The sequence below is a fragment of the Bacillus massiliglaciei genome (genome assembly GCF_900098925.1).
In the GTDB taxonomy this organism is placed as follows: Bacteria; Bacillota; Bacilli; order Bacillales; family DSM-1321; genus Peribacillus; species Peribacillus massiliglaciei.
Genome location: NZ_LT622360.1, coordinates 506,640 through 564,310 on the forward strand (window position 1 = coordinate 506,640; position 57,671 = coordinate 564,310).

Consider the following 57,671-nt stretch of genomic DNA (forward strand, 5'->3'; position numbering starts at 1 on the left):
TCAATCTATCGGGGAAACAACTGCCTTAAATGATTTTATGGCTCTCATTAAAGTGGGAATCGTCAATTCAAACATTATCACTGCTTTTACAGGTCTATGGCTTGCCTTGCATTTTTCAGGCGCAAGCTTCCTTGGAAATCTTGATCTTGTTTTTTTTGTAGTTGCCGGATCAGCATTCATTATTGCAGGCTCTTGTTCATTTAATAATTTCTATGACCGAGATATAGACCAGCTGATGGAGAGAACGAAAAAAAGACCGACTGTAACAGGGAAAATCAAACCGGCAGGAGTTCTTACAATAAGCTTTTTATTTATAGGGTGCGGGCTTGCTTTATTGGCTGCGGCAAACATCATGACTGCGGTGTTAGGTTTTCTTGGCGTCTTTACATATATTTATTTGTATACTGTGGTGTCTAAAAGAAGGTTTGTATCTAATACCATTATAGGGAGTCTCTCAGGGGCTGTCCCCCCCTTAATCGGGTGGGCCGCTGTGGAACCGCATCTTGATATAATGGCCTGGACGCTTTTTGGCATCATGTTTCTCTGGCAGCCGCCTCACTTTTATGCGCTAGCCATGAAGCGGGCGGAAGAATACCGGGCTGCTGACATACCGATGCTCCCTGTCGTAAAGGGTTTTAAAAGAACGAAAAATTCTATCGTAATGTGGGTTGTTTTCTTAATGGGAGTGCCTTTCTTTTTAGGTCCCCTTGGCTGGCCCGTTGTTATTTTATCTTCGGTATTGGGCGCAGGCTGGCTCATCCTCGGTTTAATAGGTTTTAAGATGCAGGATGATATTAAATGGGCCAGACTGATGTTCGTGTATTCTCTGAATTATATGACGATCTTATTTGTGGCTATGGTTATAGCTACACTGATATGAATCATGGAGAGAATTGCGAAGGATCTTTCAGCAGGACTAATGACACTTCATCCTAATGTATGCACAGGCTTTTACTGTATTTGAAAAGGCAGGCCATCATGATTATCAAACTTGCTTCCCTTTTTTAATAGCGTTTTCATAAATTCCTGCAGGGAATTCTTTCTTTCAAAGAAGTTGATATAAACTAGAAGGAATTTTCACGTTTTATTCTGGAAGAAATTTATACGAAGAGGGGGTTTTACAAGTTATGAAAATTAGATTGCGCAAATTTCGCCTCGCCTTCTTAATCAGCGTAATGGCGATTATCCTGGCCGGGTGCGGCAAGCCGTTTTTATCCACTCTTAAGCCTGCTGGCGAGGTGGGGCAATCTCAGTATGATTTGATGATTCTCAGTACATGGATCATGGTTCTAGTTATCATCGCAGTCGTTATTTTATTTACAATCGTAATCTTTCGTTTTCGCCGTAAAAAGAATGACGAGTCCATTCCAGAACAAGTGGAAGGGAACCATAAATTGGAGATTTTATGGACGGTCATTCCAATCCTTTTATTGATCATTCTGGCTGTCCCGACTGTTATTCAAACGTTCGAGCAAGCAGATACAAAGGCTATGAATGTAAAAGATGAAGAAGGAAAGACAAAGGATGCGCTGGTGATCAACGTCAGAGCCAATCTATATTGGTGGGAGTTTGAGTATCCGGATTTAGGAATCATAACAAGTCAGGATTTGGTGGTTCCAACAGATCAAAAAGTATATTTCAATTTGACTTCTTCGGATGTGAAGCATTCCTTTTGGATTCCGGCAGCAGGAGGGAAAATGGATACCAATCCTGAAGGAACCAATCAGTTCTATCTTGAATTTAACAGTGAAAAAACAGCAGAGGCCGGCGACGTTTTTTATGGGAAATGCGCTGAGCTGTGCGGACCATCACACGCCTTAATGGATTTTAAGGTGACGCCAAAGACTAAAAATGGTTTTGACAGCTGGGTAAAAGACATGCAGGCGATAAAGAAACCTGTTGCAGAAGGGGATTTGGCTAAACAGGGAGAAGAGGTTTTTAATAAAAGCTGTATTGGCTGCCATGCAGTGACTCCAAATGACAGCAGGCCGGAAGCCGCACGGCAGGCACCAAACCTTGCAACTTTCGGTGAGAGAGAGCGGATTGCAGGTGTAATGGAACATAACGAGGAAAATCTTAAAGAGTGGCTTGCAGATCCTGAAGCGCAGAAACCGGGAAACTTAATGACAGGTACGTATGGCAAGCTCTCTGATCAAGAAATAGACGCACTTACAGAATACTTAATGGGTCTTAAAGCAGAAGAAAAATAAGATATTGGATGGGAGGTAAAATTGTGACTACCTATGCGAAGAAGCAGGGATTCGGTTCGACCTTATGGGACTATTTAACAACAGTTGACCATAAGAAGATTGCCATACTTTATCTTGTTGCCGGCGGACTATTTTTTGTGATTGGCGGCTTGGAGGCTATGTTTATACGAATCCAGCTGGCCATTCCAAACAATAATTTTGTCAGCGCAGGGTTTTACAATGAAATATTAACGATGCATGGGACGACAATGATCTTTCTGGCAGCCATGCCGTTGGTCTTCGCTGTTATGAATGCTGTAGTCCCTTTGCAAATTGGGGCCCGGGATGTGGCCTTTCCTTATTTGAATTCTCTAGGTTTTTGGCTGTTCTTTTTTGGCGGAATATTCTTGAATCTTTCTTGGTTCATGGGAGGAGCCCCTGATGCAGGGTGGACTTCCTATGCATCTCTTTCCCTTCATTCGGCGGGGCATGGAATTGATTTTTATGTTCTTGGACTGCAAATATCTGGCTTGGGAACATTGATTGCAGGGATTAATTTTTTGGCTACTATCATTAATATGCGCGCCCCCGGTATGACCTATATGCGAATGCCTCTATTTACATGGTCAACCTTTGTGGTTTCAGCATTGATATTATTTGCCTTTCCGCCTTTAACAGTAGGGCTTGTACTGATGATGTTTGATCGCATGTTCGGGTCCAATTTCTTTGATGTAGCTGCCGGCGGCAATACGATAATCTGGGAGCATTTATTCTGGATTTTTGGACATCCGGAAGTTTACATATTAATACTTCCTGCCTTTGGTATTTTTTCTGAAGTGTTTGCTATTTTTTCAAGAAAAAGGCTGTTTGGGTATTCCTCAATGGTCTTTGCGACCGTATTAATTGGTTTTCTGGGGTTCATGGTTTGGGCCCACCATATGTTCACAGTGGGTCTAGGGCCGATTGCGAATGCCATCTTTGCTGTTGCTACAATGGCTATTGCTGTTCCAACAGGTATTAAGATCTTTAACTGGATTTTTACCATGTGGGGAGGAAGCGTAAAGTTTACTGTCCCGATGCTTTATGCCGTCGCTTTTATCCCTTCTTTTACAATGGGAGGGGTAACAGGGATCATGAATGCAACGGCCCCTGCTGATTATCAATTTCATGACAGCTACTTTGTAGTGGCACATTTTCACTATGTTATTGTAGGAGGCGTCGTGCTCGGACTTCTGGCAGGTATCACTCTATATTGGCCAAAAATGTTTGGCACCATGCTTAATGAAACACTAGGTAAGATTACATTCTGGACCTTTCTGATTGGATTCCACCTGACTTTCTTCATCCAGCATTTTCTCGGCTTGATGGGAATGCCGAGGCGTGTATTTACCTTCCTTCCGGATCAGGGACTGGATACAGGCAATGCAGTCAGCACAGTTGGCGCCTTTTTAATGGCGGTTGGAGTAATTGTGATGGTGATTAATATCATCATTACTTCGGTAAAAAATGAAAAAGTCGGCAATGATCCTTGGGGAGACGGTCGCACACTGGAATGGGCTCTGCCTTCTCCGCCTCCGTTTTATAATTTCAAGCAGCTTCCGTTGGTGAGAGGACTCGATCCTTATTGGGTTGAAAAAATGGAAGGGAAGCAGGAAATGACACCTGCAGAGCCTTTGGGGGATATCCATATGCCTAATTCCTCTATATTGCCATTGACGACTTCCTTTGGTTTGTTTGTAGCTGCTTTTGGTGCTTTATATCATCTGGACGATAAACCCTGGACAGTCCCAGTAATTGCAATAGGGCTTTCAATTACTTTCGTATCCATGCTGATTCGGTCCGTGAAAGATGACCATGGATACCACATTCATAAGGAAGATTTAATGGACGATAAGGATAAGGAGGTTAAGGGGTAATGCATGCAGATGAAAAGTTTACTAATACTACATGGCCTGCCTCTCCTGAAAAAGCCACTCTTGAAGGGAAGAATAAGTTTTTAGGTTTCTGGTTATTCCTTGGAGGAGAAACGGTACTTTTTGCATCCCTGTTTGCCACATACCTGGCCCTGAAGGATAAGGTTCCTAATGAAGAGGCTGCTTTAGCAAAGGATTTATTTGAATTGCCGCTAACTTTTGTGGCGACTATGCTGCTGCTGACAAGTTCATTGACAAGTGTTTACGCTATGTACCATATGAAAAACTTTGATTTTAAAAGGATGCAGAATTGGATTTTGCTGACGGTAATATTAGGAATGGGGTTCCTTGGCCTTGAAATTTATGAATTTAATCATTATGTTCATGAGTTTGGGCACACTTTTACAAGCAGTGCTTTTGGATCCGCTTTTTATACACTGGTTGGTTTTCATGGAGCGCATGTAGCTTTTGGACTTCTCTGGTTTATAACCTTAATGATCCGCAATGCCGGAAGAGGGCTGAATTTGTATAATGCCCCTAAATTTTATGTAGCGAATCTTTATTGGCATTTTATCGATGTTGTTTGGGTATTTATATTTACAGTTGTATATTTAATGGGAATGGTGGGATGAACTGATGGCGAATGAACAATCAAATTCAGCGAACCCAAGTGCCGATTTAAAATATCGCCGTAAGAAAAATGCAGAAGAAATGAAGCATCAGCTTATTTCATTCATACTGATGATTTTTTTCACTTTGCTTGCCTTTGCTGCAGTCGGAATTGATGGATTTTCTCAATGGTTCATTAAACCTGTCATTCTGCTGTTCGCAGCTGTCCAAGTTATTTTTCAGCTTTACTATTTCATGCACATGAAGCATAAGGGACATGACACGATTACGTTATTTCTTTTTTCTGGTCTGGCTGTAGGGCTGATTACAGTTTTGACATTTTTGACGATTGTATGGATTTAAGATAGGGAAAAACGGCTGCGTCAGCCGTTTTTCTTTTTTAGATATTGGCGGTTTTAATTGTATGAGTATTCTGGATTCTTTATAATGAAAGTAAAATTTTGATCAGCGAGGTGAAAAACAATGTCTATCGAGGTTTTTGGATTCCGAGCTCTATGGAGCCCGCTTTATTTTACCGTCCTTGTGTTAATTTCGGCAGGGTATTTTATTTTGATGAGGCGCTGCCGATCCATTCAAGCAGTTCCTTCTCTTACAAAGAGACAAATTTGCTATTTCTTAATTGCGATTGTTTTGCTTTATGCAGTAAAGGGTTCTCCAATAGATTTACTAAGCCATATTATGTTCAGTGCACATATGACTCAAATGGCTATTCTTTATTTAGTGATTCCTCCTTTGTTCATAATTGCTATACCGAATTGGCTTTGGAAAACGATGATAGAAAACAGGGCAATCAAAAGAAGCTTTCAATTTTTTACAAAACCCCTTTTTGCGCTTCTGTTGTTCAATGTTCTTTTTTCTATGTACCATATTCCTCTTATTTTTGATTATGTTAAAACAGGGGTGCTGATTCATGCGGTCAGCACAGTGCTTCTTTTTATTACTGCGATCTTTATGTGGTTTCCGCTCGTTAATCAGCTCCCTGAAGAAGAGAGTTTGTATGGTGTCAAAAAGATCGCCTATATTTTTGGAAGCGGTATTTTGCTTACCCCTGCATGCGCCTTGATTATATTTGCCGATCAGCCGCTTTATCACACTTTTTCCAACCCGGAAGCATGGGGGCATGCTATGTCGTTATGCGTGCCGGCATCTTCTTTGGCAGGATTGACATTAAGTGGACCGGAAATGTTTAATGGGCTGCCGGCGCTGGATGATCAGCAGCTGGGTGGAGTATTGATGAAAGTAATCCAGGAAATCGTTTTGGGCTATGTCCTCGGGGTTGCTTTTTTTGCTTGGTTTAAGAAAGAGAACGGCGATCATGATCAAGTGGACCCGCTTCCGCCTGAATTTCGGACAGTTGAGTGAAGGAAAAGTCTATACAAATGATTCCCGCTGAGCATTAAAATTAAAATAAATGATAAAAGATAAAAGTGAGCATTCTGTTAATATTTGACGAATAGATTGTTTTTTGAGAGCCTCTCTTATAAAATAAATGAAGATGAATAATTAAAGAGAGGATTTTTTTACATATGTCTTTGCCGATGCTTCCGACCATCAGTACTTCCTTTATTGTGCTAAGTGCCATTACAGTGGCAATTGGCTGGTATCAAATCAAACAAAGAAAAATTGAAACGCATCAGAAAACGATGCTGACAGCGGCGGTTTTCGCTGTGATTTTCTTTGCTATTTATTTATCCAGAACCGTCTTTATAGGCAGCACTTCCTTTGGCGGACCTGATGATATCAAAATTTATTACACAATCTTTTTAATTTTTCACATTACTCTGGCGACAACAGGAGCCGTATTAGGCATTATCATGTTAGTGACTGGTTATAAAAAGAATTATGCGGTCCATAGAAAAATAGGCCCGACAACCAGTATTATCTGGTTCTTTACAGCCATTACAGGTGTTGCGGTTTACCTGCTGTTATATGTGTTCTATCACGGAGGGGATACGACCTCCTTAATTAAAGCAATTCTTGGATTTTAGCTAAAATAGCAAGAAAAAGAAAAAACGCATATGCTTATGCGTTTTTTCTTTTCAGCCTGTAGACAAACTCGAAATTTCGAGTTTGCCTACAGGCTTTTTTCTTTTAAAATAATAGTAATAGTTTTTGAAATAGTGTTAGTTGATTTTCGTTTCGGCGGACGCTTTCCGCGGGCGTGGCCCAATCCTCCTCGTCGCTTTGCTCCTGCGGGGTATCGGCCTTCACGCTTTTCCCGCAGGAGTCGCCGCCTGCACTACAATCAACTCCTTTCTAAATAAATGTCTGAGGTGAATGGATAGGATGTCGAAAAATCAAATAAGTGAACTGATCAAATGGACATGATTACAATAGAGCAACTTGTACCCCTGGATCATCCGGTTAGAAAGCATGAATCAGCGATTGATTTTTCTTTCATCTATCCACTAGTTGAATCACTGTTTTCAACACTAGGCCGACCTAGTGTTGATCCAGCCGTATTCATTAAATGACATTTGTCAAATATGTATTTGGAATTCGTTCCATGCGTCAGACAATAAGAGAAATTGAAACGAATATGGCGTATGCTGGTTTTTAGGGTTTGGATTTCATTCAGAAGTACTGCACTTTTCTACCCTTCGGTAAAAATTATGAACGTCATATTTGGGCACAGTATGTGGAGGAAGCAGATCATCTTCGTCATCAACACGATATCAAACAAATATATGCAAGACGTAAAGAAACGATTGAACGTGTCTTTGCGGATGCGAAAGAAAAGCATGGTATGCGATGGACAACCCTTCGAGGGATTATAAAATTGTCCATGCAGATGATGCTTACTTTTGCTGCTATGAATTTAAAGAAGCTTGCCAATTGGACATGGCAAGCTTCAGCTATTGTCTAAAATAGAATACTCGAAGAGCATTTTGCTTAAAATCAGACCATAAAATACCTAAAAAAATCTCAAAAAGACAAAAGGCCTTCAGAATGAGACCATTCTGAAGGCCTTTTGTCGACAATCTGAAACGGATATGCTTATGCGTTTTTCTTTGTTTCCTTAGGGTGAGATTTATTATTATAATCCATTAAATTGATCCAGCTCTTCTTTGACTCCCGCCAATATTTTTTCGCATTGTTTAACCAGTGAGCTGGGAAAATACTCTCCTTCCCCGTATTCGACTCCATGCGGATAATAATGTTTACCGAGAATAGGGGTCAATAATTTAATGACGGCCTTATGTGCTCCTACGTCTCCTTCCAATGCATACCCTTGTACTCTCAGATAATATACCCCTTCCTTAATATCGAACTTCCGATCATAACTGACTCGTTCATAGTCCCACTGTTCTGTGCGAATAAGGCCAAACTCAGGCAGCAGTCCGTCAAGTCGGTTTAACTCTGCCGTTTGATTTTCAAGACCAGAATTATCAAATCTCACGTTAAGAACCTCCTATTGCCTATAGAATAGTGATAACAATCGGGTATGTACATTAAATCCCCGGATATTCTGAAAAATACAAAAATTACCTAAAATAATAATAATATGAAATGATGGAAGTTGCAATCTGAATACATCGTGTACAGTATTTTATCAAGTCGGCCCAAGTTTCAGATAACATGCTGTTTTTTCAAGCATTGAAATTGGATTTCTGTTTAGTTGAAAAGTTTATCGGCTTTTGTGCAGAATGAGAGATTCTTATCCTGCATGAGCAACTTTTTGGAAAGGGCGTGCTGCTTGTTTTTTGCCTATCTTTTTCAGGTGAAGAATGATAGGTATTGGTGATGAACAATGTTATAATGAACTTTAATTACAAGTGAGATAGAGAGGGGAAGTGATCCTCTGCGCTTTTTATGGAAAGTTCTTTTATTGTCTGCTGTTTTCTTTACGGCTGGCATTTATTATAATTCAGGATCAAAAGAAAGTGACCAAACCATATTAAATGGAAATAAAACTGTAAATCCTAATGAACAAATCGAAAAGAAAGATGAATCTTTTAATCAGGAAGCTCAGCGGGCAGATAAAGGTATCGCCTCGATGATTGGTTCTTCTGCTGAGAAATTAAAGGCTCAGTATGGAGAGCCGGATCGAATTGATCCTTCTGCCTATGGGTATGACTGGTGGATTTACCATCGTTCGGATGATGATTATTTCCAATTTGGGGTTTCAGGGAATAAAGTTGTCACTGCCTATGGATTAGGGGATAAAGTAGATATACGTCCGTTTAAAATTGGACAGTCCATTGATGAGATATACTCCCGTCTGTATGTGCAGGCACTGGTGGATATTACGCTTGACAGCAGCCTGTATCGGTTTGAGCTCTCCGAGGAAGATATGAATATGAGGCCGCTGATTGACTTGGGAAACGTATTTGCACAGCTTTATTTAGATAAATTTACCGGCAGGGTATCGAGCGTGCGCTTCTTGGATGACTGGACCCTTGTCAAACAGGAGCCTTATGAAATGACCTACCGGGGTGCACTTCTGAAAGAAAAGGAACTGTCAGAAGCGGATTATAAAGCCATAGATGAAGGAAATACGAAGCAGATTTTTGATATCACAAATATTATGAGAAAAAGATTTGATCGGAACCCGCTTATTTGGGACGATGAAACTGCAGCAGCTGCTTCTCTTCATAGTGTCGAGATGTCTGAAACCGAAACTCTGTCCTCTGTTTCAGAAGCGAAAGATGATATTTCAGGGCGGCTGAGAGAAGGGAATGTGAAGTTTAAAGAGGCAGGCGAAAATATTGCCTATGATTATATAGATGCTATTGCTGCAGTGGAAGGCTGGATTAACAGCAAGACGCATCGGGATACGCTGCTGGATGAAAAATACACGCATTTGGGAGTAGGTTCTTTCAAAAAAAATTATACGCAAAGTTTTATTTCTAAATAAAGCTTTTCTGAAAATTGGCTGCAGCCCCAAAAGGTCAAAGTGAAATCTGACCTTTTGGGGCTGCTTGTTTTATATTGTCTGAAGGTGTTAAGGCACGCCTATTTTACCTTTTCTGCCGTACAAAATGGTTAGCGTTTACCTAAAGGGGCACATCGCTTTTAGATCTTGCATATTGTGATTGTAGGCTGATGTCTTAGCGAGGTGAGTAAGATTGGCAAAGAAAAAACGGCCGTCTGTAGAAGAATTTAAAAAATTTATTAAAGCCCATCCTCATGTTCGAAAAGAAGTGAACAATGGAGTGTCCTGGCAGGAATTGTTTGAAGAGTGGTATTTCCTCGGACCCGATCATGAAAGGTGGAAAAAAGAGAATAAAAATAGCGAGAATCATGAAGAGAATCCAGAACCAAAGGAATCTTCATTCAATGAGACTGTTCCTCCAGAGAGCAAGACCGAAGCTAACAATGCTGAGTGGATGAGCACTTTGTTAACTGCGGTGAAAGGACTCGATATTAACCAAGTGCAGCAGTATATTTCAAATGCAAATCAAGCAATAGGAGCCCTGCAGGGAGTCCTGTCTGCTTTTCAGGGAGATCCTGCCTCTAAGAAAGAGGAAGCGGAACCTCAGCCGACCCGCGTGATTGAAAAAGAAAACCGACGGAATCCATTCACTTTTGCGAAAGACTGAAAGGAGAATGAAAGTGCGCCATGACTTGTACGAATACATTGAAAATAACGAGGATTTAATTAATTATTTAAGGATTCAGCCGGTTTGGTATAAAAACCTCATGAGAAACCCCCATTTGCTTGAACAGTTTGAAACAGAAGCGACCTATTTTTTTAAGAAGTCCATCCCCCACCGGGTAACAAAGTTTTCTGACGGTGTGCAAGTCGCTTCCATGATGCTTAATATGTTTCAGGCCATAAATTCACAAGGTTCTTAAATCTGGAGTAAAATACAGTATTGTGGCAAACAATATGGCCATAAGGAGGGTCTCTCATGGTGAAAGAAATTTTGTTTGCAGTATGCATGGCATTGACGACGGCGGGCTGCGGAGATAAAATTCCGGAGCCCGAAAATATAGCTGCAGCGGCCGTCCAAGACGATAGTTTTACAGTTAAAACAGCAGTGAGCGGCAATAAAGTATATATTGAATGCCATGTGAAAAAATACAGTTTTTCTTCAACTGGATCCAAGCCTTTGGCGGCTGTTTTGGTTTATGTGGATGGAAAACTAATGGAAGACAAGCATACAGCAGCCTTTGTACTTAAAAATTTGCCGCAGGGAAAGCATGTAATTAAGCTGGTGGTCGTCAATCAATCAGGTCAGGGTACTGGAATGAGCAGAGAATTTAACGTACATATTCACTCAAGGGTTTGATAAACGATGGCATCACAGTCATAAAAATGGTAAAATGACATTGGAGGTGGCATATATGCTTGCTACTATGGAAATTGTTGATATTCTTCAGGCAGCAGATGAATTGGGAGAAATGATCCTCCAATCAGATATAGGAGAAAATTATCTTATTTGTTTATATAAGCTTAAAAGTGATAAAGAAGCCCAGCGGAAGATTGCAGAATTTGCCTCGATGAAGGAGCTGTACGAAGAAGTTCAGCGCTTTGGGAAATACCATCCTGATTATAAAAGAGTTAATCTTAGCATAAGAGGACTCAAGAGGGAAATGGATCTTCATCCTACGGTAGCAGAATTCAAGAGGGCTGAAACGGAGCTTCAGGGAATTCTCGATGAAATCAGTGTTAAAGTAGGCAAGGCGGTATCTTCTCAAATTAAGATACCGACAGGAAATCCCTTCTTTGATTCTTCATCAGGCTGTTCAAGCGGCGGATGCGGATCAGGTGGAAGCTGCAGCTGTTCTGCATAAGATTTAATGTGAAAAACCGGAGGAAATCCGGTTTTTTTCTATATGATTGTATTCAGTGGTTATGTCGATTTCTGATAAATTTCAGACGACTTAGTGGGAATATCTTGAATGAATTTCTTCCCCTGTGCTAAACTTAGTAAAAACCTCGACTATAAGGAGTTATGGATATGATCGGAGCAAGACAGGGAATAATAGTTTATCTTCATACGCTGAAGCAGGCGAAGATGTTAAGGAAATTCGGTAATATCCACTATGTTTCAAAAAAATTGAAATATGCGGTCCTTTATACGAATATGGATGAAGTGGAAGCACTTGTGAAAAAACTTGAAAATTATTCGTTTGTAAAGAAGGTAGATCTATCTCATAAACCATTCCTTAAAATGGAGTATGAGAATTCCAAACCTGACAAAGCGAAAGAATATGATTATAAAATGGGCATTTAAAAAGGCTGACTCTAAACAGAGCCAGCTTTTTTCATTAGATTCAGTGCATGGGCGGCAAGTACTTATTCATCCGCAGAATTCCAATTAAATATTGATAATACAATCCTGTCTCTGCAAACATATTGGAAGGTTTGACATCCAGTTCAATAATCGGTTTATCCAGTTCTTCAGCAAGTGTACGGAACAGATCGAATCGTTTATTCGAATGTATACCGGGATGGGGTATACCTTCCCTGCAGATGTATAGTGGCTGAAAATCTCCTGTGTCAGTGGCATTCAGCATCACTATAAGGGAAGTCATTTTCTTACCGTTTGCTTCCGTGTGAAATGCCATTAATCTGGCGACTCTATGCCTGTTATTTCTGCCTATTTCAAGAAGTTCATAGATATCTGAATATCCTTCTCCCAATTCTATAAAGCGTTGAATCAAAAAAATCTCTCCTTAATTCTCTTTTTGTATGCTTTATCATTTTGCCATTTGAGACGGAATAGAGTCAATCAAGAATTTTTCATAAAAAAACCCTGCAGATTACCTGCAGGGTCCTTCTATGTCTTTTTAGGGACTAGAAGGCAAAGGGAGAGGAGAAACCGGAGGAAGAGCTTATGGGGAAACGTAAGCCTTCTCCGCGGTTGGCAACAACAACTACATAAGTAATGTTGTTAGTTATATTGTTTCCATTTCTAAGAAACTTATTCAGCGGCGGAGAATGTTTTTGCGATCCGCTGTTATTTCTGAGCTGTACAGAAAAAGAATTAGCAGAATAGGGATTTTCTAAATAGCTGTGAAACCATGCTTTTATGAGGGTGTTGGCTAAGAAAAATGAATGTGTTAGGATTAATGGGTAATAGAATTTTCTAAAAGATGTGGTGAAAATAATGAGGGTTGTCTCGGGTGTATGCAAGGGAAGGCCGTTAAAAGGGGTTCCGGGAAAAGGAACAAGACCCACGACCGATAAAGTCAAAGAAGCGGTATTTAATATAATCGGCCCATATTTTGAAGGGGGCATTGTACTGGATTTATTTGCGGGGAGCGGAGGACTTGGAATAGAAGCTCTGAGCCGGGGAATGGAGAAAGGGATTTTTATTGACAGGGACTACAGTGCAGTGCAAACTGTTAAATCTAACCTGGAGTCTACAGGATTTACGGAATTGGCGGAAGTTTACCGTAATGATTCTGAGAGGGCATTGAAGGCACTGATAAAAAGAGAAGTAGTGTTCGATCTTATTTTACTGGACCCTCCCTATAAAAAGCAGAGACTGGTTGAAGTGCTTAAAACCATGGATGAGGCGAAAATTCTTTCAGAAGAAGGAACGATTGTTTGTGAACATTCGAATGACGTCCAGCTTCCTGAAAGTGTAGGGGACCTTGTAGCAAAAAGAAAAGAAAACTATGGAATGATCGGAGTCACTATTTATGAGCGGAGGGACACACAATGAAGAAGGTAGCCATTTGTCCGGGGAGTTTTGATCCTATTACTTTCGGACACTTAGACATTATTCAAAGAGGGGCAAAGATTTTTGATGAGGTGCATGTAGTAGTCCTGAATAATTCCGCTAAAAATTCATTGTTTTCAGCTGAGGAAAGAATTGAACTAATTAGGGAAGTAACTTCGCAAATGCCCAATGTAAAAGTAGATTCCTTTCAGGGACTTACGGTTGACTATGCGAAAAAAGTATCTGCAATCGCGATTATACGCGGACTTCGTGCCGTTTCTGATTTTGAGTATGAAATGCAGGGGACGTCAATGAATCGCTTATTGAATGATCAGGTAGAAACGTTTTTTATCATGACAAAAAATAAGTATTCATTTCTCAGTTCGAGCATAGTAAAAGAAGCTGCTAAATATGGCGGCGACATATCTAAATTAGTGCCTCAGGTGGTTGAGGAAGCCTTACATAAAAAATTTAAATAATCCTGTTAAAACGGAGAGCCGGCCGGCTCTCCGTTTTATTTCATAACAATCCTTCTGGAAAAAATAATTACATAAAGGGTGAGGAAGAAAAGAGTGAACAAAGGACCCATTTCAATCATTGATTGATAATAGGGACTTGCTTCGCGTTCAATCCAGCCGCTGACAGGCAAAGCACTGGCGGAAATACCGTCACGGCCCATATAGAGGCATACAAGGTAAGCGATGATGGCTGAAATAATACCTTGTAAAATTCTTGCTGCAAAGAAAGGAAAGAAGCGGATATCTGTATCGGCGATTATGCTGGCTACCTGTGCCTGAATGCTGAATCCGCTGAAAGCAAGTATGAAACTGGTTAAGACGATTTGCTGCACCAAGGTTGCTTCTTTTGTTTCACTGATCAAATTGGCCCCTAATGTCATTTCGAATAAACCAGATATCACGGGCAATCCCAATGCTTCAGGGAAGCTAAAAAGAGCAAGTAGCCAATGGCTGCCTTCAGCAATCATGCTTGATAGATGCAGGTGCACCAGTACTTCACTAATGACAGAAAAGAGAATGATAAATCCGCCAATCATTAGCTGAGTGTTTATGGATGAAATAACAGCATCCCCCAGTAATTTCCCGAATGGCCGTTTTTCTCTAATCCTGGTTTTATGCATTTGGCTAAAAGCTTCTCTCAAAGATGGCAGACGGTTAAGCTGTTTTGCTGATCTGTGTTCCTCTTCTTTTCTTCCATAAAATCGCATGATAAAGCCCACTAATACATTCCCTAGGTAATGGGCAAGTGCCAGAATGATTCCGATTTTAGCATTATGGAAAAATCCGACCGAAACGGCAACGAAAATGAAAAGAGGATTGGATGAATTGGTAAAACAAACAAGCCGTTCAGCTTCTATACGGGTAAGCTGTTCTTCCTGGCGGAGCCTGGCCGTAAATTTGGCCCCAGCAGGAAAACCTGAAGCAAGCCCCATCGCCCAAACAAATCCGCCGGCACCCGGAACCCTGAAAAGCGGGCGCATTAACGGTTCAAGCATAACACCAAGAAATTTAACCACCCCAAAGCTAATCAGAAGTTCTGAAAGGATCAGGAAAGGCAAAAGAGAGGGGAAAACGACCTGCCACCACATATTCAGTCCATTTTTTGATGCTTCGAATGAATCTTGCGGAAAAAGGATAAGCCCGCAAGCCATCAGTGTAAGGGATAAGCCCATGATTAACGATTTCAATTTGGATTTAAACAACTTCGGGCCTCCTTTATCTCGAAACTGGTATGTAATATTTTGATATGGAGAAACGAGAACTGCTCTATACCTATAGCTAAATGATCCAGATGGCCACAGCGGATGAACCTAAAGAGAAAGGGATAAAATAAGATACAGGTTTGTCCTTTTACAATATGCTTCTACTCTTGGTGAATAGACCATAATCTTGAAAGTGTATCCTTACTTTGGCAAGAAAAAGGAGGGGCTGAAATGCGAGAACCTAAAATTGGGCTTGCGTTAGGTTCAGGAGGAGCAAGGGGGTTTGCTCATCTGGGAGTTATTAAAACACTTACGGATGAAGGAATTTCGATTGATATGATTGCCGGAAGCAGCATGGGAGCCTTAGTGGCAGCCTTTTATGCGGCTGGCACTGACATTGAAGGGCTATATAAATTATCGAGAGCTTTTAAGCGGAAATATTATTTGGATTTTACAATTCCTAAAATGGGCTTCATTGCAGGCAAACGCGTGAAAGAATTAATAAGGGTCTTTACATATAATAAAAACTTTGAAGAGTTGAATATTCCGATTGCTGTCGTGACAACAGATATAAAAACTGGAGAAAAAGTTGTTTTTACTGAAGGACCGGTATCGCCTGCTGTAAGGGCAAGCATATCCATACCGGGAATTTTTGTTCCAGAAAAGGTTGGAAAAAGGCTGCTGGTCGATGGAGGAGTTGTGGACCGGGTTCCAGTATCCGTCGCTAAGGAAATGGGGGCTGATATTATCATTGCTGTTGATGTCGCCCATGTAAAGCAAGTCAGTGAGATTTCTTCCATTTATGATGTGATCATGCAAAGTCTTGATATTCTTCAAATGGAATTGGTCGAAGCAAGGGAAGTCGCTTCTGACGTTATGATTCGTCCGCGCGTAGAGAAATACAATTCGAAATCATTTACAAACATTCCTGAAATTATTAGTATTGGAGAAGAAGCAGCAAAGTTAAAAATTGATACTATTAAAGAAAGTGTGGCTGCCTGGAAGGAGTCCTGTAAGGATGAATCGTAAAAATGTTGCCCGTCTTCTTCTTATTCTTCTTGTTCTTATTACCATTTCTTCATTCTTTTATTTGCCTTATTATGTTTCAAAACCGGGCATGGCACAAGAATTAGAGCCGATAGTGGATGTCACAGATGCGGATGAAGCAAATGGAAGTTTTATGCTGACAACGATCAGAATGGGAAAGGCTAATATCATTTCTTATCTAATGGCCAAATGGAGCAAGTACCAGGAAATTTATCCGGAATCGGCGATAAGGACTGAGGATGAAACAGATGAAGAATATAATGTCCGGCAGCTTCACTTAATGGACAGTTCTAAAACGAATGCAATTAAAGTGGCTTATGAAAAAGCGGGCAAGGAGTTTTCTTTACAATATAAGGGCGTATATGTCCTTGATGTGCTGGAAGATATGCCGGCTTCCCGTCTGCTTCAACCGGGGGATCAAATTATTCAGGTAGATCAGCTGAAATTTGGTTCTTCCAAGGAGTTTATGGATTATATCAGCAGCAAAAAAGCGGGTGATAAAGTACATATTGTCTATAAACGGGAAGAAACTGAAAAAACAGGGACGATCACTTTACAATCATTCAAAGATGATCCAAATCGGGTGGGGATCGGAATCTCTCTGGATGATTATAAGCGGATATTAACGAAGCCTCCGGTTTCAATAGATTCGGAGGAAATTGGCGGGCCTTCAGCCGGACTGATGTTCACTCTTGAAATCTACAATCAGCTGACTGATGGAGATTTAACCGGCGGATATAAAATTGCGGGGACTGGAACAATGGCAGAGGACGGAACCGTAGGACCTATTGGAGGAATTAGCCAAAAGATCGTTGCGGCAGACAAGTCAGGAGCTGAAATATTCTTCGCTCCAAATGAAAAAGGGGCGAAGACATCCAATTATAGAGAAGCTCTTGCAGCAGCCAAAGATATCGGAACAGATATGAAAATTATTCCCGTCGATGATTTTCAAGATGCTTTGGATTATTTAGGACAGCTGAAGAAAAAATAAGAGTAAAGCCAGGCCTATTCGCCTGGCTTTACTGCTTATAAGATAAGCGGGGATTTATATTCTCTCTTGGAAAGCAGAGTTTGATAAGGCTCTGCTAAACCAAGAGCATAGACAGAAGATGCCCGGGTATCAGCAGAGATCTCTTTCCCATTATAAGCAGATAACCGGGAGATAACTGGAAGGGGCAGCTTCTTCTTTTGGTTGTGTAAAAAATTCCGTCCCCTCTCCGTCATCCCTAGCAACCGGATATAGGAAGGAAATGCAGAAATTTCTCTCATCTCTTCTTTAGTGGTCCATGTAAGTAAATGGGTGGACATTCTTTGCAGCCGTGTCCATGTATATCGTTTCGTTTTCATCTTCGTCATATACTCCTGAAAGCTTGATGCTTCTTTGCCCATTTCTTTAATTCGGTGCTCGATTCCTTCTTCCACTTCATATATCTGGGCTAATTCTTGCACGGTAGCAGTTACTATTCGATACTTTAGCAGCGGCCAGTATAGTTCCCAATGATGAAAAGAGCCATAGGTGTTTAGGTAACTTTCCAGGAAGGAAAGGGATGAAGCGGGAACATAATCAGAAATGCTGGATATGTGATGCTGGTCTTCTATGATCGATTTTCGAATTCCGGTTGCGCTCGCTATCGGGTTTGATCCAAGCAGTGTATCATGATAGTCGGCTGATATACGGCGGATGGTTCTCGGTTTCACTGAATAGCCGTTTTCAAGAATCGTTCTGACATACTCTTTCCCCAAAATATTATTAGGTTTAGATAAATCCAATATACTCTTTTCTTTTGTTATTTCTCTAAATGCCAAGGAGGCTGCCTTTGGGTAGCTGTTGCCGTTTTTCATAAACTCCCTGAGAAATGTTTCGTATTCTTCTGCTTTATCTTCCATAAGCTGAATGGATTGCAGAAATGTGTCAATTTGTCCGTTTTCACTTCCAAAGCATAAGCTTTCACAGCCGAGTGCCTCAAGAATGGAAACAGCACCTCGGGCAAAAGCATCAGCCATCTGGGTGGAGAAGGCATAAGGAAGTTCCACTACTAAATCTATCCCCCCGGCTAACGCCATTGAGGTTCTTGCCCATTTGCTGACAAGAGCCGGTTCGCCCCTTTGCAGAAAGGGGCCGCTCATAACTGCGACAACAAGATCTGCCTCTGCCTGTTTCTTGCTTTCGGCTGCATGATACGCATGCCCATTATGAAAAGGGTTATATTCGACAACTAATCCGACTGCCTTCAATTTTTTCACCTCGCTGAAAAACTTTGTTATTTTCAATCGGCATGCTACAATAGACATTCAATTAAAATTCTGTACACAAGTTAGTCCATAACGATTGCTTTTTTCTTATAAAAATTGTTAGAATGACTACATTATAGTGTAAAGAAAAAATATTGACAAACCTAGAATTGAAAGCTATAATTACTTTTGTTGCCTTGAGGTGATTCATTTGAAATGGACAATTAGTCAACTTCAAAAAGTTCGGGATAAAGATTTACAAATTAATGATACAGTGGAGGTACCGGGACTTAAAGAGCGAGATCCTCAAATTCGCGATGTATCCCCGATAAAAGTAACAGGAAGGGCTGACATCAGCTCTCAAAAGGTTACTTTCCATCTTCATCTGTCAGGAACACTGGTTTTGCCATGTTCCCGTACTCTTGTCGACGTTCATTTTCCGGTCGAAATCGATACAACTGAAACTTTCTTGCTGAAGGAATCAGGTTTTGATTATGAGGGAGATGACGTTACAGTAGTATCAGGTGATGTTGTAGATCTAATACCGGTAATCGAAGAAAATTTATTATTAGAAATTCCGATGCAGGTTTTTTGTGAGGATGTCAACTCAGAAGAAGCTGCTCCTCAATCCGGGAAAGATTGGTCTGTGATTTCTGAAGAAGAAAACAAACAAAAATTGGACCCTAGATTAGCAAAGCTTGCTAACTTTTTTGACAACGATAAAGAATCTTGACGAGGAACTATGAAACCTATTTTAACGGTTTCCGCTGATTTTCATATTTTTTAAGGAGGTGGGAATAATGGCTGTACCTTTTAGAAGAACGTCTAAAACTGTAAAAAGAAAACGTCGTACACACTTCAAACTTCAAGTACCTGGTATGGTAGAATGCCCAAACTGTGGTGAAATGAAACTGTCACACCGTATTTGTAAGGAATGTGGAACATACAAAGGAAATAAAGTAGTTAACGACTAATTTATTTTCATGAAACAGAGTAAGAGCGCAGGAGATTTCCTGCGCTCTTTTTTGCGGAGATTGGGACCTATTCATTTCTAGAAATGAGGGGCTTTACAGCAGTTCGGTAACGAGAGAAAATGTAAGGGGTTGCATGACGGACGGATATGGGAGGAGTCAGAGAAGATGAAAACTCTATTAATAGATAAAAATGATTGCGGGTATTTAAAAATCACAATTAACCGGCCTGAAAAAAGAAATGCAGTCAATTTTCAATTAATGGATGAATTAAGAACTGTACTGGATGAAGCAGAACGAAATCCGGCAGTAAAGATTTTGATTCTTACAGGATCAGGGACGAAAGCCTTTTGTTCAGGCGGAGATTTGGGAGAATTTCATTCTTTGCACACGGAACAAGAAGCGTATCAAATGCTTTCGAAGATGGGGAGTCTCGTTCGGGACCTTGCCTTCCTAAGAAAACCCACGGTTGCGTACCTCAATGGAAGTGCTGTTGGAGGGGGATGTGAGATTGCGGCTGCCTGTGATTTTAGAATCGCCCGCTCTGGTGTGAAACTTGGATTTATTCAAGGGACCTTAGGAATAACTACAGGATGGGGCGGAGCATCCTTGCTGTTAGAGAAGCTGCCTGTGCAGAACGCATTGAAAATGCTAATGGAATCAGGCATTTATTCAGCTGAAGAAGCTATGGAGCTGGGGTTTATCTCCTGTATATCCAATGAAACAAATCCTGCATTGCATTTGGAGAACTTGCTGAAAAGAGAGGCAGAGATTCTTTCCTCCTATAAAAACATTTTGATTAATAAGTGGGAAGCGTCCGGCTTGAAAGAGCGAATGGAGGAAGAAATAAGGAAATGTGCGGTTCTCTGGGCATCAGAAAGCCATCATCAAGCTGTGAAAGATTTTTTACAGAAGAAAAATTAATATGTTCTATTCTCTTTATCTTCTATCGTATCTAGCAAGTGCATATAGATGAAATAAAACTTGCTTTGGAGGTAGAGAGATGTCAATTGCAAGACAAGATGCATGGACTCATGACGAAGATATATTGTTGGCAGAAGTCGTTTTACGGCATATCCGGGAAGGAAGCACTCAATTGAAGGCCTTTGAAGAAGTAGGCAGAAACTTGTCGAGAACTTCTGCAGCATGCGGTTTCCGGTGGAATTCATACGTTAGAAAGCAGTACAAATCCGGAATTGAAATTGCAAAGAGGCAAAGAAAAGAAAAGCAGGCTGTCCCTGCAGAAAAGAATGAAATGGATGCGGGACTGCAAAAAAATGAAGATGAAGTGAATGGCTGCGTGGAGGGGGGGTGTACAAAATCGCTTAATTTGGAAGAAATCATCACGTATCTTAAGGCGCTAGAGAGTGCTGGTGAACAGAATCATAGAGATGCGGTGCAAGAAAGGCAAGAATATGAAGAGCTTAGGGACGAAAATGAAAGGCTGCGAGAGGAAGTCCACATGCTTCAAGAACAATTAAGGGCAATAGAAGATGATTATCAGGCATTGCTGCATATTATGGAAAGGGCAAGGAAGCTGATTGTTTTGGAAGAAGACAAAGCGAATTCAAGAGTGAAATTCCAAATGGAGAAAAACGGAAATTTAGAGAGGGTCAATAAATAGTGTGAAAAAAGCGCGGACGCTCTAATGACGTCTTCGCTTTTTATTTGATCCAAAGTATATCTTTTTCGATTTAATTTAATTATCAGGATTAAGGTTCATATTTTTAGCGTGCAAAATAGGTTTACTATTCTTCTGAAGACGTGAAATTCTTCATCCATCTACTTCCCTTTGTCATTTATAGTCTAGCTTTCTTCTTGCAGCTGCGATTTTAATGACTCCTCTATTATTCGAAAGTATACTTGATTATTACAAGAATATATCTATTTATTATGACAGGCTTTGTTCCATCTAGTTAAAGCCGGTCGCAGTTTATCGAGCACTTGCATATTTTCATGATAGAATGTCCAGAATCTGTCTTTTCCCTTTTTTACGGTTATTAAGGATATGTTACAATAGTATAAATTACATAAGGACGGAGCTGTGGAAATGAAAAAAATCGGCATTGCAGGCGGCGGTGCTATTGGTTTGCTGTTTGCCGCCTACCTTAGTGAACGGTACCGGGTGACCGTATACACCAGGACGGAAGAACAGGCCAGTCAAATCAGGGAAGAAGGCCTTTATCTGAGGAAAAACGAAATAATTATACATAAAAAAGTTGAATCGCAAAAACTGGATGAGGAAATAAACGATGAAGATTTAATTATTGTGGCAGTAAAGCAATACCAGTTGGAAGAGGTTCTTTCATTTATCAGTAAAGGCAGAATACCGCTGCTGTTTTTACAAAATGGCTATGAGCATGTCAGCCGTCTGGATGATATGAAGGCTGAAAGGGTTTATATCGGAGCAGTAGAGCATGGCGCCATAAAAGCAGGCGGAAATATGGTTGAACATACTGGTATCGGACGCACCAAGCTAGCGGTATATAAAGAAAGTGAGGGGGAGATTCCCTTTCTTGATGAGACGCTGGCTGATTTCCCTTTTGAAAAACATGAAGACTATCATAAAATGCTAATCGGCAAATTATTGGTAAATGCGGTAATTAATCCGCTGACGGCCATTTTAGAAGTTGAAAATGGCTTGTTGTTTGATAATAAATATTATAGTCAGGCTGTGGAAGCGTATATCCGTGAATTAGTTGAAATTCTTCCTGAATATGATTTTGAGACAGCTCTTTGTCAAGTAAGGAGAGTCAGTAAGGATACGGCTAAAAACCGATCCTCGATGCTTAAGGATATAGAGTCGGGCAGAAAGACCGAGATAGATTCCATAATGGGATATATCCTTTCTGAAGCCAAGGAAAAGAAGAAGGAACACAGTTTAAGTGCTTTTGTCTATTCGCTTGTAAATGGCAAGCAAAGGGGGCGGGACGATGGCTGACTTATTTTCCGGTTTTGCTGCCACGCTTATCACTATACCGGTTTTCGGTTATCTAATCATCTTTATCATTGCAAAACAGGCTACGAAAAACCATCGGCGATCCGTGCAATGGGCGATGGACTTCAGCACCCTTCCGTTTATTTTCTCGGTACATTTTCTGGTCTTAACTATTTGGAATAAGAATATGTTATGGCTGCTGCTCATCTTCATGCTGATGATCGCAATTCTTGTGGTCGTTGTACATTATAATTGGAAAGGGGAAATAGACTTTCGAAAAGTACTGAGAGGGTTTTGGAGGCTGAACTTTGTCTTTTTTGTTTGTATGTACATGATTTTAGCTTTGCTGGGAATGGTTATCAGAATGGCGCAAGTGTGATTTTACATATGTGGGCAAGTTTTTTTCTTTTCTTATCTTTGAGTGTTATACTCTACAAAAGGATGAGCGATGAAAGAGAAAAGGAGAACATGAAATGGAAATGAAAGACATAGAATTGCCCTCGCTGAATAAATTTGCCTCGGATTATTTAACAGGCAGCATGAACGTTGAGGATTATTTTCATTATAATTTATCGGATCGAGAGTTTTATCAAGAACGTGTAAATGAACTGATGGAGAGGTCTTTTTTACGCAAAGAACTTTCAGATTACATACAGGGATTTATGCACCGTTTCCCTAAAAGTGAAGCAGTAGAACGAAATATTGCCGACTTGCGACATGAAGAGTCTGTGGTGGTCATTGGGGGCCAGCAGGCAGGTCTTCTAACCGGACCTTTATATACGATACATAAAGTCATTTCAATTATAAAATTGGCTGAGGAACAGGAGAAGCGGCTTGGGAGAAGAGTTATCCCGGTATTTTGGATTGCGGGCGAAGATCATGATCTTGCTGAAGTGAATCATATTTACTGGAGTAAAAATGGAAAAGTCGCTAAAAATGCCTATCCGATATATCAACCTATCAAATCCATGATAACGGATACGCCTCTTGAAGCTGAAAAGGCAGAAAAATGGTTCGAAGAAATTCTGGAAAGCTATGGGGAGACTTCCTATTCAAAAGGGCTGCTTAGCGATGTCTGGGAAATGATACGGGAATCCCATACATTCGTTGATTTTTTTACTGCATTAATACACCGGTGGTTTCATAAATATGGATTGCTTATGTTAGATGCGGGGGATCCGGAATTAAGGAAGCTTGAATCTGCATTCTTTGAAAGAATGATTAAGAAGAGTGATGAAATCAGAGAAACAGTGCTTTTACAGCAAAAAATCCTACATCAGAATGGTTATAAAAAGACGATTGAGATAGACGAAGATGCAGCCAACTTATTTTATTATGATCATATCCAGAAAGAACGTTCTTTATTAAAAAGGACTGAAACAGGATTTGCAGGAAAAAATGGGGACATAGAGTTTTCAGAGAATGAGTTAATTGATATCGCCCGGAAACATCCGGAAAGGCTGAGCAACAACGTTGTGACAAGGCCCCTTATGCAGGAACTTCTCTTTCCTGTATTAGCTTTCATTTCTGGTCCTGGAGAGATTGCCTATTGGGCAGAGCTGAAAAAGGCCTTTGATTTATTTGAAATAAAAATGCCTCCTATCATTCCAAGGCTAAATATTACCTTTTTAGAACGGGGGATTGAATCAGACAGGAAAGAAATGGGTCTGGATCTGTCAACGGTTTTGACAGAAGGGTCTAACCGAGCTGAAAAGACATATAAGGAATCCATTAAAGATAAAGAACTTGAAGATATCTATACGGATTTCCGGGAAGATTTGCTGAAACACCATCAAAAGCTTAGTTCCCGTGCAGAAATGGTGGATAAAGAGCTGAATTCCCTGATGGATAAAAACAGAAGATTTTTAGAGAAACAGTTGGAATTTGCTTATCGGAAAATCCAACTAAGAATAGAAGAAAAGCATTCCGTCACTCTTCGGAAATATAACCGAATAGAACGTTCTCTGTTTCCGGATGGATCTCCGCAGGAAAGAATTTGGAATATCTTCTATTATCTTAATAAATATGGTCCTGCATTTCTCGATCAGGTCATGGAACTGGATTTCCAATTTAATAATATGCACAAGGTCATTAAGCTGTAATAAACTTCTATACAGATCTGACTGCAGGCAAAACTCGTATTCGTATGCGACTGCCTGCAGTCTTTTTTTGTCCTTTCTTTTATACGGCATCTAAAAAAACTGTTGTTTCGGAGAAGAATTCTCAGTGTGCTGGAACCCCTTCAGGCTGTCTTTATGATGGATTTGTCAGGAATAGATCCAGGCGGCGTTCCCCCTCTACATTATCCATAAAATGAAAAAAAAGGATGGCGAAAAGATTACGAGAATGCAGGGAAATTACAAGTTTTTAACGAAGATAAAAACAAGTGGAGAAAAGTGGGGGAATGTGGTACATTGAGATTAGAAAGTGGGGGTAGCGGGTATGTTCATGGGTGAATACCATCATAACATTGATGTAAAAGGCAGATTGATTGTCCCTGCTAAATTTAGGGAGCATCTAGGTGAACAGTTCGTTCTGACAAGAGGACTGGATCAGTGTTTATTTGGTTATCCCATGGAGGAGTGGAAGCAGCTTGAAGAAAAGCTGTCAGCACTTCCTCTGACGAAGAAAGATGCCCGAGCATTTACCCGTTTTTTCTTTTCCGCTGCTACAGAATGTGAACTGGATAAGCAAGGCAGGATAAATATCCCCTCGCCGCTTATGTCATATGGCCAATTGGAAAAAGAATGTGTGATTCTTGGTGTTTCCAATCGAATTGAGGTTTGGAGCAAGCCCCTTTGGGAAGACTATTTTTCAGCATCAGAGGATTCTTTTGCTGAAATAGCAGAAAATATGATTGGCTTTGATATTTAAGGCTGTCAGTATCGGAAAGGGCTCAATTAGCGATTGGAAGGATGTCAGAAATGTTTTCTCATACAACAGTATTATTAAAAGAAACGGTAGATGGATTGAATATTAAGCCTGATGGCATATACGTTGATTGTACTTTAGGTGGCGCCGGGCACAGTGAGTATCTCCTGTCTAAGTTATCGGAAGAGGGAAGGCTCTTTGCTTTTGATCAGGACGAGACTGCCATTCAAAATGCGCAGGTTAAATTAAGCGCTTATGGAGACAGAGTGACTCTGATTCAGAATAATTTCAGGCATATAAAAGAAGAACTGGAAGCACGGGGTATTGAGAAAGTGGATGGTGTTTTATATGATCTGGGTGTTTCTTCTCCCCAGCTTGATACGCCTGAAAGAGGGTTCAGCTATCAGTATGATGCTCCGCTCGATATGAGAATGGACCAAAGTGCATCGGTATCCGCCTATGAAGTAGTAAATACTTGGTCGTTCCAGGAGTTGACCAAAATCTTTTTTAAGTACGGCGAAGAAAAATTTTCAAAGCAAATCGCGAGGAAAATCGAAGCTGCGCGTGAACAGAAGCCGATTGAAACGACTTTTGAACTTGTAGAGCTGATCAAAGATGGAATACCGGCGCCGGCAAGAAGGACTGGCGGACATCCGGCAAAGCGGGTTTTTCAGGCCATTCGAATTGCTGTAAACGATGAGCTTGGCGTATTTGAGGATTCCCTTCACCAAGCGATTGATTTGTTAAACCCGGAAGGCAGGATTTCTGTAATTACCTTCCATTCATTGGAGGATAGGATTTGCAAATCCGTTTTTAAGACGGCCAGTTCTCTGCCAGATCTGCCCCATGGCCTTCCGGTAATCCCAGATGAGTTTAAACCAACTCTTAAGCTTATAACCCGAAAACCAATGCTCCCTACAGAAGCAGAGGTTGCTGCCAATAATCGTGCAAGATCAGCTAAATTAAGAATCGCAGAAAAAATATAAGTAAGCAGAACAATGAGGGGGAAATCTTATGAATTCTCATGCGCGTAAATTAGAAGAACAGCCGATAATCAAGCAAAACGAAACCGTAATGCCGGCGCCATCCCCGAAGAAGAAAATCTCTTTCGGTGAAACCATTATATTATGTGCCTTTGCAACAGTTATCGCTTTTACAGGTGTGAAAATAATCGGCAATCAGTCTGCAATCTATGAAACGAATAAAGACATTCAGCAAGTAGAGGCGAAGATCGAGAATCAAGAGAAGGTGAATGGCGATTTGGTCGTTCAGGTAGGTGAGTTAAGTACATACGAAAGAATTTGGAAAAAGGCAGCAGAACTTGGACTCAGCCTGAATGACAAAAATGTAAAGGTTGTGCAAGAATAATGCAAAAACAAAAAAATATGAAATATGGGGCAGCCGGATTATTTTTCTTGTTCGGCCTGCTCTTTTTTGTATTAATTGGTCGTTTCCTATATATCCAGCTGACAGGTGTAGCAGGAGGGGAAGTACTCGCGGCAAAGATTGATAAGAAGTATGAGAAAGAACAGGTAATTGAGGGGAAACGGGGAAATATTCTTGATACCAACGGGGAAATTATTGCAGAAGATACGTCTTCTTATTTGTTGAGGGCTGTGCTCAATAAACAAGTAACAACAAATCCTAAACATCCTAATCATGTAGTTGATCCGGAAAAAACAGCAGAAGAGCTTGCTAAATATATTGATATGGATGAAGCTGATATCTTGGAAAGGTTAAAGGATAAAGATGCGTTCCAAGTAGAATTCGGCAAGGCGGGACGCGACTTATCTCAAGATACGAAACAGAAAATAGAAAAATTGGAACTGCCGGGAATAACGTTTGAGCGTTCAAATAAAAGGTTTTATCCGAATGGAGTTTTCGCCTCTCATTTGATCGGTTATGTAGAAAAGGACGAAGAAACCGAAAAAATGACCGGGAAATTTGGCATTGAAAGATATTTAAATAAAGAACTCGAAGAAAAAGACGGAAAGTTAACGTATGACAGCGACAGGTGGGGATTTTTGCTTCCGAACAGTGAAACAAAAGTAGATGCCCCGAAGAACGGTAAGAATGTTACCCTTACGATTGATAAAAAAATTCAAACCTTTTTAGAAGATTCACTGAGTAAAGTTGACGAGAAATATAAACCGGAACAAATGGTAGCCATTATAGCAAATCCCAAAACAGGGGAAATTGTGGCGATGGGACAAAGGCCTACTTTTCATCCGACAACTAAGGAAGGGCTTTCTGATACATGGAGGAACTTAGCCATTGAAGATAGTTTTGAGCCTGGATCAACCATGAAAACGTTCACCCTTGCCGCAGCGGTGGAGGAAGGGGTCTTTAATCCTAATGATACTTTTAAAGCGGGTACTTACAAGGTGGGAGTTGAAAAGATTAATGACCACTCGGGGATTGAAAAAGGAAAGACAATGACCTTTTTGGAAGGTGTACAGAGATCTTCCAATGTAGCATTTGCTACGCTAGCAATGGATAAGATCGGGGCAGATAAATTCAGGGAATACTTGACCAAGTTTGGATTTGACAAAAAGACCGGAATTGATCTCCCGAATGAAATAATAGGGAAAATCCTTTTCAAATACAAAATGGAAAAAGTGACGACAGCATTTGGGCAAGGGACATCCGTCACCCCTATTCAGCAGGTCCAGGCGGCTACCGCCATTGCAAATGACGGAAAGATGATGAAGCCTTATGTCATTAAGAACATTGCCGACCAAGATACTGGTAAGCTTGTGAAATCAACCAAACCGGAAATTGCCGGCGAACCAATTTCAGCTGAAACAGCAAAACAGGTGCGGGAATATTTGGGCACTGTCATTACAGCCGAGCATGGAACGGGCGCAAAGTATAAGCTGGATGGATATGAGGTGGCTGGAAAAACCGGAACAGCACAGATTCCGGGTCCCGGAGGAAAATATTTAACGGGTAAGAACAATTATGTATTTTCTTTTTTAGGAATGGCTCCTAAGGATAATCCGCAGCTTGTTATGTATGTAGCGGTGAAACAGCCAAAGCTTGGAGTAAGTTACGTCGGTGCGGATCCATTATCAGAAATCTTTAATCCGGTTATGCAAAACAGCCTTCAATATCTGAACATTAAACCATCAAACGTGAAAAAAATAAAAACTGAAAAAGTGAAGGATTACACTTCACAATCTGTTAATTCAACAGTGGAGGAATTAAAAGAGGAAGGTTATAATCCGGTTGTGATCGGAGACGAAAAAAGAATTATTAATCAGTCACCGAAGCCCGGAAATGAGCTGCTGCAGGGAGAGAAGATTATCTTGAGAACAGAAGGGGATATGAAGATTCCTGATATGAAAGGCTGGTCTCTCAGGGATGTGATGAAGGCAGTTAATGCTGCCGGTCTAGAGTTGGAAACATCAGGAAGCGGTTTTGTTACGAAGCAGAATATTAAGGCAGGGAAGGCGATCAAGGAAGGCGATCATATCACAATAGAATTGAAGCCGCCCGGTGAAATTTCTGAGAATAAGAAAGAGTAAACATATGAACAGTCAGGGAAGAGGCTGTGACAAAGATCAAAAATCAACTTTCTCACACAGAGGAAGTTGATTTTTTTGCTGATGCTGCTTGGATTATCGTTCCATGGATACTTTGGTTCGGACCGATCCTGCATCTCCCGGGAGTCGTCCCTTCGCTCCGATCGACTCATCATATATCTGTTTCTTACATTTTATACTAACCCATTTTTTACTTCTGTCTCATCTTTTCCAAACTTTAGGCTAGAGTCCGCTCAACCGACGTGTGCCTAAAGTCTTGTTTTGTAATCACCTGAAGAAGGCAAAGCCTTTACATTAAGGATTGCCGGTCATAGTCCTCCTGTATCAGGCATATATTTGAACAAGCATACTAATGGGAGGTGCCAGATTTGCGTGTTTCAAATGTGACAGTGAGGAAGCGGCTTGCAATTGCATTAGCGGCCGGACTGTTCATTTTTCTTATTATTGATCTCCGGCTGGGAATTGTTCAATTTTACTTGGGGGACAAGCTTACTGGGCTTGCGAAAGATTCATGGAGCAGAAATATCCCTTTTGAACCATCCAGGGGAGAGATTTTGGATCGAAATGGGGTAGAACTTGCCACTAACATTTCCGCCCCGACCGTTTATGTGATCCCAAGACAAATTGAAAATCCGGCAGAGACTGCTGAGCAGCTGGCAGCTATTCTCAATATGAAAAAAGAAGATGCCTATAAAATGCTCACAAAAAAAGAAATGAGTGTCAGGATTCCTCAAGGCCGGAAAATTTCTCATGAAAAAGCTAAAGAAATTAAAGCTTTAGGCATAAAGGGGATCTATATTGCCGAAGATTCAAAACGTCACTATCCGTTCGGTAAATACTTATCCCACGTACTTGGATTTGCAGGGTCTGATAATCAGGGTCTGATGGGAATCGAACTCACTTATGATAAGGAACTGAGCGGGGAAAAGGGATATGTGAAATTCTATTCGGATGCAAAAGGAAAAAGGCTGGAGAACATGGCAGATGATTATAAAGCCCCAAAAGATGGAGATGATCTAAAGCTGACGATTGACAGCAACATTCAAACCATCGTAGAAAGGGAACTTGATAATGCAGAAGCTGCTTATAATCCTGATGGCATTATAGCGATTGCAATGGATCCGAATAATGGGGAAATCCTTGCAATGTCCAGCAGACCGACTTTTGATCCTGCTAACTTTCAAAATGTTCCGCCGGAAATCTATAATCGTAATCTTCCAGTCTGGAGTGTATATGAACCAGGATCTACTTTTAAAATTATTACTCTCGCGGCTGCCCTTGAAGAAAAGAAGGTAGATCTGAAACATGATCATTTTTATGATCCTGGGTATGTTGAAGTGGCCGGTGCTAAGCTTCACTGCTGGAAAAGGGGAGGACATGGTTCAGAAACATTTCTTGAAGTCGTCGAAAATTCCTGTAACCCTGGATTTGTTGAATTGGGGAATCGTCTTGGAAAAGAGAAACTTTTTGAATATATAGGAGATTTTGGTTTTGGCCAAAAAACAGGCATCGACCTTGCGGGTGAAGGACGGGGGATCATGTTCAACCTTGACAAAGTAGGTCCGGTAGAACAGGCGACAACTGCATTCGGGCAGGGCGTTGCTGTTACTCCGATTCAGCAGGTAGCAGCGGTTGCAGCTGCTGTAAACGGAGGTACCTTATATACACCTTATATTGCGAAGGAACTGACCGATCCGGAAACAGGAAAAACAGTTATGAAAAAATCGCCGCAAGAAAAAAGAAGGGTCATTTCTGAAGAAACGTCTAAGCAAGTTCGAGAAGCACTAGAATCGGTTGTGGCAAAAGGAAGCGGGAAAGGTGCATTTGTTGAGTCTTACAGAGTCGGCGGAAAGACCGGAACAGCTCAGAAGGCTGAAAACGGCCATTATTTAGAAAATAACTATATTGTTTCCTTTATTGGCTTTGCACCGGCAGACAAGCCGGAGGTCGTTGTGTATGTCGCTGTAGATAATCCGAAAGGAACCGTTCAATTTGGAGGGGTTGTAGCGGCGCCAATTGTTGGAAATATCATGGAAGACTCATTAAGAGCAATGGGGGTCAAACCGAGAAAGAATCAAATCGAAAAAGAAACCGCCTGGAATGATCCGGTCATGATTGAAGTCCCTGATGTTGTCGGCATGTCAAGAAAAGAATTGGAAACCCAATTGGTCGATCTTAAGCTAGATATTTCGGGCTCTGGGGATAAAGTCATAAAACAGGCTCCTGATCCAGGTATAAAACTAAAAGAAGGCTCAACACTTAGATTATACCTTGGCGAAAGCAAAGATTAAGTATAAAATAAACAGAGTTAATGAAGCGGCTGGCTTTTTAGCAGCCGCTTTGTTTCTGAAATGTTTGATGCGGCAAATGCTTTAAGGCAGAAATTCAGTTTGCCTGAGACTGGCTTTTGTCAGTCTGGAATTTGCTTAATTCAGTGAAAGGGATGGAAAAATGAAACTTCGTGCGTTACTATCTAATTTGAATTCGTTATCTCCATTCACAGGAGAGGATCCTGAGATAACTTCTGTAGAGAATGATAACAGGAAAGTTAAACAAGGGAGTTTGTTCATCTGTGTTAAAGGTTTCACAGTAGATGGACATGATTTTGCTGAATCAGCGGTAAGGAACGGAGCTGCAGCAGTTGTGGCTGAAAAGCCGCTGCCCCTTGATGTGCCGGTTATTATTGTCCGGGATACACAGCGGGCAATGGCGGTTTTGGCAGATGCTTTTTATGGCCATCCAACGCAGCATTTCCGGCTTATAGGCATTACCGGGACTAACGGTAAAACAACGACCAGCCATCTTATTGAAAAGATTTTCGCGGACAAGGGTGAGAAAACTGGTTTAATTGGCACAATGTATACTAAAATAGCAGACAAAGAGTACGAAACGAAAAATACGACACCTGACAGCGTCACACTTCAGCAAACTTTTTATGAAATGAAAAAAGAGGCTGTCGGAACGGCTGTCATGGAAGTATCTTCACATGCTCTTGAACAAGGACGTGTACATGGCTGTGACTTTGATATAGCGGTTTTTACTAATTTAACGCAGGACCATTTGGATTTTCATAAGACAATGGAGCGTTATAAATTTGCTAAATCCTTGCTGTTTTCTCAACTGGGAAATACATACAGAGAAGAACGGCCTAAATATGCCGTCCTGAATGCTGATGATGAGGCAGCTGAAGATTTGATCAAAGCCACGGCAGCAAACGTCATTACATATGCAATTGATAAGCCGGCTGATGTTCGCGCTTTGGATGTTCGGATTACTGCTGAAGGAACATCTTTTATGCTGCAGACAGAAAAAGAGAGCATGGAAGTCAGCCTTCAGCTTATCGGAAAGTTCAGTGTGTATAACGCGCTTGCTGCTGCAAGTGCAGCTTTGTGTGCTGGAATTCCTTTAGCTGAAATTATTAACTCGCTTGAACAGGTACAGGGAGTTTCCGGCCGTTTTGAGCCAGTATCTGCCGGTCAGTCTTTCCCTGTAATAGTGGATTATGCCCACACGCCTGACAGCCTGGAAAATGTTCTGATGACGGTTAAGGAGTTTGTGAAAGGAAATATATATGTCGTGGTCGGATGCGGCGGGGGCCGGGACAAAAAAAAAAGTCCGCTGATGGCTGAAATTGCATGCCGGATTGCTACCCATCCGGTTTTCACCTCCGACAATCCGCGTTCTGAAGACCCTGTTCAAATTCTGCAGGATATGAAAGAAGGGGCTTCCGGGAATTACTTAGTATTGGAAGACCGCAGAGAAGCAATTGGATATGCTGTGGAACAGGCCCAAGAAGGCGATGTCGTGATTATTGCCGGCAAAGGGCATGAAACCTATCAGGATATCAATGGCAGCAAAACACATTTTGACGACCGTGAAGAAGCACGGAAGGCTATTAAAAAAAGGTTTAGTTGATCAGTATTCAGGCCTTTTAAAGCCAACAATAATTATCAATGCATAGAGAGATTTATTTGCGTTAGGAATGAGGGAGTAAGGCATGTTGGAACAAGTTATTTTTTATACAATTATTGCGGCCTTTTTAATTACAGTGCTGCTGTCACCGATTTTTATCCCGTTTTTAAGAAGGCTGAAATTCGGGCAGAGCATTCGTGAAGAAGGGCCGAAGTCACATCAGAAAAAGACTGGGACTCCAACGATGGGAGGAGTCATGATTCTGGTCTCCATTACAATCGCGACCCTGGTCATGACTTTTAAATTTTCTGAACCGTCAACAGAAACCTATCTATTATTATTGGTTACACTCGGTTTCGGGCTTTTAGGATTTCTTGATGATTTCATTAAAGTAGTAATGAAAAGGAATCTTGGATTGACTTCAAAGCAGAAGCTTCTGGGACAAATTGTGATTTCAGTGATTTTTTATTTTGTTTACAGGCAGACGGAGGGATTTGTTCCTGAAATCACAATTCCAGCTACCGACCTTTCTATAAATGTCGGCTGGTTATACATTGTAGTTATAATTTTTTGGCTTGTCGGTTTTTCGAATGCAGTCAATCTGACTGATGGATTAGATGGTCTTGTTTCTGGAACAGCGGCAATTGCCTTTGGTGCGTTTGCTGTATTGGCCTGGTACCAGCACCAATATGATATCGCCATTTTTTCTGTAGCAGTAGCAGGGGCTGTTCTTGGGTTCCTTGTTTTTAATGCCCATCCGGCGAAGGTCTTTATGGGGGATACCGGCTCCCTTGCTTTAGGCGGTGCTATTGCTGCAATTGCTCTGTTAACGAAGCTTGAACTCTTGCTTGTCATTATCGGCGGCGTTTTTGTAATCGAAACATTATCTGTTATTCTGCAAGTTGCTTCTTTTAAAACCAGGGGGAAAAGGATTTTCAAAATGAGTCCGCTTCATCACCATTATGAATTGTCAGGATGGTCAGAATGGCGGGTTGTCGTAACGTTTTGGACAGTCGGACTGCTATTTGCAGTACTTGGAATCTATTTAGAGGTGTGGATATAAATTGGAAGAGACTACTCAATATCTAAGAAAAAAAGTATTAGTTTTAGGTTTGGCCAAAAGCGGGGTGACTGCTGCATCCATTCTGCACAAGCTTGGTGCCTTCGTAACGGTGAATGATATGAAGCCGTTATCGGAGAACCCTGAAGCACAGGGCCTTCTTGAACAGGGAATCAAAGTCATTTGCGGGAGCCACCCAATCGAACTCTTGGATGAAGGATTTGAACTGATTGTAAAGAATCCGGGTATTCCTTACAGAAACCCTCTGGTCAAAGGGGCTTTGGAAAAAGGAATTCCTGTCATTACGGAAGTCGAACTTGCTTACCAGATCAGTGAAGCTCCTTTTATCGGCATCACTGGCACAAATGGGAAAACAACGACCACAACCCTGATTTATGAAATGCTTAAAACAGGGGAAAAGTCTCCTTTGATAGCTGGGAATATAGGGACAGTGGCATCCGGTGTAGCTGAAGAAGCCTCTCATAAAGACAATATCGTCATTGAATTATCTTCTTTTCAGCTTATGGGGATTGAGGAGTTCCGTCCTCAAATTGCCATCATCACAAATCTGTATGATGCACATTTGGATTACCATGGTTCCAAAGCGGAATATGCCTCCGCAAAAGCGGCCATCACGAAAAATCAGACGAAGGATGATTTCTTCATCTATAATGCTGATCAGCAAGATGTGGTCAAAATGGCTGAAAAGTCAAAAGCCAGTCTGATTCCTTTCTCGGCAACAGAAAAATATACAGACGGGGCATATATTGAGTCTGGATCTGTGTACTTTAAGGAAAATAAGGTGATTGATGTGTCAGAAATCGCCCTTCCCGGAAAGCACAATCTTGAAAACATCCTTGCTGCCGTTTCAGCTGCGAAATTAAAGGGAGTTTCCAATGAGTCCATTCGTGAAGTGCTGACGACTTTTCATGGCGTGGAGCACAGGCTGCAGTATATAAAGACCGTGAAAAACAGGAAATTTTATAACGATTCAAAAGCGACAAATATCCTGGCTGCTACAAAAGCGCTGTCGTCTTTCACTGAGCCTGTTATCCTTCTTGCGGGAGGGCTTGACCGCGGCAATGAGTTCGATGAGTTAAAGCCGGCCTTGAAAAATGTTAAAGCACTGATAACGTTTGGACAGACAGCAGAAAAAATTGAGCGGGTTGCCAAAGAATCCGGAATAAAAATAATAAAACGTGTCGATAATGTGGAGACAGCTGTACCGGCAGCATTTGAGCTGTCAGCTGAAGGCGACTGTATCCTCCTTTCACCGGCTTGCGCAAGCTGGGATCAATATAAAACTTTCGAACAAAGAGGGGACATGTTTACAGCTGCCGTGCATAAACTGAAATAAGAGCTAAAAGACATTTTCGTGATGCTTGCTGTATTCCTTCGACCTCTTAGAAAAAAGCGATAATTTGAATGTTATCGCTTTTTTTGCGCCCAGACATCCTGCAGATTGATCGACTGCTTTTTAGCTTATAAAAACTGCTTAGAGGTGGATGATTGTGCCCTATAAAAAATCCAATCCTGATTTGACTCTCATTATCGTCACCTTAAGTCTATTGGCCGTTGGGCTGATTATGGTTTACAGTGCCAGTGCAGTTTGGGCAGATTATAAATTTGATGATTCCTTTTATTTTGCCAAAAGGCAGCTGTTGTTCGCCTGTGTAGGTGTCGTTGCCATGTTTTTTATTATGAATGTGGATTATTGGACGTGGAGGACATGGGGGAAATTATTGGTCATCATTTGTTTTGTGCTCCTTTTAGCTGTACTGATACCTGGTATCGGAATGGCGAGAAATGGATCGAGAAGCTGGATTGGTGTCGGAGCTTTTTCCATTCAGCCGTCTGAATTCATGAAACTTGCTATGATTGCTTTTCTGGCTAAGTTCCTGTCAGAAAGACAAAAACTGATAACTTCCTTTAAAAAAGGCCTGGCTCCGTCTCTGGGACTTGTCTTTCTCGCCTTCGGCCTGATCATGCTTCAGCCTGATCTTGGGACAGGGACGGTTATGGTAGGAACGTGTATTGTGATGATATTTATCTCAGGAGCAAGGGTTATCCATTTTGTCGGACTGGGTCTGCTAGGTGTAGCAGGATTTGCAGCACTTGTTCTCTCAGCTCCGTATCGGATGAAAAGAATCACCTCTTTTTTGGATCCATGGGAGGATCCTTTGGGGAGCGGGTTCCAGATGATTCAATCGATGTATGCGATCGGCCCTGGCGGCTTATTTGGCTTAGGACTCGGTCAGAGCAGGCAGAAGTTCTTTTATTTGCCGGAGCCGCAGACCGATTTTATCTTTGCCATTATTTCAGAGGAGCTGGGCTTTATTGGGGGTTCTCTTGTTATTCTGTTATTTGCCCTTATGCTTTGGCGGGGAATCCGAATAGCGCTGGGAGCGCCGGATTTATATGGCAGTCTGGTCGCTGTAGGCATTATTGGGATGGTTGCTATCCAGGTAATGATTAATATCGGTGTTGTAACAGGTTTAATGCCTGTCACAGGAATCACGCTTCCGCTCCTTAGCTATGGAGGGTCATCGCTTACATTAATGCTTATGGCGATTGGAGTTTTGCTCAATATTAGCAGATACTCAAAGTATTAAGCCATCCAAAGGATCTTAACCGAACTGGTGTTATTATAAGGTGAAGAAATTTTGATCCATATCGCAGCTGACAGAAGGCATTGGGGGAGCCACTCTCTCAATGCCTTTTTTTATTTTTGGATAGATAAAAGCTGAAGCTCAAAATTGTGACAGGAAAGCCTGTCTGCAGCTGTATAATAAGTCAAAATCATAAATTTTATGGGGGTAGGAGAACAATAAAAATTTTCCATTGGTTTTTCTGTGAAAAACTCTTTGAAATATTGGCATTAACAGCCTGATTAGACTATAGTATAAGATGGTAAAGCCGCAGCAGCTTTACTATTTCTCTTTTTAAGAGCTGCCTGCTTAGGGAAGGATGGTCTCTCCCGAACTGTTTCAAAATCAATAACAGGCAATACAGTCTCTCATAAAATATATACATATAGAGTTCTTGAGGAGGTTCTAAAATGAATGACGTATATGAAAAACTAATACAAATGGAAGTTGGAAAGGTTCGGGCGGATGAACCGCTTGCCAATCATACAACAATGAAAATCGGCGGACCTGCTGATCTGTTTATCGAGCCATCATCGATTGAAAATCTGCAGAGAACGATGGGAGTAATAATCGAACATAAAATTCCTTGGCGGGCTATAGGCAGAGGTTCGAATCTTCTTGTCAGTGATAATGGAATAGAAGGGGCAGTTATAAAACTGGGAAGAGGATTGGACGGTATAGATCTCCAAGGCACTGTTTTAACGGCAGGGGGCGGAGTATCGCTTGTAAGTTTATCTGTCCAGATCAGCAAAAAAGGTTTGGCAGGTTTGGAATTTGCCAGCGGGATTCCGGGTTCAGTCGGAGGTTCAGTCTATATGAACGCCGGTGCGCATGGGTCAGACATTAGTTCCATACTAAAAAAAGCCCATATTCTTTTTGAGGACGGCACGATGGATTGGCTGACAAAGGATCAAATGGAGTTTTCTTACCGTACTTCTGTATTGCAGAAAAAACGGCCTGGAATTGTATTGGAGGCTGTATTTGAGCTGGAAGAAGGAAACAAGGAAGAAATTGTGGCCAGAATGCAAAAAAATAAAACATACCGCAAGGAAACCCAGCCGTATAATTTACCTTGTGCAGGAAGCATCTTTCGCAATCCTCTCCCTAAGTATGCAGGGCAGCTGGTCGAAGATGCCGGATTGAAAGGCCACAAGATTGGCGGAGCACAAATCTCGCCTATGCACGGTAATTTCATTGTCAATGCAGGAGGCGGCAAGGCAGAGGATGTTTTGGCGCTAATACAGCATGTGAAGGACACGATTTATGATCAATTCAAAATTCAAATGGAGACAGAAGTTGAAATAATAGGGAGAAAATGAGGGAATATCATATTTTTATATCCAAATATTGTGATATAATGATACACAAAAAGTTTTCCGCCATTGTCTTCGTAAAGCAATGCTTTTCATTTGTTTTATCAGAGAGAGGTGAACCGGGTGGAGAAAGGGAAGGTCGTTTCCATTGAAGACCGTATACCCAAATTAAAGCAGTTGAGAAAAAAGAAGGCAAATAAACGGTTGATTTTTTTGCTTTCACTCTTTTTTATCCTGGTCGCGTGCGTGCTTTATTTTTTATCTCCATTAAGCCACATGAAGTCAGTGAAGGTAACGGGAAATCAATACATCTCTTCCAAGCAGATTATAAAGCTCAGTGATTTAAAAGCGGAACAGAGCATATGGAAGATTGATTCAAGTAAAGTTTCGGACAAGATTGAAAGCTTTCCTGAAATAGCAAGTGCTGATGTGAGCCCGATTTTTCCTAATTCAGTGAAAATAACGGTTAAAGAACATAAGAGGATTGCTTATCTATCTAAGGGAAGCAGTTTTTACCCTATTTTGGATAATGGCGAGATTCTCGGTAAGCTCGATAAAGGAGAAATTCCTGTATTTGCACCTGTTTTAATAGACTTCAAAGAGGGTAAAGCATTAAATCTGCTTTTGGAACAGCTGGATAAACTGCCTGTTGAAATACAGAACTCGATATCAGAAATTCATTACACACCGACAAAAACGGACGGGTATCATATAACCATGTATATGAATGATGGTTATGAAGTCTCTGCCACCAGCAGGACGCTATCCGATAAAATGGTACACTACCCTGCAATTATCAGTCAGCTTGATCCCAGAGTAAAAGGGGTCATAGATTTAGAAGTAGGTTCCTATTTTAAAGCGTATCAAAGCCCTGAGAAAAAACAGAAAAGTGATGAAGGCCAATAACATAGAGATTTTATTTGCCGGCAGTGTTTACAGGTCCCGGAGCAGGATGTGACGGACAATGTGCCGTCACTGCTGCATCCGCAATAACTGATTCATACATAACCGAAAGTCCTATTGCAATGAGTATTGTTCAATTGTCTGCCAGTAATGTTTAAAGCTTTTACCTGTGCCGGTCAAAATTTTAAACACTGGATCTGAGTGTTTAAGGAGAATAGCCCGAAAGAGACTGTTCAATATGTATTTGTGATAATTTTTAGCTTTTCTCGCTGAACATCTTAGTGTAGACTTATACGAGAAGCCTTTAACGGCCGTATGTACTTAACACTTTCATGAAGTATGCTTTTTTAAGGGGAAAATGAATACGTCCCTATTCCTTCGGGATGATCCGAAAAAAATCGTTATATTAAAAAGGGAATAGGCTGGGCGTGCCGAATAGTTTTAGGAAAGTATTCAGTTTTTGTAAAGCAGGGGCAGCAACCCATAAGATAAAGTAGTATTTTAAGAGAGATGAAATCTTAATCTTAAGAGTTCATTAACTTACGGACAGAATAGGCCTTTAGGCATAAAGTTGTTATTCCAATGAATTTGTATAATTTGAAGGAGGTGCCATGGGATGAACAGCAATGAAATTTATGTAAGTCTTGACATCGGTACATCCAGTGTAAAAGTTATCATCGGTGAAATGGTCAATGATACATTGAATATTATTGGTGTTGGAAATGTGAAATCTGAAGGCATAAAAAAAGGATCGATTGTAGATATAGATGAAACAGTCAGATCTATACAAAAGGCTGTTGAGCAGGCTGAAAGAATGATTGGGATGGACATTAAGCAAGTGGTGGTCGGCATTAGCGGCAATCATGTTATGCTTCAGCCCTGCCATGGCGTAGTAGCCGTTTCGAGTGAAAATAAGGAAATTACTGAAAATGATGTAATACGGGTAAGGGAAGCAGCCGAATTAATCACGATACCAAGTGACCGGGAAATCATTGATATTGTTCCAATTCACTATAAGGTGGATGAACTGGATGAAATCAGTGATCCGCGCGGAATGATCGGCGTTCGTCTTGAAATGAGAGGCGTGCTGATTACAGGACTTCGTACGATATTACATAACTCACTGCGATGTGTAGAGAGAGCGGGTCTGGAAATAACAGATATAGCGCTGCAGCCGCTTGCGGCGGGCTCCCTTGTCCTTTCAAAAGATGAAAAGGAACTTGGGGTGGCCATGGTGGATATTGGAGGCGGTTCTACAACCCTTGCTGTATTTGAGCAAGGACATTTGAAGTATACGTCCGTTATTCCTGTAGGCGGAGAAACAATAACGAAAGATCTTTCAATCGTGCTTCGTACAACAACTGAAAACGCCGAGAATATCAAGGTTCAGCATGGACATGCCTTTTATGAGGACGCCTCCACTGAAGAAACCTTCCAGATTCCTATTATCGGCAGTGATCAAATGCAGCCTTGCAATCAATCTTTCCTTTCTGAAATCATCGAAGCGAGGATGACGGAGATTTTTGATTTAGTGCAGGATGAATTGGAGAAGATAGGTTTTCAGGATATTCCGGGAGGTTTTGTACTGACCGGAGGCGGAGTGAAAATGCCCGGAGTTCTTGAGCTAGCCCAAGACATCTTCAGGAACCGTGTCAGGACAGCAGAGCCGAATTATATTGGGGTAAGAGAACCGCAATATACTACAGCGGTTGGGCTGATTAAGCATGTTTGTAAAAAAGAGAGAATGAAGAAGAACCAATCAGATTCATCTAAAACACCTGTAACGGCCGGACAAGCCCAAGAAAACCATGAAGTACGGGCCCAAAAGCAAAATCAAAAGCCAAAAGAGCAGCCGGTGAAAAAACAAGCGGATAAAAGTGAAAAAGGTGAGTCCAAATTTAAGAAAATCCTTGGATACTTTTTTGAATAAACAATCAGAAACGGGAATTTCGTCAAAATAGGAGGATTGTCATGTTGGAGTTTGATTCTAATATAGAAGAATTAGCAATGATTAAAGTTATAGGTGTTGGCGGCGGGGGCAATAACGCTGTAAATCGAATGATTGAGCATGGTGTACAAGGGGTAGAGTTTATCTCAGTAAATACGGACGCCCAGGCCCTTAATCTATCGAAAGCCGAAATTAAAATGCAAATTGGCGGTAAGCTGACACGTGGATTGGGAGCTGGAGCAAATCCGGAAGTCGGCAAGAAGGCAGCTGAAGAAAGCAAAGAACAGATTGAAGAAGCCCTGAAAGGCGCCGATATGGTATTTGTTACAGCAGGTATGGGCGGCGGAACCGGTACAGGTGCAGCTCCGGTTATTGCTCAAATCGCGAAGGATTTAGGGGCACTTACGGTCGGCGTTGTAACAAGGCCGTTCACATTCGAAGGACGTAAGCGTGCAAATCAGGCACAAGGCGGTATCACGGCGATGAAAGAGTCCGTTGATACACTAATTGTCATTCCAAATGATCGCCTTCTTGAGATTGTTGATAAAAGTACGCCAATGCTTGAAGCTTTCCGTGAAGCGGATAATGTGCTTCGTCAAGGTGTTCAGGGTATTTCTGATTTGATCGCTACACCTGGTTTGATCAACCTTGATTTCGCGGATGTTAAGTCTATTATGTCTAATAAAGGTTCAGCCCTGATGGGTATCGGTATTTCTTCCGGAGAAAACAGAGCGACTGAAGCAGCAAAGAAGGCTATTTCAAGTCCGTTGCTTGAAACGTCTATTGATGGTGCACAAGGTGTTCTAATGAATATTACGGGCGGAACGAACCTCAGTCTATTTGAAGTTCAGGAAGCTGCAGATATTGTAGCTACAGCCTCTGATCAAGATGTCAACATGATTTTTGGATCGGTCATCAATGAAAATCTTAAAGATGAAATCGTGGTTACGGTGATTGCTACTGGTTTTAATGAAATAGAATCACAAGTTTCCCGTCAAAATTCCCGTCCTTCTTTTGGCAGCCAGCCGTCTCGTCAGCAGCAGAGCCAGCCTGTGCAGCAGAATGCCCCTAAGCGGGAGCAAAGACGTGAAGAAGCAACAGAACAGCAGCAGCCTGTTCGTAATTCAAATAACCATGCGGAAGATGCTTTGGACATTCCTACTTTCCTTCGCAATCGCAATAGACGCCGTTAAGAAAAAGCTGTCTCATTGAGACGGCTTTTCTCTTTTGTTAAGCAGCTGTGCCGGAAAAGGTACAGCTGCTTTAATCTTTTCAGCATTTTTATATGACCTTCCCTTTTACATTCCTCGCTCAAAGAATTCCCTTTAAAATATATTTCTACAAAAAAATGAAAAAATATTGAAAACCTCTTAATGTTTGAGTACAAATAGTGACACACTTTCCTTTGAAAGGTAAGCTATACTTTTTTCTAAGAGAAGCTTACAGGCTGGAGGGGAGGATTTGTATTTATATTTAGATATTATTTGGTTATTAAACTGGATTTTTGACACTTTGCTTTTATATTGGACGTCCGTTCTCCTGAAGAGCAGGGTGTCACTGTGGAGGCTTGCTTTAGGCGGGTTTGCCGGCTCCCTGATCGTACTGTTAGCCTTTACTCCCTATTCAAAGTTTGCCGAACATGTCCTGGTCAAAATATCTTTTTCGATTCTGATGGTGCTCATTGTATTTGGATACACCCGCTTAAAACATTTTTTTAAGGCGGCTGCCACTTTGTATTTTATAACCTTCTTATCCGGAGGAATATTGCTGGGGATGCACTACTTATTTGAAGAAAATATCTTGATGGCAAATCAGGCTATGGGATCAAGCATTAACCAATATGGGGATCCTGTAAGCTGGATTTTCATTGCAGTGGGATTTCCGCTTGCCTGGCTATTCTCGAAACATACTCTGGACGGAATGGAAATAACCAAACTTAATCATCAGCAGATGGTTGAGGTTATTACAAAAATAGAGGGATTTGAGGGACGTTTCCAAGGGCTGATTGACAGCGGAAACCAATTGTATGATCCGTTAAGCGGAGCTCCGGTTATGATTATTTCTTTAAAAGGACTTGAATCGGACATGCCCGCGGATATGCTCCCTGTTTTTGTAGATCCGGAACAATGGATGAAAGAGGAGGAGAACGGCTACAATTGCTCCTGGGCGGGACGAATCCGGATTATTCCTTATAAGGTAATTGGACATGAACATCAGCTTCTGACTGCGGTAAAGCCGGATTTTGTGCAAATTATCCAAGGCGAAAAAGAGTACCGTTTGACTAAAGTACTTGTTTCTTTTTCAAATTTGCAGCTTTCCTCAGATAAAAGCTATCAATGTATCATCCATCCTAAAATGCTGACGGGAATTCCGGGAAGCAACGCTTCATAACACGCAGCAAATGAAATATATGAAGGGGGTTTATTTGTGAAGAAATTTATTCTTCGCCTCAATTACTATTGGTATAAACTGCTGTTCAAACTTGGGCTGAAAACGGATGAAGTTTTTTATATTGGAGGAAGTGAGGCTCTTCCGCCTCCGCTATCAAAGGAGGAGGAATTGGTCTTAATCAATAAACTTCCTAAAGGGGATCAAGCGGCAAGGTCAATTTTGATTGAACGAAATCTGCGGCTTGTTGTCTATATTGCCAGGAAATTTGAAAATACCGGGATTAATATTGAAGATTTGATCAGCATCGGTACAATCGGTCTTATAAAGGCTGTTAATACATTTAATCCAGAAAAGAAAATTAAGCTGGCTACATATGCCTCCAGATGCATTGAGAATGAAATACTGATGTACCTGAGAAGAAATAATAAAATTCGCTCTGAGGTTTCATTTGATGAGCCCCTTAACATTGACTGGGATGGAAATGAGCTCCTGCTTTCAGATGTTTTAGGTACAGATGATGATATTATCACGAAAGACCTGGAGGCAAATGTAGATAAAAAACTGCTTATTAAAGCGCTGACCCAGCTTTCCGACAGAGAAAAACAAATTATGGAGCTTAGATTCGGCCTTGCCGGCGAGGAAGAAAAAACACAGAAGGATGTTGCAGATATGCTGGGGATTTCACAGTCCTATATTTCCAGGCTGGAAAAACGGATCATAAAAAGGTTAAGAAAAGAATTTAATAAAATGGTTTGATTTTTTCAGCAGAGTTGTGATTACAGCAAGGGCTGGCGTTAAACTCTCTAATGATAAAATTTTTTCAGAATAGCATTTATGCATATTTTTCCCTCCCGCGGAGATACTGATTTTTGTACAGCGCTCCTGTGAGGAGGGAATTAATTTGTCTCGAAACAAGGTTGAAATCTGCGGAGTCGATACATCAAAATTACCGGTTTTAAAAAATGAAGAAATGAGAAAGCTCTTTAAAGAAATGCACGAAGGCGATATTTCAGCTAGAGAAAAACTGGTAAACGGGAATCTTAGACTCGTATTGAGCGTGATTCAGCGCTTCAATAACCGAGGGGAATATGTAGATGATCTATTTCAGGTAGGCTGTATAGGATTAATGAAGTCAATTGATAACTTTGATTTAGGGCAGAATGTCAAATTCTCGACATATGCAGTCCCAATGATTATAGGGGAAATCAGACGATACTTGCGCGATAATAACCCAATCAGAGTTTCCCGTTCTCTGAGAGATATCGCCTATAAGGCATTGCAGGTAAAGGAAAAATTGATCAGTCAGACTCTTAGAGAGCCGACTGCTGAGGAAATAGCAAGAGTATTGGATGTTCCTCATGAAGAAATTGTTTTTGCCTTAGACGCCATTCAGGATCCCGTTTCACTGTTTGAACCGATTTACAATGACGGAGGGGATCCCATATATGTCCTTGACCAGCTAAGCGATGAAAAGAATAAGGACAGTACATGGATTGATGAGATCGCCATTAATGAAGGAATGAGGCGATTGAATGAAAGGGAAAAAATGATACTTAGAAAACGGTTTTTTCAAGGAAAAACCCAAATGGAGGTTGCAGAGGAAATTGGAATTTCTCAAGCCCAGGTTTCCCGTCTTGAAAAGGCAGCTATCCGTCAAATGAATAAAAATATTCAGCAATAAAGCTTCTGTTAATCGGTAAAGTGATGAGGACAGTGCAGCAAGATCTTTTTCGTTTGCACTGTCTGTCCTTACCGGTCTGCAGAGAGCTTTTTTATTTGCCCTCTGGGGAATTATCATTGTTTTCTTGATCTGTTCATATACATAAGAAATACGGAACGTGCGACTGCCGTTAAAGTTGTGACGAATAGGAGATGACTGAAACGATGTTCAGGATTTCTGAATTCCAGATTAAAGATATTGTTAACATTGCGGACGGACGTAAACTGGGAAATCTGGCTGATTTAGAGATTAACGTATCAACTGGAAAGATAGAAGCTATTGTAGTAGCCAACAGCGGCAGGTTTATGGGCTTTTTTTCTAGGGAACAGGATATCGTTATTCCGTGGCATAAAATCAAAAAGATTGGTTCGGATGTGATTCTGGTTGAATATTTCACACCGACTCAGCCTCACCTAACTGAAGAAAGGTTTTAAGCGGCGATTCGCGTTATAGTATGGTACACTAGAACAAAAAAGAGGTAAAAGATGAAGGAACCATTCATTTTATCAAAAGATCAATTTTTGCTGATTGAAGACTGGACGGCTGAAGATCCGAGACTGACAGCAGGATTTACAACAAAGAACGGCGGAATCGGAAAGACACCCTATTTTTCATTGAACACAGGTTTCCATGTTGGAGACTTGGAAGAGGATGTTAGGGGAAACCGTCAGATACTAGCAAAGGAATTAGATTTTCCTATAGAAAACTGGACAGGGGCAGAGCAGACACACGACATACGGATTGTAAAAGTAAAGAGTGCCGATTCAGGCAAGGGGGCATCAGATTATACATCAGGATTCCTTGCCACTGACGGATTATACACTTCTGACAGAAATGTTTTGCTTACGCTCTGCTTTGCTGATTGTGTTCCGTTATTTTTTTATGCTCCAAAGCACGTAATGGTTGGGACTGCCCATGCTGGCTGGAAGGGGACAGTTTCTGATATTGCGGGAGAGATGATCCGTCGATGGAATGAGGAAGGAATTGCTTCAGAAGATATTTTTGCGGCAATCGGTCCGTCCATTTGCCGCAATTGCTACATAGTAGATGACCGTGTAATGAGCAGAGTGCAAAAATTGCTGGAAGATAGTGACGAAAAGCCATATAATTTAATTAGTCATGGTCAATTTCAGCTTGACTTAAAAATGATGAATCAAATGCTGATTGAAAAGGCTGGTGTCCCTAAGGACCAGATACAAATATCTTCTTTATGTACAAGCTGCCATCAGGATTTGTTTTTTTCCCATCGAAGAGATAAGGGAAAGACAGGAAGAATGCTGGGTTTTATCGGTTGGAAGGAGGACTAATCCAAATTGAAAGTTGCAGATCAATTAAAAATCATCGAGAGACAAATAGAGGAAGCCTGTCTGAAAACCGGCAGGGAAAGCAATGAAATCACAATCATAGCAGTGACTAAATATGTTTCTGCAGCACGTGCCAAAGAAGCTTTAGAAGCAGGAATCACGAATCTGGGCGAAAACCGGGATGAAGGTCTACTTGATAAATATGAAGTTTTGAAAGACGAGCCTAACTGGCATTTTATTGGAACGCTTCAAACCAGAAAAGTAAAAAAAATAATTGATAAGGTCTCATATATTCATTCACTGGACCGGATTTCTCTTGCAGAAGAAATACACAAACGTGCCAAAGAACCGATAAAATGTTTAGTGCAGGTTAATATATCCGGAGAAGATACAAAGCATGGGATGCCTCGTGAGGATGTAATGGATTTTATCCGGGATATCAGCGCATACGACCGAGTAATTGTCTCCGGTCTGATGACAATGGCTCCGCTGACAGATGATAAAGAACAAATCAGATCCTGTTTTCGCCGATTGAAGGAACTTCAGGCTGAAGTGCAGGAAGCCCGCTTTAGCAATGCTCCGTGTACTGAACTGTCAATGGGAATGTCCAATGATTTCCCTATCGCGATTGAAGAAGGCGCAACCATGATCCGTATTGGGACTGCATTGGTGGGCAAAGAAATTTAAGGAGGAGATTGGATGTCGCTTGTAACAAAATTAAAATCTCTTTTCGCACTGGAAGATGAATATGAATACAGAGAAGAAATTGTGGAAGAAGAGCCGGAGGATTCCAAACAGCCGAAATCGACTAAATATGCTTCTTCTTCAACAACTTCAGGGGCTGCCAATCAAAATGTCGTAAGTTTGCAAAGTGTTCAGAAATCCTCTAAGGTAGTATTATTAGAGCCGCGGGCCTACGCAGAAGCGCAAGAAGTTGCGGATCATTTGAAGAACAGACGCGCTGTCGTAGTTAATTTGCAGCGTATACAGCATGAACAAGGAAAAAGAATTGTGGATTTTCTGAGCGGAACGGTTTATGCAATAAGCGGCGATATTCAAAAAATAGGCACGGATATTTTCCTCTGCACCCCTGACAACGTGGATGTATCAGGAAATATTACCGGTCTGGCGGCAGAAGAAGGATTTGATGAAACGAGGTGGTAATAGTAAATGATCGTATTATATAATGTGTTAAGCTATTTGCTGGAAATCTATTCAATCGCCTTGATTGTTTACATTTTCATGTCATGGTTTCCAAATGCAAGAGAATCAGCGATTGGACAGATGCTGACCCGTATTTGCGAACCGTATTTAGAACAGTTCAGACGTTTTATCCCGCCGCTGGGGATGATCGACTTTTCACCGATTGTTGCCTTGCTTGTGCTCCGTTTTGCCGGAGCCGGTTTGAATCAAGTCTTCAATTGGATTGCCTGAGTTTAGTGAGTTCCCAGAATTAGAGTATGTGGCGAGAGGTGTTTTATCATGAGTATTTACCAGCATTACCGGCCGGATGAAAAAGAGTTCATTGATCAGTCATTGGGATGGATTGATTTGGTTAAGAGAAACTATTCTCCTAAATTGACTGATTTTCTTGATCCGCGCCAGCAGCAAATCCTCACAGCCATTTTAGGAAACGATCCGGAAGCGGGACTGGAATTTTTCGGGGGCGGGGATCAGGCTGAAAGAAAGAGAGCCCTCCTTTACCCGGATTATTTGACTCCTCAGCTTTCAGATTTTCAGCTCGCTTTATATGAAGTGGTCTATCCGAGTAAATTTGTAACACTGGATCACCGGCAAGTGCTTGGCAGCTTAATGTCGCTTGGATTAAAGCGTGAAAAGTTCGGCGACATTCTTATTGCAAAACATCAGGTGCAATTTGCTGCAAGTGAAGAAATAGGTGATTATATACGTGCAAATTTGAACAAGATCGGACAAGCTTCTGTGACTGTCAAAAGAATTCCGTTAGAAAAAATAGCGGCAGAAGCCGAATCATGGATTGAACAAACCTGTACGGTAAGCTCTTTGAGATTGGACGCTGTTTTATCGACAATTTTAAATATTTCGCGTCAAAAATCTCAAGCTCTGATTGCAGGCGGAAAAGTAAAGCTGAACTTTAAGCAAACTGAATCTGTTACGGAGGACTGTTGTGAAGGAGATATACTTTCCGTCAGAGGGTATGGGCGCTGTAAGGTTTTTTCTATAGAAGGGAAAACGAAAAAAGATAAATGGAGAATTAATATAGGCAAAAAAAAATAATCATAGAGATACAGGGTTTATTATTTTTTTGTCGAATGGTAGACTTAGGTAGTGTAAGAGAAGAAATTTTGGAGGTGCCGTAATGCCCTTAACCCCTATAGATATACATAATAAAGAATTTAGCAAGGCTTTTCGCGGGTATGATGAAGACGAAGTAAATGAATTTCTTGATCAAATCATCAAAGATTATGAATTGATTTTAAGAGAAAAAAAGGATTTAGAAAGCAAACTTGAAGAAACGCATGATCGCCTTGGTCATTTTAATAATATCGAGGGAGCCTTGAATAAGTCCATTCTTGTTGCACAGGAAGCTGCTGAGGAAGTAAAGCGGAATGCACAGAAAGAAGCTAAGCTTATTCTGAAGGAAGCGGAAAAGAATGCTGACAGGATTGTAAATGAATCATTGGTTAAGGCAAGGAAGATTGCTATGGACATTGAAGATTTGAAAAAACAATCCAAAGTGTTCCGCACCCGTTTCAAAATGCTGGTCGAGGCACAGCTTGACCTCTTGGACAGCGAAGATTGGGATCATCTGCTTGAATACGAAGTGGATGCTTCAGATATGGAACTGCATACCGGCGGGAAAGAAGAAAATTAAACTGCCCTTGACTGTAAGCACTTTTATCGCATATAATTCATAACAATAATCTAATATGAAAAGCTGACTATGACAGGGACAGTAAATGCTCCATAGTTCTTTTTTAGCGAACCGGGGATGGTGGGAGCCCGGCAAAGAAAAGGCGTATTGAATATCACCCTCGAGTTCCGAATAGAACACTGCTTTTGCAGTCAGTAAATAAGGCGCTTCATTCACGTTACGGATGTTTGAGTGAACAGGACAGAACCTTTTAAGGAAGAGGAAATCCTGTTTAACTAGGGTGGTACCACGGGAAGCATAGCTCTCTCGTCCCTTTTGGGATGAGGGGCTTTTTTTATTGTCCGGAAACTGTTGCCTTTGCTTTTCTTTTACATTTATATTCAAAAATTGGAGGAAGAAGAGATGGAGTACAAAGATACATTATTAATGCCTAAAACTGATTTTCCAATGCGGGGAAACCTCCCTAAAAGAGAACCGGAAATCCAGGCTCGCTGGGAAGAGGAGAATATTTACCAAAAAGTTCAGGAGCATACTAAAGGGAGACCTTTATTCATTCTGCATGACGGCCCTCCTTATGCTAACGGCGATATTCATATGGGGCACGCTTTAAATAAAGTTTTAAAAGATTTCATTGTTCGCTTTAAATCTATGAACGGTTTTCATGCACCGTATGTGCCAGGCTGGGATACGCATGGTCTGCCAATTGAGACGGCTTTGACGAAAAAGGGTGTTAAGCGGAAAGAAATGACCGTGGCAGAATTCCGTAAATTGTGTGAGAAATATGCATATGAACAAATTAACAATCAAAGGGAACAATTTAAACGCCTTGGAGTCCGTGCTGACTGGGATAATCCGTATATTACTTTGAAGCCGGAATATGAGGCCCAGCAAATTAAAGTATTTGGCGGAATGGCGAAAAAAGGGTATATCTATAAAGGGAAAAAGCCGGTTAACTGGTCTCCTTCAAGTGAATCAGCTTTAGCTGAAGCTGAAATCGAATATCAGGATAAGCGTTCTGCTTCCATTTATGTTGCTTTTGAGGTGACAGATGGCAAAGGTGTGCTTGAAGAGGGAGTTAAAATTGTTATCTGGACAACAACTCCATGGACCATCCCTGCAAACCTGGGAATTTCTGTTCACCCTTCATTAAACTATGTTGTAGTTGCTGTCGAAGGCGAAAAATATTTGGTGGCTGAAGCGCTGCTTGAATCAGTTAAATCAGCGATTGGCTGGGAATCAGCTGAGATTGTTCAAAAAGTGTCAGGTTCACAATTAGACAGAATCATCGCGAAACATCCTTTGTTTGACCGTGAATCATTAGTCATGCTTGGAGAACATGTTACAACAGATGCAGGAACAGGCTGTGTTCATACTGCACCCGGACACGGTGAAGATGACTTCATCGTCGGTCAAAAGTATGGTTTGGATGTACTTTGCCCTGTTGACGAAAAAGGTGTTATGACAGAAGAAGCTGGTGAATTTGCAGGCTTATTCTATGATGAAGCCAATAAGCCGATCACTGAGAAGTTAAAAGAAGCGGGAGCATTGCTTAACCTGACTTTTATTACACACTCTTATCCGCATGACTGGCGGACAAAAAAACCAACCATTTTCCGGGCAACTCCGCAATGGTTTGCTTCAATCAAGGATTTCCGAAATGACCTGCTGGAGGCAGTAAAGGAAACAAAATGGGTGCCTGCATGGGGGGAAACAAGATTATTCAATATGGTCCGTGACCGCGGCGATTGGGTCATCTCCCGTCAAAGAGCATGGGGTGTGCCGATTCCAGTGTTCTATGCAGAGAATGGAGAACCGGTTATTACGGATGAAACGATTGACCATGTATCAAATCTATTCAGGGAGCATGGCTCCAATGTATGGTTTGAGCGCGAAGCAAAGGATCTTCTTCCAGAGGGCTTTACACATGAAGGAAGCCCAAATGGCACATTCACGAAGGAAACAGATATCATGGATGTTTGGTTCGATTCAGGATCGTCCCATCAAGCTGTGCTTGAAGAAAGGGAGGGGCTTCAGCGTCCTGCTGATCTGTATCTCGAAGGATCTGACCAATACCGCGGATGGTTTAACTCTTCTTTATCTACAAGTGTCGCTGTCACAGGCAAGGCTCCGTATAAAGGTGTCCTCAGCCACGGCTTTGCTTTGGATGGAGAAGGACGCAAAATGAGCAAATCTATCGGAAATGTAGTTGTACCGTCTAAGGTTATGAACCAACTGGGAGGAGATATTCTCCGTCTATGGGTTGCGTCTGTTGATTATCAGGCCGATGTACGTGTTTCAGATCCTATTTTGAAACAGGTTGCTGAGGTGTACCGCAAAATCCGCAACACATTCCGTTTCTTGCTTGGAAATCTTGCTGGGTTTAACCCTGAAACGGATAAGGTGGCAGTCGATGAACTTCGTGAAGTGGATCAATATATGATTTTGAAATTAAATCATTTGATTAGAGGTACGAAGAAAGCTTATGACGAGTATGAATTCTCAGCTATTTATCACATGGTTAATAATTTCTGTACACAAGACTTAAGCTCATTCTATTTGGACTATGCGAAAGATATTCTATATTGCGAGGCGCCAAATGGCAAAGACAGACTGGCTATTCAGACCGTTTTGTATGACGTGCTGGTAAGCCTGACTAAGCTTCTGTCTCCGATTCTTCCGCATACTGCTGATGAGGTTTGGGCCTTCGTTCCGGATGTAGAAGAAGACAGTGTTCAGCTAACACTGATGCCTGAGGAAATTGCTGTTCAAGATGCTGCCCGCATCGAAGAAAAATGGAATGAATTCATGAAACTTCGTGACGATGTGTTGAAAGCTCTTGAGGAAGCAAGAAATGAAAAAGTAATCGGAAAATCCTTGAATGCTCAGGTTGAGGTTTTTGTTACAGAAGAAACAAAAACGCTGCTTGGTACAATCCAAGAAAGCTTTGAACAGTTATTTATCGTATCAAAATTTAGCGTAGCAGGATCATTCGAACAGGCACCAGAAGATTCTCTGAAACTGGATAAGGCAGCCATCTTGGTCACTAAAGCTTCCGGTGAAACATGCGAACGCTGCTGGAATGTGAGTGAACAAGTAGGAACAGATGAAGAGCATCCGACTCTTTGTAAAAGATGTACGGAAGTAGTCAAAAATCATTTTGTAAATAAATAAGCAGTTACAGGGCCAGATCCCGGGGGAGGGGTCTGGCCCTGTATATATGCGGGCCTGTCCCTTATAAGATTAGGTATTAATTCCGCTATTGTGCTACAATGCAAAAGAAAGATTGATTAGTTTGGGGGAAGTTGATGTGCGTTTTTATTTGACTGCGGTATTGATTATTATTCTGGATCAAATAACAAAATGGCTGATTGTATCCAAAATGGAATATGGAGAAAGCATCCAAATTATAGAGAATTTCTTTTATATTACTTCGCACAGAAACAGGGGGGCTGCCTGGGGAATTCTCGAAGGTCAGATGTGGTTTTTTTATCTGATTACCGTTGTTGTTGCCGGGGCCTTGATTTACTATATCCAAAAAATGGGCAAGAAGAGTGTGTTTCTTGGGGTTTCCCTATCCTTCATGCTTGGGGGAGCTATCGGCAACTTCATTGACCGCATCGCCCGGCAGGAAGTAGTTGATTTTATACATACATATATTTTCAGCTACAGCTTCCCGATTTTCAATGTTGCTGATTCAGCTCTGACCATTGGTGTTGTATTGCTGATCATCTATATGCTATTTGAAGAGAAATTGACTAAGGAGAGAACGAATGAATAAAGAAACATACAGCGTTGGAGAAGAATGGAAGGGCATCAGACTTGATAAAGTGCTGTCTTCTATGAATGATGAGTGGTCGAGAACACAGGTGCAGTCTTTAATCAAAGACCAGATGGTCCTGGTGAATGGCTCTCCAGTGAAGACCAATTACAAATGCAGTGCTGGAGAAACCATTGAAGTAACGATTCCTGATCCGGAAGAACTGGACGTTGTACCGGAGGAAATGGATTTAGATATTTACTATGAAGATGCGGATGTATTAGTAGTAAACAAACCGCGCGGAATGGTTGTGCATCCTGCGCCGGGTCATGCTGGCGGTACTCTGGTCAATGGGTTGATGGCTCATTGTAAAGACTTATCCGGCATTAATGGGGTCATGAGACCGGGCATCGTCCATCGGATTGATAAGGATACTTCAGGTCTGCTGATGGTCGCCAAAAATGACATGGCCCATGAAAGCCTTGTTCAGCAGCTGGTTGACAAAACTGTTACTCGAAAATATACGGCCATTGTCCATGGTATAATTCCTCATGATCATGGGACAATAGATGCTCCGATCGGACGGGATAAAAGAGACCGTCAAAGTATGACAGTGACGGACGAGAATTCGAAGCATGCCGTAACGCATTTCAGAGTAATCGAGCGATTTAAATCATTCACGGCTGTAGAATGCCAGCTTGAAACAGGAAGGACCCATCAAATCAGGGTTCATATGAAATATATTGGCTTTCCTCTTGCAGGAGATCCGAAATACGGTCCTAAAAAAACACTGAAGATCGATGGACAGGCTCTCCATGCCGGTCTCCTTGGCTTTATCCACCCGCGTTCGAAGGAGTATGTGGAATTTGAAGCACCTTTGCCTAAAGAAATGACAGATTTGCTTGAGTATCTTAGAAAAAGTAATTGACATCCTATTAAAAAACCTATAAAATGAAAATAACTTAATGAACCTTTAACACAGTCCAGAGAGGCTGAGAAGGTAAGACGGATTTACGGTTCTGCTGCCGTATAAACCCCTCATTCCTTCTTATAGGTATGAGGGGTTTTTTGTTAAAGGGAACATCAGGCAGGAAAGGAAGACGGAATATGGGAAATGAAAAAGCAATCGTGCTCGACGAACAGGCCATATCCAGAGCCTTAACAAGAATTGCCCATCAAATTATCGAGAAAAATAAAGGAATCAGCGACTGTGTATTGATTGGAATCCGAACCAGAGGGATTTTTATCGCTAACAGACTGGCCGAACGAATCAAGCAAATAGAAGGCAACTCAATTGATGTCGGGGAATTGGACATCACCTTATACAGAGATGATTTATCTAAGAAATCGAATGACGGACAGCCGATTGTAAAAGGCTCTGACATCCCTGTTAATATTACGGATAAAAAAGCAATTTTAGTGGATGATGTTTTATATACCGGCAGGACGGTCCGGGCTGCCATGGATGCCCTTGTTGATATTGGAAGACCATCGCAGATCCAACTTGCTGTTTTGGTGGACCGGGGCCATCGGGAATTGCCGATCAGGGCTGATTTTGTCGGAAAGAATGTGCCGACATCCCAGTCTGAAAAAATATCCGTGACACTGACTGAAGTAGATTCAGTGGATCAAGTAAGCATTTTAGAGAATTGAATAGAAGGCCCTTTTTAAAAGGCGGTCCAGAGAGACTGACAAAGGGGATGGAACATGAAGGCTTCCTGTTAAAGGGAAATCTTTTGTGAAACCCTCTTTGTAAATTACAAAGAGGGTTTTTGCATTTAGAGACAGCAGTGATGCAACTAGGAGGAGTAGCAGTGGAACAGCATATAGAGAAAAAAGCAATGTACGATGTAGAAGACATACCAAAGCCAGGACATTGGCTTACACTGAGTTTACAGCATTTATTCGCCATGTTTGGCGCAACAGTGCTGGTGCCTTTCCTAGTAGGATTAAGCCCCGGAGTAGCCCTAATTTCAAGCGGACTTGGGACTTTATCCTATTTACTCATAACCAAAGGAAAGATTCCTGCATATCTGGGTTCATCCTTCGCGTTCATTTCTCCCATCATTGCAGCGAAGGCATCGGGAGGCCCTGAAGCGGCGATGATTGGCTGTTTTGCAGCCGGCTTAGTTTACGGTCTTGTAGCCCTGATCATTTATAAGACTGGGCTGAATTGGCTGATGAACATTCTGCCGCCTGTTGTAGTGGGTCCTGTCATTATGGTGATTGGTTTGAGCCTGGCTCCGACTGCAGTCAATATGGCCATGTATATCAATCCTAATACAGATAATCAGATTTACAGTGCAACAAACATCTCGATTGCTCTTATCACATTAGTTGTTACGATTATCGGCAACATCTATTTCAAAGGATTTTTCGGGCTTATACCGATTCTGGTCGGAATCACGGTCGGATATATTTGTTCCATCTTTGCCGGCATTGTTGATTTTGAACCAATCCGGCAGGCAAAATGGTTTGCGATGCCAGATTTTATGGTTCCGTTTGTCTCTTATACCCCCACATTTTCATGGGGAGTCGTTGCCATTATGATTCCGGTTGCGGTCGTGACGCTGTCAGAACATATTGGACATCAGATGGTTCTGAGTAAGGTTGTGGGAAGAAACTTTCTTGAAAAGCCAGGCCTGCACCGTTCAATACTCGGCGATGGAGCAGGCATTGTCATCGGGTCGATCATCGGCGGACCGCCGTTGACTTCTTACGGGGAGAATATTGGAGTGCTTACAATGACAAGGGCATACAGCGTATATATTATCGGAGGAGCAGCGCTGACAGCTATCATCTTTGGTTTCATCGGGAAGGTTTCTGCAGTAATCAGCTCGATTCCATCTGCTGTAATGGGCGGGATTTCAATCCTGCTTTTCGGGATCATTGCTTCTAGCGGTCTGCGAATGCTGGTAGACAATAAAGTGAATTTTGATGAGAAGCGCAATTTGATGATTGCTTCGGTTATATTGGTACTTGGCATTGGCGGAGCCTTCCTTAAGCTGAGCGATGAAGTGTCTCTTTCTGGTATGGCTCTTGCAGCTATAGTGGGCGTCCTGCTCAATCTTATATTGCCGGGCAAAGAAAAAGCTTCATCGGATATGTTTAGCAATGAATAAAAGAATATAAAGTATCACCTTTTAAGAAAAGTCCAGAGAGGCTTGAAAGGGTGTTAACTATAAAGGCTGTTGGACTGCATCTATCCTTCTGTCCGAGTCTTTATAAACACGCACCCTGTCCTTATGGCGGGGTGTTTTTTTATCCCCGTCCCACACTATTTGTGAAGGGAGCAGGATCAAATGAAACAACTACTGACAATGAACGATCTTTCAGTACAAGAGATTGAAAGAATAATGGATGAGGCTGAGACATTTGCAGATGGAGGACTTTGGCGGCCCAACAGCCAGCTGATGGTAGCGAATCTCTTCTTCGAGCCAAGCACAAGGACGAAAACAAGTTTTGAGGTAGCGGAAAGAAAATTGGGATTGGAAGTCGTACCTTTCGATGCGGGAAGTTCAAGCGTCCTTAAAGGAGAGTCCTTATACGACACGGCAAAAACAATGGAATCTATTGGGATTCAGGCACTGGTGATCAGGCATGAGCAGGATTCGTATTTTAATGAACTCTCCGGAAAATTGAATATTCCAATTATTAATGCGGGAGATGGGTGCGGTCATCATCCCACTCAATCTCTGCTCGATCTGCTGACCATTAAACAGGAATTTAAAAGTTTTATAGGATTGAAGGTAGCGATAATCGGCGATATCCTGCACAGCAGAGTGGCACGCTCGAATGCAGCTGCCCTTAGAAGACTCGGTGCCGAAGTGGTCTTTTCAGGACCGCCTGAGTGGTTTGATGAAGCAGAATATGCCGGGGGATATGAACATATTGAGGAAGCAATAAGAACGTCCGATGTAGTAATGCTTCTCCGAATCCAGCATGAAAGACATGGAGGGCAAACCTTTCAGGATAGTAGATACATAGAGCGTTATGGACTGACGAAGGAAAGGGAAAGAAAGATGAAACCAGGGGCAATCATCATGCATCCTGCGCCGATAAACCGAGGGGTCGAGATTGACAGTGAATTAGTGGAATGTGACCGTTCGAGAATATTTAAGCAAATGCAAAACGGTGTCTTTATCAGAATGGCAGTTATGAAAATTATTTTGGATAATCAAGAAGGGGGAACACATTATGAAAACCATCATCAAAAATGGAGTCTTGCTCGATAATAATAACACTTTTTACGAAGCGGATATTGAAATAGAGGGTAAAAAGATCACAAAAATTGGAGCTAATCTGGAAGAAGAGGGACGAAAGGTAATTGATGCTGAGGGATTATTGATTGCCCCGGGGTTTATCGATCTTCATGTACATCTTCGCGAACCAGGCGGTGAGCATAAGGAAACGATCTCTACAGGAACCCTGGCTGCTGCACGAGGGGGCTTCACAACGGTTGCCCCGATGCCTAATACGAATCCAGTACCTGATAGGATGGAAAGAATGCTTGAGCTTCAAAAGAAAATTAAAGAAACGGCACATGTGAGAGTGCTTCCTTATGCTTCGATCACAATCAATGAAGCGGGGGAAGAGCTTACGGATTTTGCAGCATTACGGGATGCAGGTGCATTTGCCTTTACAGATGATGGCGTAGGCATCCAAGAAGCTGGAATGATGCTTCAGGCAATGAAGCGGGCAGCTAAAGCGGGAATGCCGGTCGTAGCCCATTGTGAAGATAACAGCTTGATAAATGGAGGATCGGTACACGAAGGTGAATTTTCAAAGAAACATGGAATCAGCGGAATTCCTTCAGTTTGTGAAGCGGTGCATATTTCCAGAGACGTATTACTGGCAGAAGCGGCCGAGTGCCATTACCATGTCTGTCACATTAGTTCAAAAGAGTCCATCAGGACAGTCCGTGATGCGAAACGGGCAGGGGTGAAAGTAACGGCTGAAGTCACTCCGCATCATTTATTACTGAGTGAAAAAGATATCCCGGGATTAGATACAAATTACAAAATGAATCCTCCTTTGCGCGGAAAAGATGATCAGCAAGCACTGCTGGAAGCATTGCTGGATGGAACGATTGATTTCATCGCAACTGACCATGCTCCTCATACAGCAGAAGAGAAATCAAAAGGGATGGATGATTCACCATTTGGGATAGTCGGATTGGAAACAGCC

58 protein-coding genes, 2 pseudogenes and 1 other annotated feature (2 of these 61 cut by a window edge) are annotated in these 57,671 nt (G+C 41.5%); of the genes and pseudogenes, 56 read left to right on the forward strand and 4 right to left on the reverse strand.

The window, feature by feature from the left end:
• The 9 genes and pseudogenes from cyoE to BQ4305_RS22330 form a co-directional block, all read left to right on the forward strand.
• On the forward strand, positions 1-880 hold the 3' portion of the coding sequence (gene cyoE, locus BQ4305_RS19005; protein WP_110929297.1) for a heme o synthase. Its footprint begins 50 nt before the window's first position; the window shows 880 of its 930 coding nt (coding positions 51-930); its start codon lies beyond the left edge, outside the window; it ends in the stop codon at positions 878-880.
• Between the two features lie 247 nt (positions 881-1,127).
• Positions 1,128-2,210, forward strand: coding sequence for a cytochrome c oxidase subunit II (coxB, locus tag BQ4305_RS19010; RefSeq protein ID WP_110929298.1), 1,083 nt, complete (start codon positions 1,128-1,130; stop codon positions 2,208-2,210).
• An 8-nt stretch (positions 2,211-2,218) separates the two neighbouring features.
• A complete protein-coding gene (ctaD, locus tag BQ4305_RS19015) occupies positions 2,219-4,105 on the forward strand; it encodes a cytochrome c oxidase subunit I (protein ID WP_199880764.1) in 1,887 nt (628 codons plus the stop codon).
• Positions 4,105-4,734, forward strand: coding sequence for a cytochrome (ubi)quinol oxidase subunit III (locus tag BQ4305_RS19020; protein ID WP_110929300.1), 630 nt, complete (start codon positions 4,105-4,107; stop codon positions 4,732-4,734). Before ctaD ends, BQ4305_RS19020 begins: the two co-directional genes overlap by 1 nt.
• A gap of 4 nt (positions 4,735-4,738) precedes the next feature.
• A complete protein-coding gene (gene ctaF, locus BQ4305_RS19025) occupies positions 4,739-5,074 on the forward strand; it encodes a cytochrome c oxidase subunit IVB (RefSeq protein ID WP_110929301.1) in 336 nt (111 codons plus the stop codon).
• 120 nt (positions 5,075-5,194) lie between these two features.
• Positions 5,195-6,094 carry a cytochrome c oxidase assembly factor CtaG gene (ctaG, locus tag BQ4305_RS19030; protein ID WP_110929302.1) on the forward strand — a complete coding sequence of 300 codons (900 nt, stop codon included), beginning with the start codon at positions 5,195-5,197 and terminating at the stop codon, positions 6,092-6,094.
• Positions 6,095-6,258: 164 nt separating this feature from the next.
• Positions 6,259-6,720: a DUF420 domain-containing protein gene (locus BQ4305_RS19035; RefSeq protein WP_110929303.1), complete on the forward strand. Its 462-nt coding sequence runs from the start codon at positions 6,259-6,261 to the stop codon at positions 6,718-6,720.
• A gap of 330 nt (positions 6,721-7,050) precedes the next feature.
• Positions 7,051-7,352 (forward strand): annotated as a pseudogene (locus BQ4305_RS22325) (transposase); the annotation flags it as partial.
• A pseudogene (locus tag BQ4305_RS22330) lies at positions 7,338-7,598 on the forward strand (transposase); the annotation flags it as partial. The pseudogenes BQ4305_RS22325 and BQ4305_RS22330, both read left to right, overlap by 15 nt.
• 171 nt (positions 7,599-7,769) lie before the next feature.
• On the opposite strand, the gene BQ4305_RS19045 reads toward BQ4305_RS22330, so the two are convergent.
• Complete coding sequence (locus tag BQ4305_RS19045) at positions 7,770-8,132, reverse strand: YugN family protein (protein WP_110929304.1); 363 nt, start codon at positions 8,130-8,132, stop codon at positions 7,770-7,772.
• Between the two features lie 429 nt (positions 8,133-8,561).
• Between BQ4305_RS19045 and BQ4305_RS19050 the strand changes: the two genes are divergently transcribed.
• From BQ4305_RS19050 to BQ4305_RS19075, 6 genes are all read left to right on the forward strand, one after another.
• The gene (locus BQ4305_RS19050; protein ID WP_234397007.1) at positions 8,562-9,590 is read left to right on the forward strand and encodes a CAP domain-containing protein; all 1,029 of its coding nucleotides are present in this window, start codon (positions 8,562-8,564) and stop codon (positions 9,588-9,590) included.
• Between the two features lie 211 nt (positions 9,591-9,801).
• Positions 9,802-10,275: a spore coat protein YlbD gene (gene ylbD / locus BQ4305_RS19055; protein ID WP_110929305.1), complete on the forward strand. Its 474-nt coding sequence runs from the start codon at positions 9,802-9,804 to the stop codon at positions 10,273-10,275.
• A gap of 7 nt (positions 10,276-10,282) precedes the next feature.
• Entirely contained in the window at positions 10,283-10,531 is a 249-nt protein-coding gene (locus tag BQ4305_RS19060) for a YlbE-like family protein (RefSeq protein ID WP_324611606.1), read from the forward strand.
• A 56-nt stretch (positions 10,532-10,587) separates the two neighbouring features.
• A complete protein-coding gene (locus BQ4305_RS19065; RefSeq protein WP_110929307.1) occupies positions 10,588-10,968 on the forward strand; it encodes a hypothetical protein in 381 nt (126 codons plus the stop codon).
• 55 nt (positions 10,969-11,023) lie between these two features.
• Positions 11,024-11,473, forward strand: coding sequence for a YlbF/YmcA family competence regulator (locus BQ4305_RS19070; RefSeq protein ID WP_110929308.1), 450 nt, complete (start codon positions 11,024-11,026; stop codon positions 11,471-11,473).
• 167 nt (positions 11,474-11,640) lie between these two features.
• Positions 11,641-11,916, forward strand: a complete 276-nt coding sequence (locus tag BQ4305_RS19075; RefSeq protein WP_110929309.1) for a YlbG family protein — start codon at positions 11,641-11,643, stop codon at positions 11,914-11,916.
• A gap of 40 nt (positions 11,917-11,956) precedes the next feature.
• On the opposite strand, the gene BQ4305_RS19080 is transcribed toward BQ4305_RS19075, so the two are convergent.
• Positions 11,957-12,346 carry a DUF7147 family protein gene (locus BQ4305_RS19080; RefSeq protein WP_110929310.1) on the reverse strand — a complete coding sequence of 130 codons (390 nt, stop codon included), beginning with the start codon at positions 12,344-12,346 and terminating at the stop codon, positions 11,957-11,959.
• 446 nt (positions 12,347-12,792) lie between these two features.
• On the opposite strand from BQ4305_RS19080, the gene rsmD reads away from it, so the two are divergent.
• Together rsmD and coaD are read left to right on the forward strand one after the other, a co-directional pair.
• On the forward strand, positions 12,793-13,353 hold the full coding sequence (gene rsmD / locus BQ4305_RS19085) for a 16S rRNA (guanine(966)-N(2))-methyltransferase RsmD (protein WP_110929311.1): 561 nt from the start codon (positions 12,793-12,795) through the stop codon (positions 13,351-13,353).
• Complete coding sequence (gene coaD, locus BQ4305_RS19090) at positions 13,350-13,829, forward strand: pantetheine-phosphate adenylyltransferase (RefSeq protein WP_110929312.1); 480 nt, start codon at positions 13,350-13,352, stop codon at positions 13,827-13,829. The genes rsmD and coaD overlap by 4 nt, the downstream gene beginning before the upstream one ends.
• A 35-nt stretch (positions 13,830-13,864) precedes the next feature.
• Here coaD and ylbJ read toward each other — a convergent pair whose 3' ends face one another.
• Positions 13,865-15,070, reverse strand: coding sequence for a sporulation integral membrane protein YlbJ (ylbJ, locus tag BQ4305_RS19095; protein WP_110929313.1), 1,206 nt, complete (start codon positions 15,068-15,070; stop codon positions 13,865-13,867).
• Between the two features lie 231 nt (positions 15,071-15,301).
• On the opposite strand from ylbJ, the gene BQ4305_RS19100 reads away from it, so the two are divergent.
• Together BQ4305_RS19100 and BQ4305_RS19105 are read left to right on the forward strand one after the other, a co-directional pair.
• On the forward strand, positions 15,302-16,099 hold the full coding sequence (locus tag BQ4305_RS19100; protein ID WP_110929314.1) for a patatin-like phospholipase family protein: 798 nt from the start codon (positions 15,302-15,304) through the stop codon (positions 16,097-16,099).
• Complete coding sequence (locus BQ4305_RS19105; RefSeq protein ID WP_110929315.1) at positions 16,089-17,108, forward strand: SepM family pheromone-processing serine protease; 1,020 nt, start codon at positions 16,089-16,091, stop codon at positions 17,106-17,108. The genes BQ4305_RS19100 and BQ4305_RS19105 overlap by 11 nt, the downstream gene beginning before the upstream one ends.
• A 35-nt stretch (positions 17,109-17,143) precedes the next feature.
• Here BQ4305_RS19105 and BQ4305_RS19110 read toward each other — a convergent pair whose 3' ends face one another.
• On the reverse strand, positions 17,144-18,352 hold the full coding sequence (locus BQ4305_RS19110; RefSeq protein ID WP_110929316.1) for a nucleotidyltransferase: 1,209 nt from the start codon (positions 18,350-18,352) through the stop codon (positions 17,144-17,146).
• Between the two features lie 208 nt (positions 18,353-18,560).
• On the opposite strand from BQ4305_RS19110, the gene BQ4305_RS19115 reads away from it, so the two are divergent.
• The 37 genes from BQ4305_RS19115 to BQ4305_RS19300 form a co-directional block, all read left to right on the forward strand.
• A complete protein-coding gene (locus BQ4305_RS19115) occupies positions 18,561-19,082 on the forward strand; it encodes a YceD family protein (protein ID WP_110929317.1) in 522 nt (173 codons plus the stop codon).
• Positions 19,083-19,149: 67 nt separating this feature from the next.
• Positions 19,150-19,323, forward strand: a complete 174-nt coding sequence (rpmF, locus tag BQ4305_RS19120; RefSeq protein WP_110929318.1) for a 50S ribosomal protein L32 — start codon at positions 19,150-19,152, stop codon at positions 19,321-19,323.
• Positions 19,324-19,488: 165 nt separating this feature from the next.
• Positions 19,489-20,244: an enoyl-CoA hydratase/isomerase family protein gene (locus BQ4305_RS19125; protein WP_110929319.1), complete on the forward strand. Its 756-nt coding sequence runs from the start codon at positions 19,489-19,491 to the stop codon at positions 20,242-20,244.
• 79 nt (positions 20,245-20,323) lie between these two features.
• Complete coding sequence (locus tag BQ4305_RS19130) at positions 20,324-20,944, forward strand: RsfA family transcriptional regulator (protein ID WP_110929320.1); 621 nt, start codon at positions 20,324-20,326, stop codon at positions 20,942-20,944.
• A gap of 426 nt (positions 20,945-21,370) precedes the next feature.
• On the forward strand, positions 21,371-22,261 hold the full coding sequence (locus BQ4305_RS19135; RefSeq protein ID WP_110929321.1) for a 2-dehydropantoate 2-reductase: 891 nt from the start codon (positions 21,371-21,373) through the stop codon (positions 22,259-22,261).
• The gene (locus BQ4305_RS19140; protein WP_110929322.1) at positions 22,254-22,637 is read left to right on the forward strand and encodes a DUF3397 domain-containing protein; all 384 of its coding nucleotides are present in this window, start codon (positions 22,254-22,256) and stop codon (positions 22,635-22,637) included. The genes BQ4305_RS19135 and BQ4305_RS19140 overlap by 8 nt, the downstream gene beginning before the upstream one ends.
• A 94-nt stretch (positions 22,638-22,731) precedes the next feature.
• On the forward strand, positions 22,732-24,360 hold the full coding sequence (bshC, locus tag BQ4305_RS19145) for a bacillithiol biosynthesis cysteine-adding enzyme BshC (RefSeq protein WP_110929323.1): 1,629 nt from the start codon (positions 22,732-22,734) through the stop codon (positions 24,358-24,360).
• Positions 24,361-24,700: 340 nt separating this feature from the next.
• Complete coding sequence (gene mraZ, locus BQ4305_RS19150; RefSeq protein WP_110929324.1) at positions 24,701-25,132, forward strand: division/cell wall cluster transcriptional repressor MraZ; 432 nt, start codon at positions 24,701-24,703, stop codon at positions 25,130-25,132.
• 50 nt (positions 25,133-25,182) lie between these two features.
• Positions 25,183-26,115, forward strand: a complete 933-nt coding sequence (gene rsmH, locus BQ4305_RS19155; protein WP_110929325.1) for a 16S rRNA (cytosine(1402)-N(4))-methyltransferase RsmH — start codon at positions 25,183-25,185, stop codon at positions 26,113-26,115.
• 28 nt (positions 26,116-26,143) lie between these two features.
• Positions 26,144-26,497, forward strand: a complete 354-nt coding sequence (gene ftsL / locus BQ4305_RS19160) for a cell division protein FtsL (protein ID WP_110929326.1) — start codon at positions 26,144-26,146, stop codon at positions 26,495-26,497.
• The gene (locus BQ4305_RS19165) at positions 26,497-28,656 is read left to right on the forward strand and encodes a penicillin-binding protein (RefSeq protein ID WP_324611608.1); all 2,160 of its coding nucleotides are present in this window, start codon (positions 26,497-26,499) and stop codon (positions 28,654-28,656) included. The genes ftsL and BQ4305_RS19165 overlap by 1 nt, the downstream gene beginning before the upstream one ends.
• A 386-nt stretch (positions 28,657-29,042) precedes the next feature.
• On the forward strand, positions 29,043-30,965 hold the full coding sequence (locus BQ4305_RS19170; RefSeq protein ID WP_110929328.1) for a stage V sporulation protein D: 1,923 nt from the start codon (positions 29,043-29,045) through the stop codon (positions 30,963-30,965).
• 160 nt (positions 30,966-31,125) lie between these two features.
• Positions 31,126-32,589: a UDP-N-acetylmuramoyl-L-alanyl-D-glutamate--2,6-diaminopimelate ligase gene (locus BQ4305_RS19175; RefSeq protein ID WP_110929329.1), complete on the forward strand. Its 1,464-nt coding sequence runs from the start codon at positions 31,126-31,128 to the stop codon at positions 32,587-32,589.
• An 82-nt stretch (positions 32,590-32,671) separates the two neighbouring features.
• Positions 32,672-33,649: a phospho-N-acetylmuramoyl-pentapeptide-transferase gene (gene mraY / locus BQ4305_RS19180; RefSeq protein WP_110929330.1), complete on the forward strand. Its 978-nt coding sequence runs from the start codon at positions 32,672-32,674 to the stop codon at positions 33,647-33,649.
• Between the two features lies 1 nt (position 33,650).
• The gene (gene murD, locus BQ4305_RS19185; protein WP_110929331.1) at positions 33,651-35,003 is read left to right on the forward strand and encodes a UDP-N-acetylmuramoyl-L-alanine--D-glutamate ligase; all 1,353 of its coding nucleotides are present in this window, start codon (positions 33,651-33,653) and stop codon (positions 35,001-35,003) included.
• A 148-nt stretch (positions 35,004-35,151) separates the two neighbouring features.
• Complete coding sequence (gene spoVE, locus BQ4305_RS19190; protein WP_407640170.1) at positions 35,152-36,258, forward strand: stage V sporulation protein E; 1,107 nt, start codon at positions 35,152-35,154, stop codon at positions 36,256-36,258.
• A 446-nt stretch (positions 36,259-36,704) separates the two neighbouring features.
• Positions 36,705-37,613: a UDP-N-acetylmuramate dehydrogenase gene (gene murB / locus BQ4305_RS19195; protein ID WP_110929333.1), complete on the forward strand. Its 909-nt coding sequence runs from the start codon at positions 36,705-36,707 to the stop codon at positions 37,611-37,613.
• Positions 37,614-37,730: 117 nt separating this feature from the next.
• On the forward strand, positions 37,731-38,513 hold the full coding sequence (locus BQ4305_RS19200) for a cell division protein FtsQ/DivIB (protein WP_110929334.1): 783 nt from the start codon (positions 37,731-37,733) through the stop codon (positions 38,511-38,513).
• A 613-nt stretch (positions 38,514-39,126) separates the two neighbouring features.
• Positions 39,127-40,440 carry a cell division protein FtsA gene (gene ftsA, locus BQ4305_RS19205; protein ID WP_110929335.1) on the forward strand — a complete coding sequence of 438 codons (1,314 nt, stop codon included), beginning with the start codon at positions 39,127-39,129 and terminating at the stop codon, positions 40,438-40,440.
• A 41-nt stretch (positions 40,441-40,481) separates the two neighbouring features.
• Positions 40,482-41,651, forward strand: a complete 1,170-nt coding sequence (gene ftsZ, locus BQ4305_RS19210; protein ID WP_110929336.1) for a cell division protein FtsZ — start codon at positions 40,482-40,484, stop codon at positions 41,649-41,651.
• A gap of 268 nt (positions 41,652-41,919) precedes the next feature.
• Complete coding sequence (gene spoIIGA / locus BQ4305_RS19220) at positions 41,920-42,849, forward strand: sigma-E processing peptidase SpoIIGA (protein ID WP_199880765.1); 930 nt, start codon at positions 41,920-41,922, stop codon at positions 42,847-42,849.
• A 36-nt stretch (positions 42,850-42,885) separates the two neighbouring features.
• Positions 42,886-43,605, forward strand: coding sequence for an RNA polymerase sporulation sigma factor SigE (sigE, locus tag BQ4305_RS19225; RefSeq protein WP_110929339.1), 720 nt, complete (start codon positions 42,886-42,888; stop codon positions 43,603-43,605).
• Between the two features lie 145 nt (positions 43,606-43,750).
• On the forward strand, positions 43,751-44,530 hold the full coding sequence (gene sigG, locus BQ4305_RS19230; RefSeq protein ID WP_110929340.1) for an RNA polymerase sporulation sigma factor SigG: 780 nt from the start codon (positions 43,751-43,753) through the stop codon (positions 44,528-44,530).
• A gap of 203 nt (positions 44,531-44,733) precedes the next feature.
• Positions 44,734-45,003, forward strand: a complete 270-nt coding sequence (locus tag BQ4305_RS19235) for a YlmC/YmxH family sporulation protein (RefSeq protein ID WP_110929341.1) — start codon at positions 44,734-44,736, stop codon at positions 45,001-45,003.
• 51 nt (positions 45,004-45,054) lie between these two features.
• A complete protein-coding gene (gene pgeF, locus BQ4305_RS19240; RefSeq protein WP_110929342.1) occupies positions 45,055-45,876 on the forward strand; it encodes a peptidoglycan editing factor PgeF in 822 nt (273 codons plus the stop codon).
• Between the two features lie 6 nt (positions 45,877-45,882).
• Complete coding sequence (locus BQ4305_RS19245) at positions 45,883-46,560, forward strand: YggS family pyridoxal phosphate-dependent enzyme (protein WP_110929343.1); 678 nt, start codon at positions 45,883-45,885, stop codon at positions 46,558-46,560.
• A 12-nt stretch (positions 46,561-46,572) separates the two neighbouring features.
• Positions 46,573-47,037, forward strand: a complete 465-nt coding sequence (locus BQ4305_RS19250) for a cell division protein SepF (protein ID WP_110929344.1) — start codon at positions 46,573-46,575, stop codon at positions 47,035-47,037.
• Positions 47,038-47,043: 6 nt separating this feature from the next.
• Positions 47,044-47,307 (forward strand): YggT family protein, encoded by a 264-nt coding sequence (locus BQ4305_RS19255; protein WP_110929345.1) that lies wholly within the window; start codon positions 47,044-47,046, stop codon positions 47,305-47,307.
• Positions 47,308-47,355: 48 nt separating this feature from the next.
• Positions 47,356-48,129, forward strand: coding sequence for a YlmH family RNA-binding protein (locus BQ4305_RS19260; protein ID WP_110929346.1), 774 nt, complete (start codon positions 47,356-47,358; stop codon positions 48,127-48,129).
• Positions 48,130-48,211: 82 nt separating this feature from the next.
• On the forward strand, positions 48,212-48,727 hold the full coding sequence (locus tag BQ4305_RS19265; RefSeq protein WP_110929347.1) for a DivIVA domain-containing protein: 516 nt from the start codon (positions 48,212-48,214) through the stop codon (positions 48,725-48,727).
• A 60-nt stretch (positions 48,728-48,787) separates the two neighbouring features.
• Positions 48,788-49,044 (forward strand) — a binding site (T-box leader).
• An 85-nt stretch (positions 49,045-49,129) separates the two neighbouring features.
• The gene (ileS, locus tag BQ4305_RS19270; RefSeq protein WP_110929348.1) at positions 49,130-51,898 is read left to right on the forward strand and encodes an isoleucine--tRNA ligase; all 2,769 of its coding nucleotides are present in this window, start codon (positions 49,130-49,132) and stop codon (positions 51,896-51,898) included.
• A gap of 136 nt (positions 51,899-52,034) precedes the next feature.
• The gene (gene lspA / locus BQ4305_RS19275) at positions 52,035-52,505 is read left to right on the forward strand and encodes a signal peptidase II (RefSeq protein ID WP_110929349.1); all 471 of its coding nucleotides are present in this window, start codon (positions 52,035-52,037) and stop codon (positions 52,503-52,505) included.
• Positions 52,498-53,412 (forward strand): RluA family pseudouridine synthase, encoded by a 915-nt coding sequence (locus BQ4305_RS19280; RefSeq protein WP_110929350.1) that lies wholly within the window; start codon positions 52,498-52,500, stop codon positions 53,410-53,412. The genes lspA and BQ4305_RS19280 overlap by 8 nt, the downstream gene beginning before the upstream one ends.
• A 179-nt stretch (positions 53,413-53,591) precedes the next feature.
• Positions 53,592-54,137, forward strand: a complete 546-nt coding sequence (gene pyrR, locus BQ4305_RS19285; RefSeq protein ID WP_110929351.1) for a bifunctional pyr operon transcriptional regulator/uracil phosphoribosyltransferase PyrR — start codon at positions 53,592-53,594, stop codon at positions 54,135-54,137.
• Between the two features lie 140 nt (positions 54,138-54,277).
• The gene (locus BQ4305_RS19290; RefSeq protein ID WP_110929699.1) at positions 54,278-55,606 is read left to right on the forward strand and encodes a uracil-xanthine permease family protein; all 1,329 of its coding nucleotides are present in this window, start codon (positions 54,278-54,280) and stop codon (positions 55,604-55,606) included.
• A gap of 180 nt (positions 55,607-55,786) precedes the next feature.
• Positions 55,787-56,719, forward strand: a complete 933-nt coding sequence (locus BQ4305_RS19295) for an aspartate carbamoyltransferase catalytic subunit (RefSeq protein WP_110929352.1) — start codon at positions 55,787-55,789, stop codon at positions 56,717-56,719.
• Positions 56,682-57,671: the 5' portion of a dihydroorotase gene (locus BQ4305_RS19300; protein ID WP_110929353.1), read on the forward strand. 297 nt of this gene lie beyond the right edge of the window; the window shows 990 of its 1,287 coding nt (coding positions 1-990); its start codon is at positions 56,682-56,684; its stop codon lies off the right edge, out of view. The genes BQ4305_RS19295 and BQ4305_RS19300 overlap by 38 nt, the downstream gene beginning before the upstream one ends.

Excerpts from the sequence above, each read along its gene's own strand:
- rpmF (WP_110929318.1), top strand. The coding sequence starts at position 19,150 with ATGGCTGTACCTTTTAGAAGAACGTCTAAAACTGTAAAAAGAAAACGT.
- coxB (WP_110929298.1), top strand. The coding sequence starts at position 1,128 with ATGAAAATTAGATTGCGCAAATTTCGCCTCGCCTTCTTAATCAGCGTA.
- BQ4305_RS19130 (WP_110929320.1), top strand. The coding sequence starts at position 20,324 with ATGTCAATTGCAAGACAAGATGCATGGACTCATGACGAAGATATATTG.
- BQ4305_RS19260 (WP_110929346.1), top strand. The coding sequence starts at position 47,356 with ATGAGTATTTACCAGCATTACCGGCCGGATGAAAAAGAGTTCATTGAT.
- BQ4305_RS19295 (WP_110929352.1), top strand. The coding sequence starts at position 55,787 with ATGAAACAACTACTGACAATGAACGATCTTTCAGTACAAGAGATTGAA.
- pgeF (WP_110929342.1), top strand. The coding sequence starts at position 45,055 with ATGAAGGAACCATTCATTTTATCAAAAGATCAATTTTTGCTGATTGAA.
- BQ4305_RS19255 (WP_110929345.1), top strand. The coding sequence starts at position 47,044 with ATGATCGTATTATATAATGTGTTAAGCTATTTGCTGGAAATCTATTCA.
- rsmD (WP_110929311.1), top strand. The coding sequence starts at position 12,793 with ATGAGGGTTGTCTCGGGTGTATGCAAGGGAAGGCCGTTAAAAGGGGTT.
- ctaG (WP_110929302.1), top strand. The coding sequence starts at position 5,195 with ATGTCTATCGAGGTTTTTGGATTCCGAGCTCTATGGAGCCCGCTTTAT.
- ctaF (WP_110929301.1), top strand. The coding sequence starts at position 4,739 with ATGGCGAATGAACAATCAAATTCAGCGAACCCAAGTGCCGATTTAAAA.
- mraZ (WP_110929324.1), top strand. The coding sequence starts at position 24,701 with ATGTTCATGGGTGAATACCATCATAACATTGATGTAAAAGGCAGATTG.
- BQ4305_RS19065 (WP_110929307.1), top strand. The coding sequence starts at position 10,588 with ATGGTGAAAGAAATTTTGTTTGCAGTATGCATGGCATTGACGACGGCG.
- pyrR (WP_110929351.1), top strand. The coding sequence starts at position 53,592 with ATGGGAAATGAAAAAGCAATCGTGCTCGACGAACAGGCCATATCCAGA.
- BQ4305_RS19290 (WP_110929699.1), top strand. The coding sequence starts at position 54,278 with ATGCAACTAGGAGGAGTAGCAGTGGAACAGCATATAGAGAAAAAAGCA.
- BQ4305_RS19140 (WP_110929322.1), top strand. The coding sequence starts at position 22,254 with ATGGCTGACTTATTTTCCGGTTTTGCTGCCACGCTTATCACTATACCG.
- BQ4305_RS19105 (WP_110929315.1), top strand. The coding sequence starts at position 16,089 with ATGAATCGTAAAAATGTTGCCCGTCTTCTTCTTATTCTTCTTGTTCTT.
- BQ4305_RS19135 (WP_110929321.1), top strand. The coding sequence starts at position 21,371 with ATGAAAAAAATCGGCATTGCAGGCGGCGGTGCTATTGGTTTGCTGTTT.
- BQ4305_RS19035 (WP_110929303.1), top strand. The coding sequence starts at position 6,259 with ATGTCTTTGCCGATGCTTCCGACCATCAGTACTTCCTTTATTGTGCTA.
- BQ4305_RS19175 (WP_110929329.1), top strand. The coding sequence starts at position 31,126 with ATGAAACTTCGTGCGTTACTATCTAATTTGAATTCGTTATCTCCATTC.
- BQ4305_RS19235 (WP_110929341.1), top strand. The coding sequence starts at position 44,734 with ATGTTCAGGATTTCTGAATTCCAGATTAAAGATATTGTTAACATTGCG.
- spoVE (WP_407640170.1), top strand. The coding sequence starts at position 35,152 with ATGATTGTGCCCTATAAAAAATCCAATCCTGATTTGACTCTCATTATC.
- BQ4305_RS19250 (WP_110929344.1), top strand. The coding sequence starts at position 46,573 with ATGTCGCTTGTAACAAAATTAAAATCTCTTTTCGCACTGGAAGATGAA.
- BQ4305_RS19125 (WP_110929319.1), top strand. The coding sequence starts at position 19,489 with ATGAAAACTCTATTAATAGATAAAAATGATTGCGGGTATTTAAAAATC.
- ctaD (WP_199880764.1), top strand. The coding sequence starts at position 2,219 with ATGGGAGGTAAAATTGTGACTACCTATGCGAAGAAGCAGGGATTCGGT.
- ileS (WP_110929348.1), top strand. The coding sequence starts at position 49,130 with ATGGAGTACAAAGATACATTATTAATGCCTAAAACTGATTTTCCAATG.
- BQ4305_RS19165 (WP_324611608.1), top strand. The coding sequence starts at position 26,497 with ATGCAAAAACAAAAAAATATGAAATATGGGGCAGCCGGATTATTTTTC.
- coaD (WP_110929312.1), top strand. The coding sequence starts at position 13,350 with ATGAAGAAGGTAGCCATTTGTCCGGGGAGTTTTGATCCTATTACTTTC.
- BQ4305_RS19070 (WP_110929308.1), top strand. The coding sequence starts at position 11,024 with ATGCTTGCTACTATGGAAATTGTTGATATTCTTCAGGCAGCAGATGAA.
- rsmH (WP_110929325.1), top strand. The coding sequence starts at position 25,183 with ATGTTTTCTCATACAACAGTATTATTAAAAGAAACGGTAGATGGATTG.
- ftsZ (WP_110929336.1), top strand. The coding sequence starts at position 40,482 with ATGTTGGAGTTTGATTCTAATATAGAAGAATTAGCAATGATTAAAGTT.
- ftsA (WP_110929335.1), top strand. The coding sequence starts at position 39,127 with ATGAACAGCAATGAAATTTATGTAAGTCTTGACATCGGTACATCCAGT.
- ftsL (WP_110929326.1), top strand. The coding sequence starts at position 26,144 with ATGAATTCTCATGCGCGTAAATTAGAAGAACAGCCGATAATCAAGCAA.
- mraY (WP_110929330.1), top strand. The coding sequence starts at position 32,672 with ATGTTGGAACAAGTTATTTTTTATACAATTATTGCGGCCTTTTTAATT.
- BQ4305_RS19060 (WP_324611606.1), top strand. The coding sequence starts at position 10,283 with ATGAAAGTGCGCCATGACTTGTACGAATACATTGAAAATAACGAGGAT.
- murB (WP_110929333.1), top strand. The coding sequence starts at position 36,705 with ATGAATGACGTATATGAAAAACTAATACAAATGGAAGTTGGAAAGGTT.
- BQ4305_RS19280 (WP_110929350.1), top strand. The coding sequence starts at position 52,498 with ATGAATAAAGAAACATACAGCGTTGGAGAAGAATGGAAGGGCATCAGA.
- BQ4305_RS19100 (WP_110929314.1), top strand. The coding sequence starts at position 15,302 with ATGCGAGAACCTAAAATTGGGCTTGCGTTAGGTTCAGGAGGAGCAAGG.
- bshC (WP_110929323.1), top strand. The coding sequence starts at position 22,732 with ATGGAAATGAAAGACATAGAATTGCCCTCGCTGAATAAATTTGCCTCG.
- BQ4305_RS19020 (WP_110929300.1), top strand. The coding sequence starts at position 4,105 with ATGCATGCAGATGAAAAGTTTACTAATACTACATGGCCTGCCTCTCCT.
- BQ4305_RS19075 (WP_110929309.1), top strand. The coding sequence starts at position 11,641 with ATGATCGGAGCAAGACAGGGAATAATAGTTTATCTTCATACGCTGAAG.
- BQ4305_RS19265 (WP_110929347.1), top strand. The coding sequence starts at position 48,212 with ATGCCCTTAACCCCTATAGATATACATAATAAAGAATTTAGCAAGGCT.